The organism is Pseudomonas sp. 05N431 (assembly GCF_056397005.1).
The window spans coordinates 1-57,671 of record NZ_JBFTMN010000022.1; the positions used below are offsets into that span (position 1 = coordinate 1).

General features: G+C 59.3%; 45 protein-coding genes and 1 pseudogene (1 of these 46 running past the window's edge). 23 read left to right on the forward strand and 23 right to left on the reverse strand.

Going from position 1 to position 57,671, the window contains the following annotated elements:
- The 3 genes from AC1DIG_RS26040 to AC1DIG_RS26050 form a co-directional block, all read right to left on the reverse strand.
- Nucleotides 1-2,501: two-partner secretion domain-containing protein (locus tag AC1DIG_RS26040; RefSeq protein WP_477769608.1), on the reverse strand; the 2,501-nt coding region annotated here is incomplete at its 3' end.
- A gap of 25 nt (nt 2,502-2,526) precedes the next feature.
- Nucleotides 2,527-4,245, reverse strand: coding sequence for a ShlB/FhaC/HecB family hemolysin secretion/activation protein (locus AC1DIG_RS26045; RefSeq protein ID WP_477769609.1), 1,719 nt, complete (start codon nt 4,243-4,245; stop codon nt 2,527-2,529).
- A gap of 271 nt (nt 4,246-4,516) precedes the next feature.
- Nucleotides 4,517-5,863, reverse strand: coding sequence for a DEAD/DEAH box helicase (locus AC1DIG_RS26050; protein WP_477769610.1), 1,347 nt, complete (start codon nt 5,861-5,863; stop codon nt 4,517-4,519).
- 193 nt (nt 5,864-6,056) lie between these two features.
- On the opposite strand from AC1DIG_RS26050, the gene AC1DIG_RS26055 reads away from it, so the two are divergent.
- The gene (locus AC1DIG_RS26055; protein WP_477769611.1) at nt 6,057-7,355 is read left to right on the forward strand and encodes a mechanosensitive ion channel family protein; all 1,299 of its coding nucleotides are present in this window, start codon (nt 6,057-6,059) and stop codon (nt 7,353-7,355) included.
- 110 nt (nt 7,356-7,465) lie between these two features.
- Here AC1DIG_RS26055 and AC1DIG_RS26060 read toward each other — a convergent pair whose 3' ends face one another.
- From AC1DIG_RS26060 to AC1DIG_RS26070, 3 genes are all read right to left on the reverse strand, one after another.
- Nucleotides 7,466-8,332, reverse strand: a complete 867-nt coding sequence (locus tag AC1DIG_RS26060; RefSeq protein ID WP_477769612.1) for a carboxylate/amino acid/amine transporter — start codon at nt 8,330-8,332, stop codon at nt 7,466-7,468.
- Nucleotides 8,333-8,678: 346 nt separating this feature from the next.
- Nucleotides 8,679-9,278 (reverse strand): FMN-dependent NADH-azoreductase, encoded by a 600-nt coding sequence (locus AC1DIG_RS26065; protein ID WP_054596217.1) that lies wholly within the window; start codon nt 9,276-9,278, stop codon nt 8,679-8,681.
- Nucleotides 9,279-9,427: 149 nt separating this feature from the next.
- Nucleotides 9,428-9,742 carry a 3-phosphoglycerate kinase gene (locus AC1DIG_RS26070; RefSeq protein WP_477769613.1) on the reverse strand — a complete coding sequence of 105 codons (315 nt, stop codon included), beginning with the start codon at nt 9,740-9,742 and terminating at the stop codon, nt 9,428-9,430.
- A 49-nt stretch (nt 9,743-9,791) separates the two neighbouring features.
- Here AC1DIG_RS26070 and AC1DIG_RS26075 point away from each other — a divergent pair, with 49 nt between their 5' ends.
- The 4 genes from AC1DIG_RS26075 (at nt 9,792) to AC1DIG_RS26090 (ending at nt 14,012) form a co-directional block, all read left to right on the forward strand.
- A complete protein-coding gene (locus AC1DIG_RS26075) occupies nt 9,792-10,715 on the forward strand; it encodes a PA3225 family LysR-type transcriptional regulator (protein WP_477769614.1) in 924 nt (307 codons plus the stop codon).
- 14 nt (nt 10,716-10,729) lie between these two features.
- Nucleotides 10,730-11,533: an alpha/beta fold hydrolase gene (locus AC1DIG_RS26080; RefSeq protein WP_477769615.1), complete on the forward strand. Its 804-nt coding sequence runs from the start codon at nt 10,730-10,732 to the stop codon at nt 11,531-11,533.
- 3 nt (nt 11,534-11,536) lie between these two features.
- Nucleotides 11,537-12,091, forward strand: a complete 555-nt coding sequence (locus AC1DIG_RS26085) for a peptidylprolyl isomerase (RefSeq protein WP_477769616.1) — start codon at nt 11,537-11,539, stop codon at nt 12,089-12,091.
- Nucleotides 12,092-12,179: 88 nt separating this feature from the next.
- On the forward strand, nt 12,180-14,012 hold the full coding sequence (locus AC1DIG_RS26090; protein ID WP_477769617.1) for an ABC transporter ATP-binding protein: 1,833 nt from the start codon (nt 12,180-12,182) through the stop codon (nt 14,010-14,012).
- A gap of 171 nt (nt 14,013-14,183) precedes the next feature.
- On the opposite strand, the gene AC1DIG_RS26095 is transcribed toward AC1DIG_RS26090, so the two are convergent.
- The 6 genes from AC1DIG_RS26095 to aceK all read right to left on the reverse strand — a co-directional run bounded on the left by AC1DIG_RS26095 (nt 14,184) and on the right by aceK (nt 23,588).
- Complete coding sequence (locus AC1DIG_RS26095; RefSeq protein ID WP_477769618.1) at nt 14,184-15,308, reverse strand: GNAT family N-acetyltransferase; 1,125 nt, start codon at nt 15,306-15,308, stop codon at nt 14,184-14,186.
- Nucleotides 15,309-15,429: 121 nt separating this feature from the next.
- Complete coding sequence (locus AC1DIG_RS26100) at nt 15,430-15,666, reverse strand: anti-sigma factor family protein (protein ID WP_477769619.1); 237 nt, start codon at nt 15,664-15,666, stop codon at nt 15,430-15,432.
- Complete coding sequence (locus tag AC1DIG_RS26105; protein WP_477769620.1) at nt 15,660-16,268, reverse strand: RNA polymerase sigma factor; 609 nt, start codon at nt 16,266-16,268, stop codon at nt 15,660-15,662. The genes AC1DIG_RS26100 and AC1DIG_RS26105 overlap by 7 nt, the downstream gene beginning before the upstream one ends.
- Nucleotides 16,269-16,322: 54 nt before the next feature.
- The gene (locus AC1DIG_RS26110) at nt 16,323-17,444 is read right to left on the reverse strand and encodes a beta-ketoacyl-ACP synthase III (RefSeq protein ID WP_477769621.1); all 1,122 of its coding nucleotides are present in this window, start codon (nt 17,442-17,444) and stop codon (nt 16,323-16,325) included.
- 325 nt (nt 17,445-17,769) lie between these two features.
- Nucleotides 17,770-21,681 (reverse strand): ATP-dependent RNA helicase HrpA, encoded by a 3,912-nt coding sequence (gene hrpA / locus AC1DIG_RS26115; RefSeq protein ID WP_477769622.1) that lies wholly within the window; start codon nt 21,679-21,681, stop codon nt 17,770-17,772.
- A gap of 185 nt (nt 21,682-21,866) precedes the next feature.
- Nucleotides 21,867-23,588: a bifunctional isocitrate dehydrogenase kinase/phosphatase gene (gene aceK, locus AC1DIG_RS26120; protein WP_477769623.1), complete on the reverse strand. Its 1,722-nt coding sequence runs from the start codon at nt 23,586-23,588 to the stop codon at nt 21,867-21,869.
- A gap of 129 nt (nt 23,589-23,717) precedes the next feature.
- Here aceK and AC1DIG_RS26125 point away from each other — a divergent pair, with 129 nt between their 5' ends.
- Nucleotides 23,718-24,626 carry a DMT family transporter gene (locus AC1DIG_RS26125; protein ID WP_477769624.1) on the forward strand — a complete coding sequence of 303 codons (909 nt, stop codon included), beginning with the start codon at nt 23,718-23,720 and terminating at the stop codon, nt 24,624-24,626.
- 59 nt (nt 24,627-24,685) lie between these two features.
- Here AC1DIG_RS26125 and AC1DIG_RS26130 read toward each other — a convergent pair whose 3' ends face one another.
- A complete protein-coding gene (locus AC1DIG_RS26130) occupies nt 24,686-25,066 on the reverse strand; it encodes a type 1 fimbrial protein (protein WP_477769625.1) in 381 nt (126 codons plus the stop codon).
- Nucleotides 25,067-25,134: 68 nt separating this feature from the next.
- On the opposite strand from AC1DIG_RS26130, the gene AC1DIG_RS26135 reads away from it, so the two are divergent.
- From AC1DIG_RS26135 to AC1DIG_RS26175, 9 genes are all read left to right on the forward strand, one after another.
- On the forward strand, nt 25,135-25,635 hold the full coding sequence (locus AC1DIG_RS26135) for a hypothetical protein (RefSeq protein ID WP_477769626.1): 501 nt from the start codon (nt 25,135-25,137) through the stop codon (nt 25,633-25,635).
- On the forward strand, nt 25,604-26,293 hold the full coding sequence (locus AC1DIG_RS26140) for a fimbrial protein (protein WP_477769627.1): 690 nt from the start codon (nt 25,604-25,606) through the stop codon (nt 26,291-26,293). Before AC1DIG_RS26135 ends, AC1DIG_RS26140 begins: the two co-directional genes overlap by 32 nt.
- A 54-nt stretch (nt 26,294-26,347) precedes the next feature.
- Nucleotides 26,348-29,167, forward strand: coding sequence for an ATP-binding protein (locus AC1DIG_RS26145; RefSeq protein ID WP_477769628.1), 2,820 nt, complete (start codon nt 26,348-26,350; stop codon nt 29,165-29,167).
- Complete coding sequence (gene pvrR / locus AC1DIG_RS26150) at nt 29,154-30,341, forward strand: response regulator cyclic di-GMP phosphodiesterase PvrR (protein WP_477769629.1); 1,188 nt, start codon at nt 29,154-29,156, stop codon at nt 30,339-30,341. Before AC1DIG_RS26145 ends, pvrR begins: the two co-directional genes overlap by 14 nt.
- An 86-nt stretch (nt 30,342-30,427) precedes the next feature.
- Nucleotides 30,428-33,646 (forward strand): hybrid sensor histidine kinase/response regulator, encoded by a 3,219-nt coding sequence (locus tag AC1DIG_RS26155; RefSeq protein ID WP_477769630.1) that lies wholly within the window; start codon nt 30,428-30,430, stop codon nt 33,644-33,646.
- Between the two features lie 39 nt (nt 33,647-33,685).
- A complete protein-coding gene (locus AC1DIG_RS26160) occupies nt 33,686-34,333 on the forward strand; it encodes a response regulator (protein ID WP_477769631.1) in 648 nt (215 codons plus the stop codon).
- 210 nt (nt 34,334-34,543) lie between these two features.
- Nucleotides 34,544-35,128: a fimbrial protein gene (locus AC1DIG_RS26165; RefSeq protein ID WP_477769632.1), complete on the forward strand. Its 585-nt coding sequence runs from the start codon at nt 34,544-34,546 to the stop codon at nt 35,126-35,128.
- A 74-nt stretch (nt 35,129-35,202) separates the two neighbouring features.
- A complete protein-coding gene (locus AC1DIG_RS26170; RefSeq protein ID WP_477769633.1) occupies nt 35,203-35,952 on the forward strand; it encodes a fimbrial biogenesis chaperone in 750 nt (249 codons plus the stop codon).
- 88 nt (nt 35,953-36,040) lie between these two features.
- Entirely contained in the window at nt 36,041-38,623 is a 2,583-nt protein-coding gene (locus AC1DIG_RS26175; protein WP_477769634.1) for a fimbria/pilus outer membrane usher protein, read from the forward strand.
- Nucleotides 38,624-38,662: 39 nt separating this feature from the next.
- On the opposite strand, the pseudogene AC1DIG_RS26180 reads toward AC1DIG_RS26175, so the two are convergent.
- A pseudogene (locus AC1DIG_RS26180) lies at nt 38,663-38,902 on the reverse strand (EamA family transporter); the annotation flags it as partial.
- Between the two features lie 126 nt (nt 38,903-39,028).
- Between AC1DIG_RS26180 and AC1DIG_RS26185 the strand changes: the two are divergent.
- Nucleotides 39,029-39,568, forward strand: a complete 540-nt coding sequence (locus AC1DIG_RS26185; RefSeq protein ID WP_477769635.1) for a hypothetical protein — start codon at nt 39,029-39,031, stop codon at nt 39,566-39,568.
- A gap of 258 nt (nt 39,569-39,826) precedes the next feature.
- On the opposite strand, the gene AC1DIG_RS26190 is transcribed toward AC1DIG_RS26185, so the two are convergent.
- Nucleotides 39,827-40,765 (reverse strand): aspartyl/asparaginyl beta-hydroxylase domain-containing protein, encoded by a 939-nt coding sequence (locus tag AC1DIG_RS26190; RefSeq protein WP_477769636.1) that lies wholly within the window; start codon nt 40,763-40,765, stop codon nt 39,827-39,829.
- 250 nt (nt 40,766-41,015) lie between these two features.
- Nucleotides 41,016-41,990: a cysteine synthase A gene (gene cysK, locus AC1DIG_RS26195; RefSeq protein WP_477769637.1), complete on the reverse strand. Its 975-nt coding sequence runs from the start codon at nt 41,988-41,990 to the stop codon at nt 41,016-41,018.
- Between the two features lie 256 nt (nt 41,991-42,246).
- Between cysK and AC1DIG_RS26200 the strand changes: the two genes are divergently transcribed.
- Both AC1DIG_RS26200 and AC1DIG_RS26205 read left to right on the forward strand, forming a co-directional pair.
- Nucleotides 42,247-43,092: an AAA family ATPase gene (locus tag AC1DIG_RS26200; protein WP_477769638.1), complete on the forward strand. Its 846-nt coding sequence runs from the start codon at nt 42,247-42,249 to the stop codon at nt 43,090-43,092.
- A gap of 31 nt (nt 43,093-43,123) precedes the next feature.
- Nucleotides 43,124-44,302 (forward strand): vWA domain-containing protein, encoded by a 1,179-nt coding sequence (locus AC1DIG_RS26205; RefSeq protein ID WP_145014963.1) that lies wholly within the window; start codon nt 43,124-43,126, stop codon nt 44,300-44,302.
- A 103-nt stretch (nt 44,303-44,405) separates the two neighbouring features.
- Here the strand turns inward: AC1DIG_RS26205 and AC1DIG_RS26210 are convergent, their stop codons facing one another.
- The 4 genes from AC1DIG_RS26210 to AC1DIG_RS26225 all read right to left on the reverse strand — a co-directional run bounded on the left by AC1DIG_RS26210 (nt 44,406) and on the right by AC1DIG_RS26225 (nt 48,138).
- Nucleotides 44,406-45,329 carry a 5-oxoprolinase subunit C family protein gene (locus AC1DIG_RS26210; protein WP_477769639.1) on the reverse strand — a complete coding sequence of 308 codons (924 nt, stop codon included), beginning with the start codon at nt 45,327-45,329 and terminating at the stop codon, nt 44,406-44,408.
- Nucleotides 45,326-46,030: a 5-oxoprolinase subunit B family protein gene (locus tag AC1DIG_RS26215; RefSeq protein ID WP_477769640.1), complete on the reverse strand. Its 705-nt coding sequence runs from the start codon at nt 46,028-46,030 to the stop codon at nt 45,326-45,328. The genes AC1DIG_RS26210 and AC1DIG_RS26215 overlap by 4 nt, the downstream gene beginning before the upstream one ends.
- On the reverse strand, nt 46,027-46,779 hold the full coding sequence (locus tag AC1DIG_RS26220; RefSeq protein ID WP_477769641.1) for a 5-oxoprolinase subunit PxpA: 753 nt from the start codon (nt 46,777-46,779) through the stop codon (nt 46,027-46,029). The genes AC1DIG_RS26215 and AC1DIG_RS26220 overlap by 4 nt, the downstream gene beginning before the upstream one ends.
- A gap of 66 nt (nt 46,780-46,845) precedes the next feature.
- Nucleotides 46,846-48,138 carry an MFS transporter gene (locus AC1DIG_RS26225; protein WP_477769642.1) on the reverse strand — a complete coding sequence of 431 codons (1,293 nt, stop codon included), beginning with the start codon at nt 48,136-48,138 and terminating at the stop codon, nt 46,846-46,848.
- A gap of 141 nt (nt 48,139-48,279) precedes the next feature.
- Between AC1DIG_RS26225 and AC1DIG_RS26230 the strand changes: the two genes are divergently transcribed.
- The 4 genes from AC1DIG_RS26230 (at nt 48,280) to AC1DIG_RS26245 (ending at nt 54,572) form a co-directional block, all read left to right on the forward strand.
- On the forward strand, nt 48,280-49,197 hold the full coding sequence (locus tag AC1DIG_RS26230; protein WP_477769643.1) for a LysR family transcriptional regulator: 918 nt from the start codon (nt 48,280-48,282) through the stop codon (nt 49,195-49,197).
- 125 nt (nt 49,198-49,322) lie between these two features.
- Nucleotides 49,323-51,245 carry an IucA/IucC family protein gene (locus AC1DIG_RS26235; RefSeq protein WP_477769644.1) on the forward strand — a complete coding sequence of 641 codons (1,923 nt, stop codon included), beginning with the start codon at nt 49,323-49,325 and terminating at the stop codon, nt 51,243-51,245.
- Nucleotides 51,235-52,446, forward strand: coding sequence for an MFS transporter (locus tag AC1DIG_RS26240; RefSeq protein WP_477769645.1), 1,212 nt, complete (start codon nt 51,235-51,237; stop codon nt 52,444-52,446). Before AC1DIG_RS26235 ends, AC1DIG_RS26240 begins: the two co-directional genes overlap by 11 nt.
- A 14-nt stretch (nt 52,447-52,460) precedes the next feature.
- Nucleotides 52,461-54,572 (forward strand): TonB-dependent receptor, encoded by a 2,112-nt coding sequence (locus AC1DIG_RS26245; protein ID WP_477769646.1) that lies wholly within the window; start codon nt 52,461-52,463, stop codon nt 54,570-54,572.
- Nucleotides 54,573-54,618: 46 nt separating this feature from the next.
- On the opposite strand, the gene AC1DIG_RS26250 is transcribed toward AC1DIG_RS26245, so the two are convergent.
- The 3 genes from AC1DIG_RS26250 to AC1DIG_RS26260 are packed head-to-tail and all read right to left on the reverse strand — an operon-like array spanning nt 54,619 to nt 56,481.
- Nucleotides 54,619-55,161 (reverse strand): DUF2937 family protein, encoded by a 543-nt coding sequence (locus AC1DIG_RS26250; RefSeq protein ID WP_054596163.1) that lies wholly within the window; start codon nt 55,159-55,161, stop codon nt 54,619-54,621.
- A gap of 13 nt (nt 55,162-55,174) precedes the next feature.
- Entirely contained in the window at nt 55,175-55,951 is a 777-nt protein-coding gene (locus tag AC1DIG_RS26255) for a class II glutamine amidotransferase (RefSeq protein WP_427540559.1), read from the reverse strand.
- Between the two features lie 32 nt (nt 55,952-55,983).
- Nucleotides 55,984-56,481, reverse strand: coding sequence for an MFS transporter (locus tag AC1DIG_RS26260; RefSeq protein WP_477769647.1), 498 nt, complete (start codon nt 56,479-56,481; stop codon nt 55,984-55,986).
- Between the two features lie 100 nt (nt 56,482-56,581).
- Here AC1DIG_RS26260 and AC1DIG_RS26265 point away from each other — a divergent pair, with 100 nt between their 5' ends.
- A protein-coding gene (locus tag AC1DIG_RS26265; RefSeq protein ID WP_477769648.1) for a S9 family peptidase crosses the window boundary here: on the forward strand, nt 56,582-57,671 show its 5' portion. Its footprint extends 965 nt past the window's final position; only the first 1,090 of its 2,055 coding nucleotides appear in the window; the start codon lies at nt 56,582-56,584; the stop codon falls past the right edge of the window.

Consider the following 57,671-nt stretch of genomic DNA (forward strand, 5'->3'; position numbering starts at 1 on the left):
AGCACGCCGTTGTTCAGGTCAAGGGAGAGGCTGGTATTGCTGCTGAGTTGGCCCCGGTCATGTTGATCGAGACCACTGACGCTGGCGGTCAGGGCCATGGCGCTGGCGATGCGACCGCCCAGACTGTTGTCCACTTGGGCGGCAGTCAGGTTGAGGGTGTTATCGCTGGATATCTGGCCGCTCTGGTTCTGCAGGGCGCCAGTACTGATCGACAGCGGACCTTTGCTATAGATATTGCCTTGCTGGCCATTGTCGAGGCTGGCGCTGGTGAGGTTCATCCCAGCCTGGCTGGACAGCACGCCCGTGGTGTTGAGCAGGCTGTTGGCGTTGATCGTCAGTCCATTACTGGCAACCTGGCCTTTGAAATTGTTCAACGTCTGGTTGATCAGCAGCGTGAGGTATTGCTCGCTGAGGACCTTGCCGCCGGCGCTGTTATCCAGGCTGGCAGCCGCCAACGTGAAGACTTGTTTGCTGGAGATTTCACCGCCCTGGTTAACCACCGCATTCAGGTTCTTCAGCAGCAGCGCGCCGGGGGTGGTGATCAGGGCATTCTGGTTGTTGAGCAGGCCGTGGTTCAGGTCTAGGGTCAGGCCCGTGGCGCCGCTCAATTGGCCCTGATTGTGCTGGTCCAGACCGCTGACACTGGCGGTCAGTGCCATGGCGCTGGCGATGCGTCCACCTTCGCTGTTGTTCACCTGGCCGGAGGTCAGGTTCAAAGCGTTGCTGCTGGTGAGCAGGCCTGCTTGATGGTTATCCAGACTGCCACTGTTGATCACCGCGCTGCCGGTGCTCTGGATCGTGCCCGCTTGATGGTTGTCCAGTGCACCGAAAGCCGTCAGGCCCAAGGTGCCTTGGCTGATGATCGAGCCTTGTTGGCTGTTATCCAGGGATGCCGCCGTAACTTGCAGGCGCTGCTGGGCAGCCAGGCGACCGTGCTGATTGTTGAAGGCACCGCTGGCGTTGATATTCAGGGTGCTGCCGGCCGACATCAGTCCGGCGACGTTATCCAGAGACGCAACATTCAAGGTAACCCCGGCAAGGCTGGAGATTTCAGCAGCGCCGTTACTCAGTGCTCCCACATTGGCGACCAGTTCGCCGTTGCTGGTCACCAGTCCGCCCTGGGCATTGAGCAACTGATTGGCGTTGAGGTTCAGGCTACCGGTGCTCAGCACCCGCCCCTTGTTCTGGTTATCCAGCGTCCCGGCGTTGATGCTCGCGCCTTGTTTCGCACTTAAAGTGCCGCCCTGGTTGGTCAGGGTTTGCGCGGTGTTGACCGTCAGGTTGCGGCTGGCGACGACGCTTTTGCCGCTGTTGTTGAAGTTCTGTGCACTGATGTTCACGTCACCGCTGGCATTGCGGCTGGTGTCGGCGTTGACCCCGGCTTCGATGATGCCGTTGTTGGTCAACTGGCCGCCGGCACTCAGGTTGATGCTGTCGCGAGCGGCGAGGGTTTGCTGGTTGCTCAGGTCGCCCTGGGTTTGCACGGTGAGGGAGCTGCCGGCGTAAATCGGTCCTTGGGCATTGAGGCTGGCGGCTTTGATATTTACTGCGCCATTGGCCGCCGAGGTGTCGGCCAGGCTCAACTGGCCGTTGGCATCGAGCTGGATATCGCCGCCGCTGGCGATCAGTTTGCCGTCGAGCTTCACCCCGACGCCGGCTTCGGTGCCGACCAGTTTGATCGCGCCGGCGTACATGCCGCCGAGGGCCGAGGAGTCGATCGCCAGCTCCGGCTTGGCGCTGCCGTCATTGGCCCGCGCCGTGGCGTTGAGAGTGTCGGCGTTGACGTCGTTGCGACCGGCAACGATGGTCAGGTTATTCGCCTGGATCTGCGCGTTGATCTTGGCGCTGCGGGTGATGATTTCGAAACGGTCGACGTTGGTGGCATTGATCCCGGCGCCGTCGATGGAGACGCTGCCCTGATCGACCTGGAAATGATCCAGTCGACCGTTGTCGAGCACCGGTTTGCCGGTGGTCAAGGTCACTCGCGGGGTGTTGATAAATCCGCAGCCGTTGCAGCTGATGCCATAGGGGTTGGCGACGATCACCCGTGCCGACTGCCCTGCCACTTCGGTGTAACCGTTCAACTGGCTGGGACTGCCGCCGTTGACTTCGTTGAGGATGGTTTGTGCCGAGCCGCTGTTCTTCAGGTTCGGGTTGCCGACGATGTACCCACCCAGTTGGGTAGCCGAAGTCTGGGTTGAACCGTTGTTGAGGATCAAGCCTTGCAAGGTGACGTTGTAGTCGTGGAACTGGTTGTGCGAGAGACCCGTCGCGTTGGGTGTGGCGATGTTGACGATCGGCACGCCATTGCCGGCGCGATCCAGGCTGGTTCCCGGCGCGCTGACCACGATGCCGTCTGCCTGCGCCCACATCGGTTGCCAGAACATGACGTTGGCCAGCAGGAACGCCAGACCGCGTTTCGGCATGCCCATGAAACGTTCACGGGGAATCACGGCAGCAGAAGGCTGGCCGGCCAGAAAGGCCAGTTGGCGAACGTCCATATTCAGGTCTCGACTAAACGGAAAGTTAGAGGGAGAAATCCACGCGGAAATAGATCGGTGCTTCGCGCTCGGTCAGGGCGTCCGGGCGTTCCAGGGAATGAGCGAAGGTCACGCTGGCGGACACGTGCTGGCCTTTGGCGAAGATCTCGATCGAGTCACTCGACATCCGCCCATGTTGCTCGCCGTTGTAGCGGCCATGACTGATCACGCCCTGGTCGTACCCCAGGCTGGTGCCGTATTCAGCGAACACCGGACGCAGCCACTCCCAGTTCACCGGACGACTCCAGCGCAGGTCGTTGCGCCAGTAACCACCGCTGTCACCGGACAACGACTGGTCCTTGTAACCACGGATCGACGACAGCCCGCCCAGGCTGGTGCGCTGCGGGCTGAACAGCACGTCCTCGCTGCGCTGGCCGGTCATCAAACTGCTGAAGCTCAGCGACTCGCCCCAGAGTTTGAACGGCTGCAGGTAGCTCAGGGTGCCGGTGTATTTGCGGTACCGCGCATCCGCGTCCCCAGGGCCAGGGTGACCGTTGCTCTGGGCATCGAAGGCGCCGATGCCTTTCTGCATGCCCAGGTCGAGGTTGACGAAGGCCGAGCCGATACGCCGCCCGTGGTTGATCCCGAACTGCGCTTCGCTCAGGTGGTTGCTGCTCAGGGCCAGCTTGCTGCCTTCGATGAAATTGTTGCTGCGCAAGTGGGACACGCCGGCGCTCAAGGACGTCTTGCTCACGGCATCGCGATAGATCACACGCTCGGCCTTGAACTGGTGAGTCTTGCTGTCGCCGGTCTGTCTGAAGTTGTAGCCATTGGCGGCAATCTGCGAGCGGTAATCGCTCTGGCTGTAGCTGTAGTCGAAATTCCACCAGCCCCAAGGCAAGCTGTAATCGAGCATGACGTTTTTCGAGGTGCGCTGGGGATCGCGGTCCACATCGTGGCCGCCACGCAATGACAGCTGATCGGCCACGCCCAGCGGGTTGTCCCAGTCAAAGGTCGTGCCCCACTGCTGCTCGCCGGTGCTGCGCTGGCCTTCGTTACTGCGCGACAAACCGGCGCGCCAGGGCTTTTGCGGGGTGTTCTTGACCAGCACTTCGCTGCCGCCCACGGCTTTACCGGGTGCCAACTCCATCTGTGCCTGATTCGACGGCAAACGGTTCAACTGATCGACCAGTTGCTCGATCTCGCGCAGGTTGACCAGCTCACCGGTCTTGCCTGGGAAAGCCATGGACAATTCACGGTCCGACAGCTTGCTGCCCTCCGCGGCTTTGATCCCTTCGAGCTGGCCCTCGACCACCAGCACCTTCAAATGACCGGCAGACAAATCCTGCTGCGGCAAGTAGGCACGACTGGTCACCAGACCTTTCTCGAGGTAGTGATCGGTAATGACTTTCAGCAGCTCGTTGAGCTGGGTGACGCCCAGGCACTGGCCGATGTAAGGCTTGAGCAAACGCTCGCGCTCACGGGCCGAAAGGCTGTCGGCGCCTTTGAGGTCGATGTCTTTGATCGGGAAGCAGCGGGTATCGGCTGGGGCTGTAGGGGCCGTCGGTTTGGCCGCTTTGCCGGGCAGTTCCTTAAGCTCTTCGAGACGTCGGCGCTGTTCTTCGAGCAGACGATCCTGACGTTCGCGGATCAGGTCGGTTTCACCGGGGGTGGGTGCGGCGTGGGCAAGGTTTACGCTGGTGAAACACAGCAATAGACACGGCAAAGCCGCACACAACCTCTTCCCGAGGGTGTGCAGGTACATGTTCGATCCCTCGAGACGACAAGTGATATCAATATGATGGCGCAATGTTAAGTTGCCATCATTCTGACGTCAATAAGTCGGGCACCAATTTGTTGCGAAATATGTCTTTATTGACACATACCTTCACCGCTCGAAATTTATGGCCTCAAAAACCTGTGGAGCTTCTGGCTGCGTGAGTACGAGGAGCGAGGCTCGATCTCAAGATCGCCATAGGCCAAAAATGAAAAAACCCGGACACTGTCCGGGTTTTTTATGAGATCGCCAAGGCGCGTTATTCAGCGGCCGGTGCTTGCGGCTTGCGGCGCTTGAGCGGCGCCATGCCGTCCTTGCTGACCAGCGACAGGGCGTCGGTCTTCGGGCGGTTGGCGATCTTGCGTTTGGTCGGTGCCTTGGCTCCGGTCTTTTTCTTGTCGCCTTTGGCGTCGACCTTTTTCTTCTTCACCCCAACGGCTTTGCCCGAGGCCTTGACCTTTTTCGGTCCGCCGTAGGTGCCTTTGACTTCCTTGATGGTACGGCGCTCGAAGCTCTGCTTGAGGTAGCGCTCGATGCTCGACATCAGGTTCCAGTCGCCGTGGCAGATCAGCGAGATGGCCAGGCCATCGTTGCCGGCACGACCGGTACGACCGATACGGTGAACGTATTCGTCGCCGCTGCGCGGCATGTCGAAGTTGATCACCAGGTCCAGGCCTTCCACGTCCAGGCCGCGAGCGGCAACGTCGGTGGCGACGAGAATCTTGACCCCGCCCTGCTTCAGGCGATCGATCGCCAGTTTGCGATCCTTCTGGTCTTTCTCACCGTGCAAGACGAACGCTTTGTACTCCTGCGCCACCAAGCGGCCGTAGATACGGTCGGCCATGGCCCGGGTGTTGGTGAAGACGATGGCCTTCTGGTAGGTCTCGTTGGCCAGCAACCAGTTAACGATCTGTTCTTTGTGCTGGTTGTGGTCTGCGGTGATGATTTGCTGACGGGTGGTGTCGTTCAACTGGCTGACGGCATTGAGCTGCAAGTGCTCAGGGTTGTTCAGGACCTTGGCGATCATCTCGCGCAAGCCCGAACCACCAGTCGTCGCGGAGAACAGCATGGTCTGCTGACGGTTGGTGCATTCGTCGACCAGACGCTGTACGTCTTCGGCAAAGCCCATGTCGAGCATGCGGTCGGCTTCGTCGAGCACCAGCACTTCAACTTCTTTCAAGTCGAGGTTGCCGGCGTTCAGTTGCTCGATCATCCGGCCCGGAGTGCCGATCAGGATGTCCGGCACCTTGCGCAGCATGGCTGCCTGGACCTTGAAGTCTTCACCGCCGGTGATCAGGCCGGACTTGATGAAGGTGAACTGCGCGAAGCGTTCCACTTCCTTGATGGTCTGCTGGGCCAGCTCGCGGGTCGGCAGCAGGATCAGGGTCTTGATGCTGACACGGATTTTGGCCGGTCCGATCAAACGGTTGAGGATCGGCAATACGAATGCAGCGGTTTTGCCGCTACCGGTTTGCGCAGTCACCCGCAGGTCACGCCCTTGGAGCGCGAGCGGGATGGCCGCTGCTTGCACTGGCGTTGGCTCGACAAATTTAAGCTCGGCCACGGCTTTGAGCAGGCGTTCGTGCAGGGCGAATTGGGAAAACACGGGTGCTACCTCGAAGAAATACAAAAAATCAGCTGCATAGGGTAACGGTTTCGAGCGCGAAGGCCGAGTTTCTTTATGCAAACGGACGCAAACAATGGCGATTTTGTTAGCGGATTTGTCCCTGAACGTAACTCGATGCGTCTTAAATGCTCTAATCGCCCCCTCTCGTCCCACAGAAGAATCGTTTTAACCCATGGATCTCAAACAGCTCTGGCTCAATACCCAAGACCTCTGGGGCGCTCTCGACCAGCACCCGCTTCTGCATTCCAGCCTGGCGCTGATGGTGTTGTTGGTGATCGCCTTGCTGCTCGGACGAGTGGCGCGCTATGTGGTGCTGCACGCCGTCAAATTGCTTGGCCGGCAACCGGCGATGCAGTGGTTCAACGATTTGTTCCAGAACAAGGTGTTCCATCGCCTGGCGCAAATGACCCCGTCGCTGGTGATCCAGTTCGGTTTGAACCTGGTGCCGGAACTGAGCAAAACCATTCAGAATTTTCTCGGCAACGTCGCCCTGTCCTTCACCATCCTGTTTTTGGTGCTGGCAATGAGCGCCCTGCTCAACGCCTTGCTGGACATCTACGCACGCACCGAACATGCCCGCACACGCTCGATCAAAGGTTACGTGCAACTGGCGAAAATGGTGCTGTTCGTGTTCGGCGCGATCATCATCGTCGCAACCCTGATCGACCGTTCGCCGCTGTTGCTGCTCTCGGGTCTGGGCGCGATGTCGGCGGTGATTCTGTTGGTCTACAAGGACACCCTGCTGTCGTTCGTCGCCAGTGTGCAGCTGACCAGCAACGACATGCTGCGGGTTGGCGACTGGATCGAAATGCCGCAAGTGGGCGCCGACGGTGATGTGGTGGATATCACCCTGCACACGGTCAAGGTGCAGAATTTCGACAAGACCATCGTCTCGATCCCGACCTGGCGCTTGATGTCCGAATCGTTCAAGAACTGGCGCGGCATGCAGCAGTCAGGCGGCCGAAGGATCAAGCGCAGCCTGTTCATCGACGCCAGTGGCGTGCGCTTCATCCATGACGATGAAGAACAGAAGTTGACCCAGGTGCGCTTGCTCACCGATTACATCAACCGCAAACAGGCCGAGCTCAAGAGCTGGAACGAGGCCCAGGGCAACGTCGCGGCGATGTCGGCCAACCGCCGGCGGATGACCAACATTGGAACCTTTCGCGCTTATGCGTTGGCGTATTTGAAGAGCCATCCGGAAATTCAACCGAACATGACCTGCATGGTCCGCCAGATGCAAACCACGGCCCAGGGCATTCCGCTGGAAATCTACTGCTTCACTCGCACCACGGCGTGGGCTGATTACGAGCGGATTCAGGGTGATATTTTTGATTATCTGTTGGCGGTGTTGCCGGAGTTTGGCTTGAGCCTGTATCAGCAACCGAGCGGCGGGGATCTCAGGGCCGGATTACTCCCGGCAGTACTCGGCGCGAGCCACATCCCCGAGCCTGAAAAATACTCGATGTAGCTGCACATATCCCTTGTGGGAGCGAGCTTGCTCGCGATGTCTGAGTGTCAGTCGACATGAGTGTTGGCTGTCACACCGCTATCGCGAGCAAGCTCGCTCCCACAGGGGGTTTAGTGTGTAGCCAACTGCTTCTGTACACCCAACCGGCTAATCCACACTGCTGCCAGAATCACCGAACCGCCCAGCAACAACCGCCCCAGCTCTTCATGCTGATTCCAGATCAGCAAGTTGATCAGCAGCCCCACCGGCACGTGCAGGTTGTTCATCACCGCCAGTGTCCCGCCGTTGACCAGACAAGCGCCCTTGTTCCACCAGTACAACCCCAACGCGGTGGACACCAGTCCGAGGAACACCAGCACGCCCCACTGCAAGGGTGCTTCTGGCAGGAAGTTCTGTTTACCGAACAGCAGAAACGCCGGCAGGGCCACGGCCAACGCGCCGAGGTAGAAGTAACCGAAGCGCCGATAATGCGGCAGGTCGCTCGGATGGCGCGCCACCAGATGTTTGTACAGCACCTGGCCTGCGGCGTAGGTGAAGTTGGCCAGTTGCAGCAGCAAAAACCCCATGAAGAAGTCCGGATTGATCCGGTCAAAACGGATCACCGCCGCGCCGAGCACCGCGACCAATGCCGCCACCAGCGCCCAGGGATTGAAGCGGCGGTTCAGCGCATCCTCGATCAAGGTCACGTGCAATGGCGTGAGAATGGTGAACAGCAAGACTTCCGGCACGGTCAGTACGCGGAAACTCAGGTACAGGCAGACGTAGGTCACGCCGAATTGCAACGCGCCGATCAACAGCATCCCGCGCATGAATGCCGGCTCCACCTGACGCCAGCGCGTCAACGGAATGAACACCAGCCCCGCCAGCAACACCCGCACCAGTACCGCGAAATAGCTGTCGACATGACCGGCCAGGTATTCACCGATCAAACTGAAGGAAAACGCCTGAATCAGCGTGACAAAAAGTAGATAGCCCATGCTCGCCTCGTTTCGAATGGCGGCGACGATAACGGGTTTTGCCCGTTATCGCGAACACTCCGCCACTACACAAAAACCTGTGGGAGCGAGCTTGCTCGCGATAGCGGTGTGTTATTCAACAACGATGTCGACTGGCACTCCGTCTTCGCGAGCAAGCTCGCTCCCACATTAGTTTTTTGCCCGGCCACAAAATCGCAGGCAAAAAAAAGCCCGATCTCGCTAAAGCGTTCAATCGGGCTAGAGCACTCAGGAGCAACAAGTGCAAAGGGAGGTTCGATGCGCGAACCGGTTTGAAGGAGGTACGGGAGCTACTTAACCATCAGGTGATTATCTGGCGATTAACGGCTCAAGCGACCTGGGCAAGCTTGGCGTTGGCCTGGTTCAGGCCCTTTTCATGGAAGTCACCGCCCAGATTCATGCCTTCGGCGTGAATGAAGGTGACGTCGTGGATGCCGATGAATGCCATGACCTGACGCAGGTACGGTTCCTGGTGATCGGAGGTGCTACCGGCGTAGATGCCACCGCGAGCAGTCAACACATAAGCACGCTTGCCGCTGAGCAGACCTTGCGGGCCGGTTTCGGTGTACTTGAAGGTCACACCGGCGCGCAGCACGTGGTCGAGCCAGGCTTTCAATGTGCTTGGGATCGCGAAGTTGTACATCGGTGCGGCCATGACCAGGACGTCGGCGGCCAGCAATTCGTCGGTCAACTGGTTGGAGCGCTCCAGCGACGACTGTTCGGTTTCGTTGCGCTGCTCGGCAGGCTTCATCCAGCCGCCCAGCAAGTTGGCATCCAGGTGTGGAACCGGATGGGTCGCCAGGTCACGAACGGTGATCTGGTCGGCCGGGTGTGCGGCTTTCCATTGGCTGATGAAGGTTTGGGTCAGCTGACGCGATACCGAGTCTTGCTGGCGGGCACTGCTTTCGATGATCAGAACGCGGGACATGGGATGTAGCCTCCATCGGTGAATGCTGTAAGTCGATGGAGTGGAGATTAAACAGTGTTGTATCGATGAAAAAGCACAAATAACTGCTATAAACCATCAATAAATTCGTTTATAAGCGGAGCGTATCTGCCCCGCCTGTGCAACAGCCCTTATTTGGGTTTGCAGGTCAGGGTGATGTACAGCTTGATGATTTCACGGTTGAACCTGGCCGAGAGGTCGGCGCTTTTGCCTGCCTCCAGGCTCACGCGGCGAGTACGCGGTAATTCCGGGCCATTGCGGAATGCCACTGTGCATTCGGCAGCTTTACCGCTGGAGTTGTTCAGCGTAATGGCGCCCATGTCGCGTGCGGTGTCATGGGTGGTGTAGTCGATTTTCAGGCCGTTGAGTTCTTTTTGTACATCGATGGGGTAGGCAAACGCGGTCAGCGGCAACATCGCCAGCACCACACAACAGATTTTTTTCATTCGGCAGCCTCCAATGGAAGCTGCCAGCTTAGGACAAGAGGAGCTCCTCATGAAAGCGCCCCGCGTGACCCTTGATCAATGGCGAACACTTCAGGCCGTGGTCGACCACGGTGGTTTCGCCCAGGCCGCCGAAGTGCTGCACCGTTCGCAGTCCTCCGTCAGCTATACCGTCGCGCGCATGCAGGACCAGCTCGGTGTGCCGCTGCTGCGCATCGACGGCCGTAAGGCAGTGCTGACCGAAGCCGGCGGCGTGCTGCTGCGCCGCTCCCGGCAACTGGTCAAACAGGCCAGTCAGCTTGAAGATCTGGCGCACCACATGGAGCAAGGCTGGGAGGCGGAAGTGCGGCTGGTGGTCGACGCCGCTTATCCGAGCGCCCGCCTCGTCCGCGCCTTGACCGCGTTCATGCCGCAAAGCCGCGGCTGCCGGGTGCGTCTGCGCGAAGAAGTATTGTCCGGGGTCGAGGAAGTCTTGCTCGAAGGCGTAGCCGACCTGGCCATCACCGGCTTCAGCATTCCCGGTTACCTTGGTGCGGAGTTGAGCGACGTAGAATTTGTGGCCGTGGCCCACCCCGAACACCCGCTGCATCGTCTCAACCGCGAGCTGAATTTCCAGGATCTGGAAACCCAGATGCAAGTGGTGATTCGCGACTCCGGTCGGCAGCAGCCACGGGACGTCGGCTGGCTCGGCGCTGAACAGCGCTGGACCGTCGGCAGCCTCGCCACCGCCGCGACTTTTGTCAGCAGCGGCCTGGGCTTCGCCTGGTTGCCCCGGCACATGATTGAGCGGGAGCTGAAGGAAGGTACGCTCAAGCTGCTACCGTTGGATCAGGGCGGCAGTCGAAACCCGAGCTTCTATCTGTATTCGAACAAGGACAAACCCTTGGGCCCGGCGACGCAGATTCTCATCGAGTTGCTGCGTACCTTCGACACCGCACCGCTGGATGCGCCGTTCGCGGCCCCGGAACAAGCCTGACAAGGAGTTGCGCGATGGCCTACTTCGAACATGAAGGTTGCACCTTGCACTACGAGGAATATGGCCACGGCACGCCGCTGTTGCTGGTTCACGGGCTGGGCTCGAGCACGCTGGACTGGGAAAAACAGATCCCGGAGCTCTCGACCCGTTACCGGGTGATCGTCCCGGATGTTCGCGGCCATGGCCGCTCCGACAAACCCCGCGAGCGCTACAGCATTGCCGGTTTCAGCGCTGATCTGATCGCACTGATCGAGTACCTGAACCTCGGCCCGGCGCATCTGGTCGGGTTGTCCATGGGCGGGATGATCGGTTTTCAGCTGGCGGTGGACCAACCCTCGCTGCTTAAAAGCCTGTGCATCGTCAACAGTGCCCCCGAGGTCAAAGTCCGCACGGCGGATGATTACTGGCAGTGGTTCAAGCGCTGGAGCCTGATCCGTCTGCTCAGTCTGCGCACCATCGGCACGGCCCTGGGCGGCAAGCTGTTCCCCAAGCCTGAACAGGCCGAGCTGCGGCAAAAAATGGCCGAGCGCTGGGCAAAAAACGACAAACGTGCTTATCTCGCCAGCTTCAATGCCATTGTCGGTTGGGGGGTTCAGGAACGACTGGCGAAAGTCACCTGTCCAACCCTGATTGTCAGCGCCGACCGCGACTACACGCCGGTAGCGCTGAAAGAGGCCTATGTAAAACTGCTGCCCGATGCGCGGTTGGTGGTGATCGAAGATTCACGCCACGCAACGCCATTGGACCAGCCACACCGTTTCAACCAAACCCTGCTTGAATTTCTAACCGCAGTCGACACCACTACCCAGGATCACTGACCCATGCTGAAAAAAATCGCCCTCGTCGCAGGCTCCGTACTGTTCGCCGCCAACCTGATGGCCGCCCCGGCGCCGCACGTGCTGCTGGAAACGACCAACGGCCAGATCGAAATCGAACTGGACCCGGTCAAGGCGCCGATCAGTACCAAGAACTTTCTCGCTTACGTCGACAAAGGTTTCTACAACAACACCATTTTCCACCGTGTGATTCCGGGCTTCATGGCTCAGGGCGGCGGTTTCACGACGTCGATGCAACAGAAGCCTACCGATGCACCGATCAAGAACGAAGCCAGCAACGGCCTGCATAACGTGCGTGGCACCTTGTCGATGGCGCGCACTTCCGATCCGGATTCGGCCACCAGCCAGTTCTTCATCAACGTCAAGGACAACGACTTCCTCGACCCGGGCCGCGATGCCGGTTACGCGGTATTCGCCAAAGTCGTGAAAGGCATGGATGTCGTCGACATCATCGTCAACTCGCCAACCACCACCAAACAAGGCATGCAGAATGTGCCCATCGACCCGGTGCTGATCAAGTCGGCCAAGCGCATCGACTAAACTGCATTAGGCGTCCCGAGCGGCAGCGGTGTGTTCACCGAGCCGCTCGCATCGAAAAAAGGAGAGCCCGTACGCGGGCGTTTATCTGATGCTCTATCGTCGTTTCGAAAAACTGATCGATATTTTCCGTGACGCTCCAACGGCGGCACCGCCGAGCCGGGTTCTCCCCTTCTATACCTATTATTTACGTCAGGTCTGGCCGAGCTTTGCCGCGCTGTTGGTTGTCGGTTTGATCGGCGCGCTGATCGAAGTGGCGTTGTTCAGTTACCTGAGTCGAATCATCGATCTGGCCCAAGGCACGCCAAATACGGACTTCTTCAAAATCCACGGCGTCGAGTTGGCCTGGATGGCGGTGGTCGCACTTTTTCTGCGGCCGATATTCGTCGGCCTGCATGACCTGCTGGTGCATCAAACCCTGAGCCCCGGCATGACCAGCATGATTCGCTGGCAAAACCACAGTTACGTGCTCAAACAGAGCCTGAATTTTTTCCAGAACGATTTCGCCGGGCGCATCGCCCAACGGATCATGCAGACCGGCAACTCCTTGCGCGACTCGGCGGTGCAAGCTGTCGACGCGTTATGGCATGTGCTGATCTACGCGATCAGCTCGCTGGTGCTGTTCGCCGAAGCCGACTGGCGCCTGATGATCCCGCTGCTGACGTGGATCGCCTGCTACATCGGCGCACTGTGCTACTTCGTGCCTCGGGTCAAGGAGCGTTCGGTGGTGTCCTCCGATGCGCGCTCCAAGCTCATGGGCCGGATCGTCGACGGCTACACCAACATCACCACGCTGAAGCTCTTCGCCCACACCAACTTCGAACAGCAATACGCCCGCGAAGCCATCGCCGAGCAGACCGAAAAATCCCAACTGGCCGGCCGCGTCGTCACCAGCATGGACGTGGTCATCACCAGCATGAACGGCCTGCTGATCGTCGGCACCACGAGCCTAGCGCTGTGGCTGTGGACCCAGTCGCTGATCTCGGTCGGTGCCATTGCCCTGGCCACCGGCCTGGTGATCCGCATCGTCAACATGTCGGGCTGGATCATGTGGGTGGTCAACGGCATCTTCGAAAACATCGGGATGGTCCAGGACGGCCTGCAAACCATCGCCCAACCGATCAGCGTCACCGACCGCGAACCGGCGCCGCGCCTGGAAGTGGGCCGTGGCGAAGTGCGTTTCGAACACGTGACGTTTCACTATGGCAAGAAAAGCGGAATCATCGACGACCTCAACCTGAGCATCAAACCCGGTGAAAAAATCGGTTTGATCGGTCCTTCAGGCGCCGGCAAATCGACACTGGTCAATCTGCTGCTGCGCCTCTACGACCTGCAGAGCGGGCAGATCCTGGTCGATGGGCAGAACATCGCCAGCGTGGCTCAGGAAAGCCTGCGCGAGCGGATCGGCATGATCACTCAGGACACCTCGCTGCTGCACCGTTCGATCCGTGAGAATCTGCTTTACGGCAAACCCGACGCCACCGACGAAGAGCTCTGGGAGGCAGTCCGCAAGGCCCGCGCCGACGAGTTCATCCCGTTGCTGTCGGACGCTGAAGGGCGCACCGGCTTCGATGCTCATGTCGGTGAACGCGGGGTGAAACTCTCCGGCGGCCAGCGCCAACGGATCGCCATCGCCCGGGTGCTGCTCAAGGATGCGCCGATCCTGATCATGGACGAAGCCACTTCGGCGCTGGACTCGGAAGTCGAAGCGGCGATTCAGGAAAGCCTGGAAACCCTGATGCAGGGCAAGACCGTGATCGCCATCGCTCACCGGCTGTCGACCATTGCGCGGATGGATCGCCTGGTGGTGCTGGAAAAAGGCCGGATCGCCGAAACCGGCAGCCACGCCGAATTGCTGGCCCATGGCGGGTTGTATGCGCGGCTGTGGCAGCACCAGACCGGTGGGTTTGTCGGCATCGATTGAGTGTCGAGATCGACGCTAATCCTGTGGGAGCGAGCTTGCTCGCGAAGAACGATGACGCGGCGTATCTGATTTACCGCAGCGCCTGCATCGCGAGCAAGCTCGCTCCCACATAAGACCTGCGATTCTGAAGGACAATGTTCAACATCAAAAAAGCACCGGAGTCCTCTGAAATCAGCCCTGTCGATAGGGCAAGGCGCTCTTCGCCTCTTCTGCATAGCCCATGACACCCAAACGTTCGCGCTCAAGAAAATCCTTCACCGCCGACTTCAATCCCGGGTGACGCAAGTAGTGCCAGGAATGGGTGATCACCGGTTCAAAACCACGAATCAATTTGTGCTCGCCTTGGGCACCGGCATCGAAACGCTGAAAACCGTTGGCGATGGCGTAGTCCATGCCTTGATAGAAACAGGTCTCGAAGTGCAGGCGATCGAACTCCGCCAGGCAACCCCAGTACCGTCCATAAAAACTATCGCCACCGACCAGGCTGAAGGCCATGGCCACCGGCCGTGATCCTTGTTTGGCCAGCACCACCCGAATGGCTTCGGGCATGCGTTCAGCCAATAGGCTGAAAAACTCCCGCGTCAGGTACGGCGACTGCCGACGCACCGCATAGGTGTTGGCGTAGCAGGCGTAGACGAAATCCCACTGTGCCTGGTCGAGTTGATGCCCCTCAAGCCATTCAAATTCGATGCCCTGCCCCGCCACTTGCTCACGCTCCTTGCGCATCTGCTTGCGCTTGCGTGAACTGAGCGCGTCGAGGAAGTCCTGAAAGTCCCGATAGCCGCGATTCTGCCAGTGGTACTGGCAACCGATACGTTGCAACCAGCCCGGTTGCTCGGCCAATGCCGCGTCGGTGAAGGCGTCGGTAAAGTTGATATGGGCGCTGGAGAGCCCTTCAATTTCCAGATAGCCCGGGACGCTGTTCAGCAGTTCGAAACCATCCTGCACATTCGCCGCCAACAACCGTGGCCCGCTGACCGGGCTGAACGGCACAGCCGTCAACAATTTGGGGTAGTAATCGATCCCGGCGCGTTCGCAAGCATCGGCCCAGGCATGATCGAACACGTATTCGCCGTAGGAATGCCATTTGCGGTAACTCGGCAATGCCGCGAGCAGATGACCGTCTTCGATGTGCAGCAGATGCTCCGGCTGCCAGCCGGACTGCGGCCCCAGGCTGCCACTGTCTTCCAGCGCCCCGAGAAAAGCGTGACGCAGAAACGGTTGAGTCTCGGGCACCAGCGCGTCCCACTCTTGAGGCGCGATGGCGGAAAGACTGTCCAAAACGTGTAACGGCATCCTGTTCCCCAGCGGTTGTTGCCTACAGACCCGCCGAGTATCGCCCATCCCCGCCCTTGCCGAAATAAAAACCCCGCCGAAGCGGGGTCAAAACGAAGTCTGAGGGAGGTGTGACCTGAAATTACTGCTTACCCTTTTGACGTTCGGCGGCCAGGCGCGCGGCGAGCTCGTCGACACCGGGAACCGGTTTTTCGGGCATGACGCGCAAGGTCGCCTGCATCAGGCGCATCTGTCGGATGAACCGTCGGCAATTGGGGCAAAACATCAAATGATGGCGCACCATCAGCCGCTCACGAAAGCTCAACTGGCCATCGAGATAATCGCTGGACCGCGCTACTTGTTCCTTACAGGTCAACATTCGCCTGTCTCCTCAAAATGCTCCACGGTTGCAAACACCTTCAACCGTGCGCGGTGCAGTAGCACACGAACATTGGAGAGCGAGATCTCCAGAAGATTACAAATCTCCTCCAGCTCCAGGCCCTGGCGCTCACGCAACAGCAACACACTGCTTTGCAGTTCCGACAGGCTGAGCAAGGTGTGCTCCAGGCATTCACGCAGTTCGTTTTCGGTGAGCAGCGCTTCCGGGGTGTCCTGATGCCAGCTGAACGGCGCCACCAGCCAGTGGCCATCAGCGGCGGAGAAACGATCATCATCGATGGTGCCGTGGGGCGACGGCAGGTCATCGAGCAGCACTTCCCGGCGGTTTTGTTTGTATCGCCCTTTTGCTGCGTTAGCGGTGATGGTCAACAGCCAGGTCTTGAGGCTGGAACGCCCCTCGAACCCGTTCAGGTTGCGCACCACCGACAGCCAGGCATCCTGCACCACTTCGTCGGCATGCCGGTTACCGACGATGGCATAAGCCACCGCCCGCATGGCGCTCTGGTAGGTGCTGACCAACTCCTTGAAAGCCTGCTGCTCGCCCGCCAGCAGGCGTCCGAGCAGTTGCGTGTCGTCAGTCATCAATACTGATTTCCTGTGGGTGCATGACTCAGGCTTGTCACTGCCCTTCGCAACTCAGCGCTTGCGCAGAATCACGCTGCCAATCGAATAACCGGCACCAAACGAGCTGAGTACCGCCAGCGAACCGGCTGGTAAATCGTCCTGGTTCTTGTGAAAAGCAATCACTGAACCTGCAGAGCTGGTGTTGGCATACGTGTCGAGAATCACGGGGGCTTCTTCTTCGGTGGCTTCGCGGCCCAGCAGCTTCTTGACGATCAGGTGGTTCATGCTGAGGTTGGCCTGGTGCAGCCAGAAACGCTTCACGTCGCTGATGTTCAGCTTGTTCTCGTCCAGGTGGGTGGCGATCAGCTCCGCGACCATCGGGCAGACATCGCGGAACACCTTGCGACCTTCCTGGACGAAGAGTTTGTCACGGGCACCGATGCCCTCTTCCGCCGCGCGGTTGAGGAAGCCGAAGTTGTTGCGAATATTGTTGGAGAACTTGGTCAGCAACTTGGTGCTGACAACGTCGAACTGGTACTTGGACGTGGCCAGGTCGGCACGTTCAATGATTACCGCAGTGGCGGCGTCGCCGAAGATGAAGTGGCTGTCGCGGTCGCGGAAGTTCAGGTGACCGGTGCAGACTTCCGGGTTGACCATCAGGATCGCCCGGGCCTGGCCCAGCTGTACGCTGTTGGCGGCAGCCTGAATGCCGAAGGTCGCCGAGGAACAGGCCACGTTCATGTCAAAACCGAAACCTTCGATACCCAGTGCTTCCTGGACTTCGATGGCAATGGCCGGATAGGCGCGTTGCAGGTTGGAGCAGGCAACGATCACCCCGTCGATGTCCGCCGCCGTCTTGCCGGCGCGTTGCAGGGCTTGCTCGGCAGCGCCAATGGCCATCTGGCAAAGCACCGACCATTCGTCATTGGAACGCTCGGGCAAACGAGGTGCCATGCGCTTTGGATCGAGAATGCCGTCCTTGTCCATGACAAAGCGGCTTTTGATCCCCGAGGCTTTTTCGATAAAGGCGGCGCTGGATTCGGTCAACGCTTGCACTTCACCGCGCTCGATGGCGTCAGCGTTGTCAGCATTGAACTGAGTGACGTAAGCATTGAAAGACTGCACCAGCTCTTCGTTGGAGATGCTGTTGGCCGGGGTGTACAGGCCGGTGCCGCTGATGACGACATTATGCATGGTCGTTTCTCTAATCCGTTCAGGCAGAAAGTGTTGGCACCGACGTACCAACACATAAAGGGTCTATACCGTCAAAGGGCATCAACCTGGCATCGCGTTATACCGATCCGCCCGGGTTGCGAGGCTCAAATATGCGGGGCCGGTGTTTATAACAGCGAAGTTTGCCATAAACATCGGCGTTTGGCCCCTTTTGCAAGAGTAACGGAGTGCCTAATGTGGGAGCGAGCTTGCTCGCGATGGCGGCCTAAGATTCAACCAGGTGTTGAAGGTGATGGCCTCATCGCGAGCAAGCTCGCTCCCACAGGGTATTGTGCAAGCCTCGGTTCTAGGGTTCGACCTGGGTCCACTGTTTGCTCAATCGTTTGTCGGAGATCGGCACTTTGGTCCCCAATTGCTGGGCGAACAGCGAAACCCGGTATTCCTCCAGCCACCAGCGATAGAGTTCAAGCTGCGGATCGCGTTTGCCTTCCTGCGCATGCTTGTTGGCGCGGGTCTGGTATTGGGTCCAGAGACCGGACAACTCACCGCTCCAGACCCGGTCCTTCTGCACCTGAGCGCCGAGTTTCTCGAAGCGCTGCTCGACAGCCTTGAGATAACGCGGCAACTCCTTGAGCCACTGCATCGGGGTTTCACGGACAAACCCCGGATACACCAGATGACTGAGCTGCTGCTTGATGTCGTTCAGCGCCACCGCTTGCGCCAGGTCGATCTTGCCTTTGAAGCGTTTCTGCAAAGCGTGCCAGAGCTTGAGCGTTTCCAGCGTCAGTTTCGCCAGACGCTCGGCATGCTCGGTCCACGCACCACGCTTGCGCTCGGCCAGCGAGGCCAAACCGGCGCCGTCACGCGGCAAGCTTGCTTCGCCGTCGAGAATGCAGCTGTCGAGGCTCGCCAGCAGGATGTCTTCCACCAGACTGTCGATACGCCCCAGCTCGCGGTACATCAAGCCCAGTTCGGTGAGCCCCGGCAGCTTGCCGCGCAAGAACTTCGCCGGTTCGGCCAGTTGCTGCATGAGCAACCGCTGCAACGCCCGACGATGCTGGAACTCGGCCTCGGCCGGAGTCGAAAAACGCCCCTCCTTAACGGTGCCCGCCTCCTCCACCAGCGCCGGGTAGACCGTCATCGACAGCCCGGCGATCTTCTGCTGGGTTTTCTCGGCCACCGCGGCGAAGACCTTGGCCTCCACCGGCTGTTGGCTTTTCGCCGTCTGTGGTACCGCCAAAGCAGCCTGACTGGCCTCGGCGAAACGTGCGGTCAGCTCGGCCAGATCACGGCCTTCGCCGAGGAACTTGCCCTGGCCATCGACGATTTCCAGGTTCATCCGCAGATGACTTTCAACCTGCTGCGACGCTTCCACCCAGGCCTCGTCACTGACCCGCGCACCGGTCATGCGCAACAGTTCGCGACCCAATGCCTGCGGCAGGGAACCATCGGCGAAAGTGACTCGCTGCAACGCCGCTTTGACGAAGTCCGGCACCGGCACAAAGTTCTTGCGCAAGGCCTTGGGCAGGTTACGCACCAGCGCGATGCACTTGGCTTCGATCACCCCCGGCACCAGCCATTCCAGGCGTTCCGGCGGCAGCATCGGCAACAGCGGTGCCGGTACGCGCAAGGTCACGCCATCGCGGGGATGGTTAGGCTCGAAGTGATAGCTCAACGGCAAGGTCAGATCGCCCAGACGCAGGGTGTCCGGGTAATGCGCGGCGGTGACTTCGCTGGCTTCGCGGGCCAGCACGTCTTCTTCACGCATGATCAGCAATTGCGGGTCTTTCTGGCTGTTGATCCGATACCAGCTGTCGAAAGTCGCGGTCTGATGGATTTCTGCCGGCAAGCGCGCGTCGTAGAAGGCAAACAGGGTTTCCTCGTCCGCCAGAATGTCACGACGACGGGCCTTGGCCTCCAGTTCATCGAGCTGTTCCAACAATTGCTCATTGGCAGACAGACACTTGGCTTTCGACTGAATCTCGCCCCGCACCAGCGCTTCGCGGATAAACAGTTCACGCGAGGTGACAGGATCGATCGGCCCGTAATGCACGGGCCGGCGACCGACCACGATCAACCCGAACAGGGTGATTTGCTCGTAGGCCACGACCTGTCCACGCTTCTTCTCCCAATGCGGTTCGAAGTGGTTCTTCTTGATCAGGTGCCCGGCCAGCGGCTCGATCCAGTCCGGCTCGATCTTCGCCACCATGCGCGCATAGAGCTTGGTGGTTTCCACCAGTTCAGCGGTCATCAGCCATTGCGGACGCTTCTTGCCCAGGCCCGATGACGGGTGAATCCAGAAGCGCCGCTGACGCGCGCCCAGGTAATCGCCGTCTTCGGTTTTCTGGCCGATCTGGCTGAGCAACCCGGACAACACCGCTTTGTGCAGCTTCGGGTAGTCCGCTGGCTCTTTGTTCAGGCTCAGCTGCATGTCGCGGCAGATCAGGCTCAACTGGCGATGAGAATCACGCCACTCGCGCAGGCGCAGGTAATTCAGGAAATTCTTGCGGCACCAATTGCGCAGCGGACTGGCGGTCAGGGCCTGGCGTTGCTCTTCAAAGCCACGCCACAGATTGACCAGCCCGGCGAAATCCGAGTCCACGTCTTTCCATTGTGCGTGGGCCTGATCGGCGGCCTGCTGGCGCTCCGGTGGACGCTCGCGCGGGTCCTGGATCGACATCGCACTGGCGACGATCAGCACTTCCTGCAAGCTGCCGAGTTTCGCCGCTTCGAGCAACATCCGACCCATGCGCGGGTCCACCGGCAACCGCGCCAGTTGCCGGCCGAGCGGCGTCAGTTGGCTGTTGCGATCGACTGCCGAGAGCTCTTGCAGCAGGTTGAAACCGTCGCTGATGGCCTTGCCATCCGGCGGCTCGATAAACGGGAAATCGGTGATTTCCCCGAGGCGCAGATGGAGCATCTGCAAAATCACCGCCGCCAGGTTGGTACGGAGGATTTCCGGGTCGGTAAATTCCGGCCGACCGATGAAATCTTCTTCGCTGTACAGACGGATGCAAATGCCCGGCTCGACCCGTCCGCAACGGCCTTTACGCTGGTTGGCGCTGGCCTGGGAAATCGCCTCGATCGGCAGGCGCTGGACCTTGGCCCGGTAGCTGTAGCGGCTGATGCGCGCCGTACCGCTGTCGATCACGTAACGAATGCCCGGCACGGTCAGCGAGGTTTCCGCGACGTTGGTCGCCAGCACCACGCGACGGCCCGGATGGGACTGGAAAATCCGCTGCTGCTCGGCCGGTGACAGCCGTGCATACAACGGCAGAATTTCGGTGTGCTTGAGCTGGGCCTTGCGCAGCATGTCCGCCGCATCACGAATCTCGCGCTCGCCGGGCAGGAACACCAGCACGTCGCCGGGACTGCGGCGTTCGCTGCGCTCGTATGCGGCAATTTCGTCGAGGGTGGCGAGGATCGCCTGATCCACGGTCAGGTCGTCTTCGACCCGGTTGCCCTCTTCGTCCTGCTCCAGCGTCAACGGCCGATACCAGGTGTCCACCGGGAACGTACGGCCCGAGACCTCGACAATCGGCGCATCATCGAAATGCTTGGAGAAGCGCTCAAGATCGATGGTCGCCGAAGTGATGATGACTTTGAGGTCCGGGCGACGCGGCAGCAGGGTTTTCAGGTAACCGAGCAGGAAGTCGATGTTCAGGCTGCGTTCGTGGGCTTCGTCGACGATGATCGTGTCGTAGCGTTCGAGGTAGCGGTCGTTCTGGGTTTCCGCCAACAGGATGCCGTCGGTCATCAGTTTGATCAGGGTGTTGGCATCGCTCTGATCCTCGAACCGCACCTGATAGCCGACCAAGGCCCCGAGCGGCGTCGCCAGCTCTTCGGCCACCCGGCTCGCGACGCTGCGCGCAGCAATTCGACGCGGCTGGGTGTGGCCGATGAGACCGTGCTGGCCGCGACCGATTTCCAGGCAGATCTTCGGCAGTTGGGTGGTTTTACCCGAGCCGGTTTCGCCAGCAATGATCAGCACCTGATGCTTGAGCAGCGCTTCCTTGATTTCGTCGCGCTTGGCGGCGATCGGCAGGCTGTCGTCGTAACGAATCAGCGGCAGGCTGGCACGCCGCGCCAGCACCTGGTCGCAGGACGCTTGCATGCGCGTCACCCACAGGGCCAGCTTGGCCTCGTCGGGTTTCTTGCGCAGCTCGAGCAACTGCCGCCGCAGCCGGTGGCGGTCGGCAAGCATGGCGTGGTCGAGGTTTTTCAGCAGTTTGTCGATTGAAGGCGATTCGTCAGTCATCAGGTACGCAAAGGTCGTCTAGTGGCGCAGGGGGGCGATTGTCGCAGATTTTACGACCGCTGCGCGGCCGATCGCGAGCAAGCTCGCTCCCACATTTGATCGTGGTGCCCCCGATTTTGTGGTCGCTATAGATCCAGTGTGGGAGCGAGCTTGCTCGCGATCGGCCGCGCAGCGGTCGCAGAGAACTACTCGTTATCCAGCCCTTTGCGCCGATACGGAAACACATCGATCACCTTGCCAGCGCGAATCGCCGCTTGCAGGCCTTTCCAGTAATCGGCGTTGTACAGCTCGCCATGCAGTTGATCGAACAGCCGTCGCTGCGCGGAGTCGGCGAACAGGAACGGTGGGAACTCCTCGGGGAACACGTCCAGCGGCCCGATCGAATACCACGGCTCGGAAGCCATTTCGTCTTCCGGTGTGCGCGGTTGCGGGATGTGGCGGAAGTTGGCTTCGGTGAGAAAACAGATCTCGTCGTAGTCATAAAACACCACGCGCCCGTGTCGGGTGACGCCAAAGTTTTTCAGCAGCATGTCACCGGGGAAAATGTTCGCTGCCGCCAGTTGCTTGATCGCCAGACCATAATCTTCCAGCGCTTCGCGCACCTGCGCGTCGTTGGCGTTTTCCAGGTAGAGGTTCAGCGGGGTCATGCGTCGCTCGGTCCAGCAGTGGCGGATCAACACGGTGTCGCCTTCCACCTGAACCGTCGATGCGGCGACTTCCAGCAGCTCGGCCAGGCACGCCGGATCAAATTTGCTCAACGGAAAACGGAAGTCGGCGAACTCCTGGGTATCGGCCATGCGCCCGACCCGGTCGACGCTTTTCACCAAACGGTATTTCTCGATCACCGTCGCGCGGTCGACGTTTTTCGACGGTGAGAAACGGTCCTTGATGATTTTGAACACCGTGTTGAACCCCGGCAGGGTAAACACGCTCATGACCATGCCGCGCACGCCCGGGGCCATGATGAACTGGTCATCGGTGTTGGCCAGGTGGTTGATCAACGCCCGGTAGAACTCCGACTTACCGTGTTTGTAGAAACCGATCGAGGTGTACAGCTCGGCGATGTGCTTGCCCGGCAGGATGCGTTTGAGAAAACCGATGAACTCCGCCGGCACCGGCACATCGACCATGAAGTACGAGCGAGTGAATGAAAAGATGATCGACACCTCGGCTTCATCGGTGATCAACGCATCGATCTGAATCCCCCGGCCTTCGCGGTGCAGAAACGGAATCACCAGCGGCCATTGCTCGTCCGCGGTGTAGATGCGCCCTACCAGGTAGGCGCCCTTGTTGCGGTAGAGCACCGAGGAAAACAGCTCGACGCTCAGTTCCGGGTCCTTGCAGACCCAATCGGGCAAACTCTCGCGCAGTTGCGCTTCGAGTCGGCGCAGGTCGCGGTCGAGGTCTGCGTAGTCTTCGCTGAAGCGGTAATCGGCAAAAATGCTCGCCAGCATGCCGGACAACTGCCCATGCGGCTTATAGGTCCGGGTCTGCGCGGCCCGGGCCCGATGCAAGCTGGGCCGGGTGGTATGGATGAACATGCAGCCATCGCTGATCAGATCATGGCTGAACAGCCCGCAGAAAATCGAGTTGTACCAGGTCTCGGACAATTCATCGTCGAAACGCAGGTCGATCAGGTTGATGTAGGCGCTTTTGACCAGCGGCCAGCAGCCGACATCCATCAGCACATCCGCCTCGAAGGCAGCATGCAGGCGCCCCACCACTTCGCTGACCTTGGCTTCGTAGAGGTTGATCCGCGCCGCCGACGCGATCTGCGTTTCCTGCCACTGCGCCTGTTCAAAGCGCGCCCGGGCGCCGTCAGTGATCTGGCGGAAATGCTCGCGGTAATCGTCAAAGCCGTCGAGGATCATCTGGGCGATATCGGCGGCGGGCCATGGCTGCGGCATGTGAGGACCTCTGCGGGATGGTTCTTGTCGTTGGGGCTGAGCTTAGAGGTCAATTGTTACGCAAAGCAACCATTGCCTTGGCTCCGGGAGACAGCGACACTTGCGCCCTGATAAAGGAAGGAACGAGCTGTGAACCCCGTCGATATTCTGCGTATGTTGTCACTTGCTGCCATTTGGGGAGCGAGCTTTCTGTTCATGCGCATCATCGCCCCAGTGATTGGCACAATCCCCACTGCTTTTTTCCGCGTATCGATCGCCGCCACCGGGTTGCTGGTGATTCTGGCGCTGATGCGGATCAATTGGGATTTCCGTGGCAAGTTCAAAACCGTGCTGCTGCTCGGGATGATCAACTCCGGTCTTCCAGCGACCCTGTACTCGGTGGCCGCTCAAGTGCTGCCGGCAGGCTACTCGGCGATTTTCAACGCCACCACCCCGCTGATGGGCGTGCTGATCGGCGGCCTGTTCTTCAGCGAAAGACTCACCCTCTCGAAGATTGCCGGGGTGGCCCTCGGGTTGTTTGGCGTCGCCATCCTGACCCGCGCAGGTCCGGTGGCCTTCGACATGGAATTGCTGATGGGCGCACTCGCCTGCCTGCTGGCAACCACCTGCTACGGTTTCGCCGGGTTCCTGGCGCGACGCTGGCTCGACCATCAAGGCGGCCTCGACAGCCGTCTCGCGGCACTGGGCAGCATGCTCGGGGCAACGCTGTTTGTGTTGCCGTTGTTCGGCTACAGCGTCATCAGTCAACCGCCCGTTAGCTGGGGAGGCTGGAGCGTCTGGTTGTCGCTGCTGGGCTTGGGTCTGGGCTGCACGGCATTTGCCTACATCCTGTATTTCCGCTTGCTCAGTTCGATCGGCCCGGTCAAATCGATGACCGTGACCTTCATGATCCCGCCGTTCGGCGTGTTGTGGGGCGCGTTGTTTCTCGATGAACCGCTGTCGATGGCGCATCTGTATGGCGGGTTGTTGATTGCCGGGGCGTTGTGGCTGGTGTTGAAGCCTGCAGCGGTGAAGGTGCCTGAACTGGTGGAGCAATAATCAGTAGGCAGCGGCGCATCGACACACAATGCGCCGCTTGGGATTGCTTGCAGTTCACCTCAAGGCGACGTCAGCGTAATCAGGTAAGCGCCTGAGTTCACCGGTTTTCCGGCCGCGTCGACCAGGGCGTATTGCTGATCGTAGTAACGGCCATCCTTGCTCCCGTCCGCGACCAGCTTCACGCTCACGCGGGAATGATCGAGCGCACTGACCGAGCGAACCGGCTCGACGCTGCGCACACTGACCGAGTCGCCGCTTACCCTGGTCGGACAACCGTTGAACTCAAACGTCGAACTCGCCCCCACGCGGGAGCTACAACCTGACTCGACAATACTGCCGTGGAACTGGATGACACCCTGAGCCACCGGGGTGGCCGCCAGGCAGGCACCGCTCAGCGCGAAGAACAGGCTGATACCGACCGACAAACGCTTACCGTTCATGTTGATGCTCCTTAGGGTTGTAAGGACTGCATCGACAAGTCTGGCTGGGATCTTGAGGTTTTTAGGGAATGTCTGATGTTTATTTAGTGAAATTTCCTACGACGTCTCAAACCGCACTTATTGATCAAAGAACAGCGACGCAGATCGGCAGACAAGGGGGCACCGACGTTTTAAGAAGTGCCTTATGTGCATGGCCTTTAGCGATCCCTAAGGTGATCGCCCCTCCGCGATCCTGTATCGACATCAATATGAAACTTTCAAGAAAGCAGCGCCGACTGCGCCCACTGCTGAGCATTACTGCCGTAGTGGCATTTGTGTTTTCGTCGGAAGCAACTGCTGCGAACTGCATCTTCAACGCCACTTCCCAGACCATTACCATGAACTACGGGAGCAAACTGACGGAAGGCCTGTCAGTCCCTCCGGATGCATCCATCGGCACTGTTATTTACCAGGAGGTTATTAGCACGCCGGTTCAGGGGTTCTATTGTTACGGGCCGACACTCTGGGGCTTTGTCCTGAACCCGGCACTGGGTAAGCGTGACCACCGGCACTACCTTTCCTTTGGGTAAAACTGGGCTCTCATTCCGAATATTCACCGAAAAAACCGCACTGTACCTGCCTGTGGCGCGTGGGGCCGGGGCTACCTTGGGTTGGGCGAGTCTGGCCGCCGATAACTACCGACTTGAAATCATCAAGTCGGGTGAATTGGCATCGGAAAACAGTGTTCCCGCTGGCTATCTGGGCCAATACCAAGCCAGTGAAGTAGTTTTTAACAAATTTTATTTGATCAACCCCATTACCCTGAATACCCCCTCCTGCCAGACCCCGGCAGTGTCGGTTCAAATGGGCGACGACTACCGCCTGAAGGAGTTCAGCAAAAGCGGCGATACCCCTCGGACGATCAAATTCAACCTCGCCTTGAACCAATGCCAGCGCGGCATCCAGAAGGTGACCTATTCACTTAAGGCCACCACCCAGGTCATCGACGCGCAAAAGGGCATCGTCGCACTGAACGCCGGCTCGACGGCCAAAGGCATCGGTCTAAAGCTAATGAACGAGGCAGGACAACCTATCGCGCTGGACACTACCTACCCGTTCGACGGGTTCAACACCACAGGCACAAATTTCAACATCCCGCTGTCCGCCGCTTACTACCGCCTGGCCGAGAGCAAACTGGAAGCCGGCACTGCGAACACCGAAGTAACGTTCATCGTGAATTACCTGTAGCCAATTAAGGATCGTCTTATATCTGTCCCCCCCATGCCTGCCTAAAGTGCCCGCATGAGATTGAAGACCTACCTGCATCAGATCAACCCGATCCTTTCCACTCCCAACGCAGCACGACGCTTACTGCGCATTTTTGCCCTGGTGTTGCTGATCGGCATCCTGGGTGGCGTCTATAACTTCCTGTTGTTCACCTTCAACAATGAAATCTCCCAACGCCGCGGCTACATGAGCAGTGCGATTGCCGAAGCCCATACCTTTTTCACTACTCGCGAAGCCCTGCTGGAAAGCCTTAGCCTGTCAGCCACGCGTAAACCCGAGGTCGAGCCGCTGGTATCCGCGGAAGAAATCTACCTGCTGCTGGGCAATGTTCCCGGCAAGCAGTGGAGCATCTGGCTAACGGAGCGCATGCGCGATTACCTGAAAGCCAAACAGGTCAATTTGATCTACGTCAGCAGCGGCGCCAATGCTCAGGTGGCGCGCCTGTACACCACAACGCCGGTGGCGAACGCGTTTCCCAAAGCCATGCTTGACCAGTTGGAAACCCTTAAACGCGACAACGCGCCAGCGCTTGAGGAACTGTGGCTGACCCATCAATCGGCCAGCCATTCGCAGCTCTACATTTTCGTTCGCCTGGATGAGCGCGACGTAAGCTCCGGCTGGCTGGGTCTGGAAATGGATGGCCAGGAAGTCTCCAGCGCGTTGAACGACCAGAGCGCGGGCGAGTTCATGATGTTCAACTCCCAGGGCATGCTGTTGTTCACCAACAGCCACACGGCGCAGCTGAGTCAAAACCTGTTGCAGCTGCAGCGTCAGGACTTCTTCGGGTTTGTCGGCCCGGGCTGGCTGCCCGACCACTTGGTGATCCGCAAGCAATTGAAATCTTCGGATTGGCAACTGGTGTATTCCATCAATTTGCGCGCGGTGATGTCAGCGTTGTGGCCACAACTGTGCGGCGCGCTGCTGTTCTGCCTGCTCAGCATCAGCCTGGTGTGGCTGTTGATCCGCCGCATGGAGCACCGTTTCATCACCCCGGCGATCCACCGTATTCAGGCGTTGGTCGAAAGCGAACTGTTCAGTCGCGATGTGATCCAGACCGCCCCCGTGGCCCTGTGCGTATTAAGCCGCACCGACGGCCTGGTGGTGCTGGAAAACACGCTGTCCCAGCAGTGGCTGGGCCAGGGCAGTGAACGGGAACAGTTGTGCCCTGACTGGATCCGCCGCGCCTTCGATACGGCCGAGCCGACCCTCACCGATTACTTTGAAACCGCCGATGGCCGACACCTTTACCTGAGCTGCGCACCTACGCGTTATAGGGGCGAAGACGTCTTGCTCTGTGCTTTCAGCGACATCAGCGCGCGCACCCAGATCGAAGAGGCGCTGGAACAGGCGCGGCAGATGGCCGACACCGCCAATGAAGCCAAGACCTTGTTTCTGGCCACCATGAGCCATGAAATTCGCACGCCGCTGTATGGCGTGCTGGGCACCCTCGAATTGCTGGGACGCACCCGCCTGGACGTCCAGCAAAAGGATTATCTGCGCGCGATCGAAAGTTCCTCGGCGACTTTGCTGCAACTGATTTGCGATGTGCTGGACGTGTCGAAGATCGAAGCCGGACAACTGGCCCTTGAGTTGAGCGAGTTTTCAGCGCTGGAGCTGGTGCAGGAGGTGATCCAGGGGTATGCCGCTGCGGCCCGGAACAAGGAGTTGCAACTCTACGCCTGCCTGGATCCTCAAGTGCCGGATCGACTGATCGGTGACGTCAGCCGAATCCGCCAGATTCTCAATAACCTGTTGAACAACGCCGTCAAGTTCACCGACTCAGGGCGGATTGTGCTGCGACTCAGGCTACTGAGCCGCGAAGGCGAGCGCGTCAGCCTGCAATGGCAAGTCTCGGACACGGGCAAAGGCATCGCCCAGGTCGATCAACCGTTCATTTTCGAACCTTTCTATCAAACCGAAGGCAACACCAACGTGGTGGCCGGCACCGGTCTCGGCCTGCCGATCTGCCAGCGCCTGACTCACTTGATGAACGGCAGTATCCGCATGGTCAGCGAACTCGGGCTGGGTAGCAGTTTTTCCCTGACCCTGCCGCTTGAAGAGCCTTCAGCCGCCTCAGTGCCGATTGCCATGACGGGGCTGTTGCCGGAAGTCGTCTACGTGGTCTCGCCGATACGCGAACTGGCCGAAGTCATCAGCGGCTGGTTGCGTCGCTGGGGAGCCCGTCCGCACATCGGCCATCCATCACATCTGGACCTCACCTCGCAAAACGTGTTGATCGAGCTGCACCCAGGCATTCTCGAACAGCGTCTGGTACCCGAGTGGACCGGCCCGCTGGTGCTGGCCACCGGCGATGGCTGCAACGAGCCGCAGATCATGTCCGGCGGCTGGAAGGTCAATCTCAATTACCTGCAAGCCATTCATCAAGCGGTCAGCCAGGCTCAAGGCTTGTGGGTGGTCAAGCCTCTGGAGCGCGGCGAACAACGAGAGATGGAAAAGCTCCACCTGCATATCCTGGTCGCCGAAGACAACGTCATCAATCAGTTGATCCTGTGCGATCAACTGGAAGAACTCGGCTGCACCGTGCGGCTGGCGTCGAACGGCGAAGAAGCGCTGGCGATCTGGCGCAGCGAGCAGTTCGACATTGTCCTGAGCGACGTGAACATGCCCAGGCTCAATGGCTACGAACTGGCTCGGGAACTGCGCCGACAAGGTTGTACAACACCGATCATCGGGGCTACCGCCAACGCCATGCGCGGTGAAGAAGCGTCGTGCCTTGCGGCAGGAATGAATCACTGCCTGGTCAAGCCTTTTACGTTGCGGGCCTTGTTCAATTACCTGGCGCCTTATGAAAGAACAGCCCATGAAGCCGTGTAGCATTTTGATTGTCGAAGACCATCCCTTCCAGCACCTGTACTTGCAGCATTTGTTCAGCGAACTGGGAGATTTTCATCTGGAGTCCGCGCGAGACGGCGAGGAAGCCCTCGCCCGCTTGAAAAAACGCGAATTCGACCTGGTACTCACCGATCTGCTGATGCCCGGCATGGATGGCGTGCAGTTCATCCAGGGGCTGGCTGGCTTACATTCCCGGCCCGCACTGGCGATCATGAGCGCCACCTCGCGGCGCATGTTGATGGGGGCAAGTCTGGTCGCCAGCAATCTGGGGGTGAAGGTCATCGGACTGATTTCAAAACCCGTGAGGGCTACCGCCCTGCGCAGCCTGACCGATCAGCTCATGGGGCTGCGGCATGCCGCCCTGCCCTCGCCAACGCCGGGCATTGACCGTCAGGCGATCCTTGAAGCTCTGGACAACGGTGAACTGCAGGCCTGGTTTCAACCCAAGAAAGCCTTGGCCAATGGTCGCATTGTTGCTGCCGAAGCCCTGGTGCGATGGATGCACCCCGAGCACGGAATGCTGCTCCCAGGGATGTTTCTGCCGGCGCTCAAGGCGTTCGATCTGGAAGAACGCCTGTTGTGGCGAGTACTGGAGCATGCCATCAACGCCCAGGAGCAATGGCGCCAGCAGGGTTATGACATTCCGGTGTCGATCAACCTGCCGACTCATTTGCTCAACAGCCATGACCTGGCCGACCGCATTCTTGAATTCGTCCTCCAGCATCAGGGTGTCCCGGGGAAGATTTGCTTCGAGCTGATGGAATGCTCGGTGCCGCAGGACATCAGCAACTTCTACGCCGGCGCCTGCCGTTTGCGGATCATGGGCTTCGGCCTGTCGCAGGATGATTTCGGCAAGGGCTACAGCTCTTATATGAACCTGGTATCGACTCCGTTTACGGAACTTAAGATTGACCGGGCGCTGGTCCAGGGTTGCAACGATAACGAAGAACTGGCCCAAGCCCTGACCAGCATTGTTGCCCTCGGGCGGCAATTGGGTTTGACGGTGGTGGCCGAAGGTGTGGAAACCGCGCAAGAACTTGCTCTGTTGCGTAAGATCGACTGCACTCAGGTCCAGGGCTTCCTGATTTCCCACGCCGTCTCTTCGGATCAGTTCCAGCAGTTGCTGACCCATGACGGTCCGGCAAGCGCGTATTGACCCGCAGAAACGTGCGCTTGAACGTCTCTTGCTTCAGAGGTCATTGTGCACAACCGCTTTCGGCTCACCTCCTGCGTGGCTGCGCAATGAATCATCCCAACGCCTTTTTTGAAAAGTTGGCCAGCAGTTCCCTGCGCCTGAACAAAGGCCTGACAGTGCTCTGCGCAACGGTGCTGCTGTTGATCGGTATCAGCGCTTGGGGTGTGCAGCGAATGCTCGAAGAACAGCACAACACTGTGAGATTTCACTTTGCCCGGCTACTGGAGAATCTGCGCGAACAGGAAGCCTTCCTCAATGAAGTCTCGCAGCGGAGTGCCAAGGGCGAACTGCTGGCCTCACAGCCCTCACCGATGGCGTTGCAAAAATTACTGCTCGATGAAGGACCTGATGTTTATGAAGGGCGGCAGTTCTCGTTCTCCCTGCCATTCAGCGTGAAGGTCAATCCTGAGAAAGTCGCACTCAGCCAACACCCCAAAGTCTTTACATTAGCCGCGCACCTGGCCGATGACTACAGCGCCTTCTGGTCCGCCTCACACTACCAGTCACCGCAGGTTTTCCTGTTCAACGTCCCGGATAACTTCGACATCGCAGTGCCTGCTGTCGGACGACTGCGCGGCGCAGGTCAGATTCAGGGCGGTGAATTCGTCGAGGTGATGAAGCACGTTCTGCAGCGACTGCACGACAAGAATCCAAAGCCGCTGGACAGCAGGATTCACTGGGTGCAATACACCACGGCATCCGAGAACGTTACCTCCCCGTCCATCCTCGGCTACGTCAACATTGACCTGTCCTCGATCCAATTGACCATTGAGGGAGCCAGCCACTGGGCGGTTGTCGCTTCACTGTTGAACCTGTCGCAGGTCAATAACATCGAGAGAATCATGCAGTGGTCGATCTATGACCATTTCACCCTCATCGCGCCCTCGGGCGAGGCGCTGATTGGCGCGCTGAAACCTGAGTCAAGGCTCAATGAAGGACTGAACTTCAATAGTGACGGGCTGGTGTTCAAAGTATCGAGCCCCGGCGAACCTCACTGGACAGCCATCTACGTCATCAGTTTAAAGAGCTTTCTGAAATATGCCTTGTGGCCTTTGCTCAGCCTGTTGGCGTTATTGCTGGCGGGCCTGGGTTGCGGCTGGGCCTTCAATCGCTGGTACAAAAAGCGGGTCGTACTCCCCGCGCATCGGGCTCACGAAAGCATCGCCGAAAGCGAGGCCTTCAGCCGCGCCGTGATCGACACCGCACCTACCGGCCTGTGCGTGGTGCGCCGCAGCGATCGTAAAGTGTTGCTGGAAAACCAGCGCGCCCAGCAATGGCAAGACACCGCCAAACTGATTGCCGCCCTCAACCGGCAACACGGCCTCACCGAGCCAGGACAGGCTGATCTGGAGATCGACGGCCGTCACCTGCATGTCGCGTTCATTTCCACCCGCTATCAAGGTCAGGACGCCTGGCTCTGCGCCTTTCATGACGTCACCCGCCATATCGAGGACGCAGCAGCGCTGGAAGAAGCACGCCGGGCGGCCGACTCGGCGAACGAGGCCAAGACCCGCTTTCTGGCCACCATGAGCCATGAAATACGCACACCGTTGTACGGCGTACTCGGCACCCTGGAGTTGCTGGGACTGACCTCGCTCGAGCCGCGTCAGCAGGCCTACCTGCAGACCATCCAGCGCTCCTCCGCCACCTTGTTTCAGTTGATCAGCGATGTGCTGGATGTGTCGAAGATCGAATCCGGACAAATGACCATCGAGGCCCAGGACTTTTGCCCCTTGGAACTAACCGAAGACACCCTGCGCACCTACAGCGCCTTCGCCCAGGCCAAGGGGTTGCAACTCTATGCCTGTATTGATGCGGCGCTGCCTGATCGGGTACGCGGTGATCCGCTGCGCATCCGGCAAATCCTCAACAATCTGCTGAGCAACGCCATCAAGTTCACCGACAACGGACGGGTCGTACTGCGGGTTCGGGTACTGGAAACAGTCGGCGAAACAACCCATCTGGAATGGCAGGTCAGCGACTCGGGCATCGGCATTTCCCAGGCCCAGCAGACGCAATTGTTCCACCCGTTTTATCAGGTCCGCGATGCCTCCAGCGAAGCCGGTGCGGGGTTGGGTCTGGCGATTTGTCGGTGGCTGTGTGAGCTGATGGCTGGTCAGTTGAAAGTGGTCAGCGAACCGGGCCTGGGCAGCAGCTTTTCTCTTCAACTGGCGCTTGAACACTTGCCGGGAGAACTGCCCGACTGCCCTGAATTCGAGCCAGGAGCGCCGGCTGTTTATGTCCGGGCACCCGCTCAGGAATTGGCACAACATATCTGCGCCTGGCTCAACCGCCTCGGTGTGGAGACCAGGCTGGTGAACGGCGAAACGAAACAAACGCAGCCCTCGGCGCTGCTGGTGGACATGTTGCCGTCTGGCAACGATGTACCTTGGCCCGGTCCACGGATTATCGCCACGGCAGGAGGCCGCAACCCGTCCGAGTGCTCGGTCAATGGCTGGGAAGTCGACGCTCATGATATTCGTGCAATCGCTTGGGCCGTCAGTTTCGCGCAGCAAGGCGCCAGCGCTCAAAACCACCTGCCCTTGCCCGAGAAAACCCGCCACCTTGATCTGCATATCCTGGTCGCCGAAGACAACCCCATCAATCAGGCGATCATCAAGGAACAACTGGAAGCGCTGGGCTGCTCGGTCATGGTCGCGGCCAATGGTGAACAGGCCCTTGCGCAGTGGCTGCCCGGACTGTTCGATCTGGTGCTGACCGATGTAAACATGCCGATCATCAATGGCTATGAATTGGCCAGGGAGCTGCGTCAACGTGATCCGGACTTGCCCATTATCGGGGTGACCGCCAATGCCCTGCGCGAGGAAGGTGAACGCTGCGCCGCCGTGGGCATGAACGCCTGGATGGTCAAGCCGCTGAACCTGCATACCTTGCGCACGCAATTGTTGAAACACTGCAAGATCGCCGTGCCTGCGCCAGCCATCGTCGCCAATGACAGCCTTGCAACTGACAGCGCCGCTGACCAGATTCAGTTATCACCTAAAATGCGTGAGCTGTTTATCAGCACCATGCAACAAGATCACCAAACCACGCTTGCAGCGCTGGACAGTGGCGATGCCAGTGCGGTTGCACGACAACTGCACAGCATGGCCGGTGCATTGGGTGCTGTGCAGGCCGGTGCCATGGCAATTGCCTTCGCCGAACTGGAGTGCCGGCTGATGGGGTTGACGGTCACGCCAGCCCTGGCGCTGGAGGTCAGGCAAAAACTCGAACAGCTGACGGCTTTACTGAATACCCTTGAGTAACCTCAATTTCCTCCCAACACACGCTATGGATAACCGCTCATGGAAAAACTAAACGTTGTCATCGCTGACGATCACCCCATCGTGCTGCTTGGGGTACGTGAGCTGATAGAACGTGATGAAGGCTTTCGTGTAGTGGGGGAAGCGGTCTGCTCCAACGAGCTGATCAACCTGCTTGAGCGACAGCCTGTCGACCTGGTCATCACCGATTTCAACATGCCCGCAGATTCTCCCTACGGCGATGGCCTCAAGCTGGTGGAGTACCTGAAACGGCACTTCCCGACGGTACAAATCCTGGTGCTGACCATGATCTCCAATCCGTTGATCCTGACCCGGCTGCATGAACTGGGCGTGGTCGGGGTCATTCAGAAAAGCCAACTGCACAACGAAATCCAGGTTGCGCTCAAGGCTGTCGCCAGAGGTAATCCGTTCCAAAGTGCCAAGCCGGAACCCACCTCGGTGATGGAATCTACCAGCGCTCTGGATGAACGTTTCGCCAGATTGTCGCCCAAAGAGCACGAAATACTGCGTTTGTTTGTTTCCGGGCAAAGTGTCAGTGATATCGCGCGCGGCCAGAATAGAAGTGCCAAAACCATCAGCGCGCAAAAAGTATCGGCGATGCGCAAGCTGGAAGTTAACAGCGACCAAGACTTACTGGCTTATTGCATTGAGCGCAAACTTTTCAACTAACCAGACTCACATTAAAAACCTTAATCAAACGTGGCTAATTTCAGGTAATACCACGCTTACCTTCAGAACCCATACTGCCTGAAACTTTCCACTTCATCTCGCGCCACAGAGCACTTCTAAGAATCGTCTGATTCTTTTACCTGAGCGGCTTCTCTATCGTGTAACTGCACCTTGATGCAGCACTTTTAAAACACACGTATGGAAATCAGAATGAAAAAGCTTTCCCTGGCACTTATGACACTGTCCATGTTGGCAGCCACTGGCAACGCTTTCGCAGCAGACCCGGTAGTCACCAAAGCCGGCAGCGGCACCATCAACTTCTCCGGCATCATTAACAACGATGCATGCTCCGTTGAAGGCTCCGACCTCAAGAAGACTATTTCCGTGCCGATGGGTGAAGTGTCGATCAAAGACATGGGCACCGCCGCAGCGCCAATTGGCAGCGGCAAATTGAGCGCCGAAAACTTTGACATGAAGATCAGCTGCAACGCCGGCACCAAAGTGTCGATGATCTTTGAACCCAATAAAAATAACGGTTCGGGCGTCGATAGCACTGGGGTACTGAAGCTGATCGAAGGCCTGGGGGCTGCGAAAAACATCGGTATTGCCCTGCTCGATGCTAATGGCGCACTGATCAACCTGAGTTCACCTGCCACGGCAAAGATCGAAAACACCCTGCAAGATGGCAGCACCTCGCTGAAGTTCTCCGCCGCTTACGTCACGACTGGCGCAGCGGGCACCGCCGTTGCCGGTCGCGGTGACGCCACCCTGCCGTTCACCCTGCAATACGAATAACCGCAGGACCGGATCTGACTGTGTGCGGGGCCTGCAGGCCTCGCCATCTCTTTTGAAATCAAGCGGTAATCATCATGTTACGTCGTCACTCCCTTTCCTTTTGCCTGGGTATCCTCGGCGTGCTCATGGCCACCCAGGCCGACGCCGGCATTTCCTTGAGCGCTACCCGTCTGGTCTTTGACGGTAAGCACAAGGAAGCCGGCATCACCGTGCGCAACAGCGGTGAAGACGTGTTGATCCAGTCATGGGTCGACAGCGACACCCCCGGCGCAACCTCGGCGCCTTTCGCCGTGACCCCGCCACTGGCGCGGGTTGTAGGCAAAGAGCAGCAATTGTTACGGGTAATTTATGAGGGCACCGGCATGCCTGACGATAAGGAGTCGGTGGTCTGGCTCAATGTCCAGGAAATCCCTCAAGCAGCCAAAACACAAAACACCCTGCAGCTCGCGGTTCGCCAGCGTATCAAGGTGTTCTTTCGCCCTTCAGGGTTGAACGCAAACGCTTATCTGGCGCCAACAGAACTGTTATGGCAATTGGTTGATCGAGCCGGCAAAACTGTCTTGACGATTAACAATCCGGGTCTGTTCCACGTCTCCATGGCGGACCTAAAACTTCAATCAGGACAATCAGTGGAACAACCCATTGATTCAATGATGATCGCCCCCGGCGAACAAAAAGAGTTCGCGATCAAACAGTTCAACAGCTCCAGCACCCCGACCGTGTCATTCATGAATATCAATGACTACGGCGCGCAGGACCGTTACACCGCTCAACTTTCCAACTCCAATCCGGTCAAGGCCAGCCTGACAAAAAATTCACCTTAATACGTTTGATTAAACATCAATCGTCTATTCCCGTATTTTTCTTCGCTCCGTTTAGTCGTTCGCGTCGGGGGTGATATAGGTTCTTTGCATGACTTTACTCACGAGCAGCAGATCCGACCATGGCGTAAATCACTGCGCGCGACTATCCAATACTTCCACACGGTTGAGCCCGTCAAAACTTAACGCGCTGTCGATAGCGATAGTCTTCGGTCTTCCGTCTTTGGCCGGAGCGACTGAAACGACGCCAGCCGCACTCGAACAGGAACAACTCGAACAGTTCAACACCTCGTTTCTGCAAGGCGCCCAATCGTCGGTGGACCTGCAGTCGCTGTTGTCCGCCAACAGCGTGTTGCCAGGTAACTACCGGGTCGACCTCTACAGCAACGAAGTGTTGGTGGGCCGCCGTGATATCGACTTCCAACGCAACCCGAAAAACGCCAAGGTCGAGGCCTGCCTGACCCTGGACATGTTGCAGCAACTGGGCATCGACATGAACAAGCTGGAAGCGGCCGGCACACTCAACCCAAATGAGCCGCAAGCCTGCTATGACTTGCCGTCGCTGATCGACAAGGCCACTTTGCGCTATGACGTCAGCCGTCTTCGGCTGTTGGCCAGCGTGCCGCAAATCGCCATGCAGCGGGGCATGCGCGGTTATGTCGACCCGGCCTTATGGGATGGCGGCGTCTCGGCGGCCTTTATCAACTACCAGTTGAGCAGCAACCGCAACAGCACGGACTACGCCACCACGTTCTCCAACAACCTGGGTCTGCGTAACGGCCTCAATCTGGGCGCCTGGCGCCTGCGTAATGAGTCGAACTTCAGTAGCAGCACCGGTCAGCCCAACACGTTCAAGAGCAACCGCAGCTACTTGCAACATGACGTGACCGCGTTGAAGGGCCAGTTCAGTGCCGGCGATATATTCTCCGACACCGACCTGTTCGACAGCGTGCGTTATCGCGGCCTGAAACTGGCCTCCGACGAAGGTATGCGCGCCGACAGCGAGCGCGGCTATGCGCCGATCATTCGCGGCGTGGCGCAAACCAGCGCCACGGTGGAGATCCGCCAGAACAATTACGTCCTCTACACCGCCAACGTGCCACCGGGCCCGTTTGAAATCAGCGATATCTATCCCAGCGGCTCGAACGGCGACCTGCAAGTGACCATCATCGAAGCCGATGGCCGTCGACGGGTATCGATGCAAGCGTTTTCCAGCCTGCCGATCATGGTCCGCGAAGGCCAGGTGAAGTACAGCGTCTCGGCGGGCAAGTACAACAGCAACAGCGATGGCCTGGCGTCACCGCAGTTTGTCAGCAGCACCCTGGCCTACGGCATCAACAGCAACCTCACCGGGATCATCGGTGTCCAGGCCTCGGAGAACTTCAAGGCGCTGTCAGTCGGTGCGGGTCGCAATACCCCGATCGGCGCCGTCTCTGTTGACCTGACCCGCTCCTCCAGCCTTACCGCGGGCCAGACCGTCCAGGGTAATAGCCTGCGGGCGCTGTATGCCAAGACGTTCACCGGCACCGACACCAACTTCACCCTGGCGGCCTATCGCTATTCGACCGAGGGCTACCGGACCCTGACCAACCACGTCGAGGAACTCAACGCCGACGGCCGTAAACCCACCGGCAACTCGAAAACCCGTACCGACCTGACCATCAACCAGAGCCTGGGCCGCAACCAGCAATATGGCAGCGTTTACCTGAACGCCAGCGACCAGCGCTATTGGGGACGCGGCGGTTCCCAGAGTCTGTCTACCGGCTACAGCAACTACTGGGGTGAGGTCAGCTACAACCTCGGCGCGACCTATACCAAGGATGTCGGGGATTTCGGATCGTCAAACAATGACACGTTGATCAACCTGTCCCTGTCGTTCCCCCTGGGTTCCAAACCTCGAGCGCCACGGGCCTTTGTTTCGGCCAACACGCAGAAGAACAGCGACAGTACTCAAGTCGGTATCAACGGCTACCTGTCGGAAACCAGCGACACCTATTACTCACTGCAAGGCGGTAACAGCAGCACCGGTGGCAGCTCGGCCTCGGCCAACATCAGCACCCGCACCTCGATGGCGGATGTCAGCGCCGGCTACAGTCAGGGACGCGGCTACGCCTCGCAAAACCTTAACCTGGCCGGTTCCGTGGTCGCCCACGCGGGTGGAATCAATCTGGGACAGACCGTGGGCGAAACCTTTGCCCTGGCCGAAGTACCGGGTGTCTCCGGGGCCAAAATCGGCAGCTACAGCGGCGCTGAAACCGGCGCCAACGGCTTTGCCGTGGTCCCCAACACCCAGCCTTATCGGGTGAACTGGATCAGCCTGGATACCCGGGATCTGGGTGCAGACATCGAGATCGATAATGCCACCCAGCAAGTCGTACCAAGACGCGGCGCCGTGGTGTTGGCGCGATATATCGGCAAGACAGGTCGACGGGTGCAGTTCGAGCTGTTTGATGCGCAGAACAAGGCCATTCCATTTGGTGCCGCTCTGGAAGATGCCGCCGGTAAACAACTGGCCATTTCCGACCCGAGCGGTAAAGCCCTGGCGCTGGTGGAAGAGGATTCAGCCACCCTCACCATCAAATGGGATGGCAAACACTGCCTGGCGCCCTATGCATTGCCCGAGCGCAACAAAGCCCTGAACTATGAGCGCGTGCGTCTGCAATGCCAGCCCTAAAAAACGCGGCCTTCGTCAATCACCAAGGCCGCGTCAGGGTCAGCGGCTTTTACGGAACACAAACACCAAGCCGACGATGATCAACAGCATGCCGAGCATGCTCAACATCGCCAGTCTGTTGCCGAAAATCAGGTAGTCCATCACCGCCGTCACCGCCGGCACCAGGTAGAACAAACTGGTGACATTCACCAGATTGCCTCAGGCGATCAGGCGATACAGCAGCAAGGTCGCCAGCAGCGATACCACCAGGCCCATCCACAACACGGGCACGATGAAACCCGTGCGCTCGACACAGATTGCAACGACTTGGTCAAAGGGCCAGTAAAGACAGGCAATACGGCTCTGCCTACTCTTGAGATCAATAGAAACGCCCAATATCGGGGGACATGGAACTCAAGAAATCACATGCCAAGAGAACGGACTCATCTTCGGTATCAACTGTACAGATCAAAAGCCAGAAAGCTCGCTAACACCATCACCACTCAATTACACGCTCAGGGGCTGATTGACGGCACAGAAACTGATTTGTCCCGTATACGTTTCGAAGCAATTGATGTTAAAGCACTGACGGCGTACAGCTTTTGGGGGGAGGATTCACACTTTTCATGGGACGAGGTCGTCAATTGGAAAACCAAGGAACCCATGTCTTTCGACCTTTCCATCTGGTCGGACCTTGAGTTGTGCGGGCTTTGCTTCGCCAATCCAAACCAGAGCCGGCTTCGAGTCAAAATTGTTCGGCTGGAGGGGAAACCTGGCAAAACCCATCCTTTGAAAAACCGTATTGCCCCGCTGGCCTTGATTGCTATTGAGCATTACGCCCGGATCATTGGCAGTAGATTTATCGAAATTCAGGAACCCACCCGGGGAGCGGTTCCCATCTATAAACAGCTCGGTTTCGAATTCGACGCTAAAGGCCGGCTTGTGATGGCCGTAGAGAGAGACTAGCATCGTGAAATCTGTTCAATTACTGATCAGCACAGGAGGTTCCATGAGAGCTCTCGTTGAAAAGAGAACCGCCGGGCACGGATCGTCCAAGGCAAAAAAAAAGCGCTCTACTGAACTTTCTGCCAATCAGTTGCGCTTTATCAAAGCAGCCTTGGCCGGAACCCAGACAGAAGAACCAAGCCTCCTCGCTGGGCGCCCATAACATTCGCCGGATCAAAAAAAACCGCTCACAAGGAGCGGTTTTTTATTGAAGAAACTTCAGCCAAACAACCAGTAGCCCAGCGCCGTCAGCACCACAATCGCCAATACTGGCCGCAGGACGCGGTACAGCTTCGGATTACGGCGCTTCCACTTTTTGACCACGCCGCTGAATTTGTCGCTCGAGTTCTTGCTCCAGGCGTAGACCTTGTTGATCCCGCCGACGCGCTCGTCATCAAGGTTTTGCGGCGCCGTGGCACGGCCCAGCAGACCACTGACGAAACGGTTGATACGGGTCATCACGCGATTGCTCAGCGGTCGCTCGATGTCACAGAACAGAATCACCCGGGTCGTTTCGGTTTCGTTCTTGACCCAGTGCACGTAGGTTTCATCGAACATCACGTCTTCACCGTCGCGCCAGGCGTAGACCTGACCGTCGACAAAAATGCGGCAGTCGTCGGAGTTCGGTGTCGACAAGCCCAAGTGATAACGCAGGGAACCGGCAAACGGATCGCGGTGCGGGTTGAGGTGGCTACCGCCCGGCAACAGGGCAAACATCGCGCCTTTCACGTTGGGGATGCGGCTGACCAGCTCGACGGTTTTCGGGCAGAGCAATTCGGCCGACGGCAGCGGTTTGTCGTACCACTTGAGGTAGAAACGCTTCCAGCCCTTCTTGAAGAACGAACCGAAACCGGCGTCGTTGTTCTTCTCGGCGGCGCGAATGTAGCCTTCGTCGAACAGGTGCATGGCCTCGTCACGAATGACTTCCCAGTTTTCCTTGAGCACATCCAGTTCCGGGAACTTGCTGCGGTCCAGGTACGGTTTGGACGGCACTCCCGAGAACAGGTACATCAAGGCGTTATAAGGAGCGAACAGCGCCGAGTGGTTGACGAACTGACGCAAGACCGGCAAACGCGCCTTGCCGCGCAAATGCACGTAGAGCGTGCTGCCGATGAACAGCAGCAACAGCGACGCCTTTGCGGCAAAGGAAAAGGTCATGGGGCAACTCCTTGGAAAAAGGTCTCTCTGCGCATCGTCATTTACCCGACATGGCAGCCGGCCATGATAAACACTACCGGCCTTGGGAAAAACCCACATAACTGAACAATCAGTGTTAAAGGTTGCGCAATAAAGCACTTATTAACATAAGGAACCTGAACCTTGACTGATCAGGATCAAAGGATCGCAGGCTCCGCCAGCTCCTACGTGAGCACGTCACCCGGCGTAGGAGCTTGCGATCTTTTGAGCGTTACTGCTGCAACTCCTGTTCGGTAAACAAATCGCTGAACAGCATGCTCGACAGGTAACGCTCACCGGAGTCCGGCAGGATTACCACGATAGTCTTGCCCTGCATTTCCGGGGTTTCGGCCAGACGCACGGCAACCGCCATGGCCGCACCGCAGGAAATCCCGGAGAGAATCCCCTCCTCCTGCATCAGACGCAGGGCCATGGCCTTGGATTCTTCATCACTGACCAGCTCGACCCGGTCAACCATCGACAGATCGAGGTTTTTCGGTACAAAACCCGCGCCGATGCCCTGGATCTTGTGCGGGCTTGGCTTGATTTCCTCACCGGCCATGGCTTGGGTAATCACCGGCGAGACCAGCGGTTCGACCGCCACCGAGAGAATCGGCTTGCCCTTGGTGTTCTTGATATAGCGCGAAACACCGGTGATGGTCCCGCCGGTGCCGACACCCGCGACCAGCACGTCGATCGCGCCGTCGGTGTCGTTCCAGATTTCCGGACCGGTGGTTTTTTCGTGGATCGCCGGGTTGGCCGGGTTCTCGAATTGCTGCGGCATGAAGTAGCGGGCCGGATCACTGGCGAGAATCTCGGCAGCCTTTTCGATGGCCCCCTTCATGCCTTTGGCAGGCTCGGTCAGTACCAGTTCGGCGCCAAGGGCCTTGAGCACCTTGCGTCGCTCGATGCTCATCGACGACGGCATGGTCAGCACCAGCTTGTAGCCGCGAGCAGCCGCGACGAACGCCAGGCCGATGCCGGTGTTGCCGGAGGTGGGTTCGATAATGGTCATGCCTGGCTTGAGCTTGCCGCTGCTTTCAGCATCCCAGATCATGTTCGCGCCGATCCGGCATTTGACTGAATAGCCCGGATTGCGCCCTTCAATCTTCGCCAGAATGGTCACGCCGCGAGGCGCAATACGGTTGATCTGAACCAATGGCGTATTGCCGATGGAATGCGCGTTATCAGCAAAAATGCGGCTCATGGCTGGGTCCTTATGCAGCGTTGGAGAAGCCTTCAAGGGTATGCTTCGCACCCCTCGTGCGTCCAGTCGCGACGCATGGATGGTATGCATGTTCAGTCAATCGTTATGCTGACCGGGTCACCATGTGACGCCCCATTCAGAGACTGAATACGCCGTCTGCGTTCACAGTCGACCGGGCGCCGCGTTATAGTCGGGCATACTTTATTTCGCCCGCCCTGCCCGGCGCAGATCGGCGTTACCGTTCGAGGAATTACCGATGAAGTTCGAAGGCACCAGCGCATACGTCGCCACCGATGACCTGAAGCTGGCGGTCAACGCCGCCATCACCCTGGAGCGGCCCTTGCTGGTCAAGGGCGAACCCGGCACCGGCAAGACCATGCTCGCCGAGCAACTGGCCGAGTCCTTCGGTGCCAAGCTGATCACCTGGCACATCAAGTCCACCACCAAGGCTCACCAGGGCCTGTACGAGTACGACGCGGTCAGCCGCCTGCGTGACTCGCAGTTGGGTGTGGACAAGGTCCATGACATCCGCAACTACCTGAAAAAGGGCAAGCTGTGGGAGGCCTTCGAGTCCGAAGAGCGGGTGATTCTGCTGATCGACGAAATCGACAAGGCCGACATCGAGTTCCCGAACGACCTGCTGCAAGAACTCGACAAGATGGAGTTCTACGTTTACGAGATCGACGAGACCATCAAGGCCAAGCAGCGTCCGATCATCATCATTACCTCCAACAACGAGAAAGAGCTGCCGGACGCCTTCCTGCGCCGTTGCTTCTTCCACTACATCGCCTTCCCGGATCGCGTCACCCTGCAAAAAATCGTCGACGTGCATTACCCGGACATCAAAAAAGACCTGGTCAGCGAAGCGCTGGACGTGTTCTTCGATGTGCGCAAGGTCCCGGGCCTGAAGAAGAAACCATCGACATCCGAACTGGTCGACTGGCTCAAATTGCTGATGGCCGACAACATCGGCGAAGCGGTACTGCGCGAACGCGATCCGACCAAGGCCATTCCGCCGCTGGCCGGCGCCCTGGTGAAAAACGAACAGGACGTGCAGTTGCTTGAGCGTCTGGCCTTTATGAGCCGTCGCGGCACCCGCTGATACTCTTCTTACAAGATCAAGGGCGAAAGCCATGCTGCTCAACCTGTTCAATGAAATGCGTGCAGCCAAGGTGCCGGTCTCGGTGCGTGAGCTGCTGGACCTGATCAACGCGCTGAAACAGCGCGTGACCTTCGCCGACATGGACGAGTTTTATTACTTGTCGCGGGCGATTCTGGTGAAGGACGAACGGCATTTCGACAAGTTCGATCGGGCGTTCGGGGCCTACTTCAATGGTCTGGAAAAACTCGACGATCACCTTCAGGCGCTGATTCCCGAAGACTGGTTGCGCAAGGAATTCGAACGCTCGCTGACCGATGAAGAACGAGCGCAGATCCAGTCCCTCGGCGGCCTCGACAAGCTGATCGAAGAATTCAAGAAGCGTCTCGAAGAACAGAAAGAGCGCCATGCCGGCGGCAACAAGTGGATCGGTACCGGTGGCACCAGCCCGTTCGGCTCCGGCGGTTTCAACCCGGAAGGCATCCGGGTCGGCGATGCCGGTAAACGCCAGGGCAAAGCGGTCAAGGTCTGGGACCAGCGCGAATACAAGAACCTCGACGATCAGGTCGAGCTGGGCACGCGCAACATCAAGGTGGCCCTGCGGCGGCTGCGTAAATTCGCCCGCCAAGGTGCGGCGGATGAGCTGGACATCGACGGCACCATCGACCACACCGCCCGTGACGCAGGGCTGCTGAATATTCAGATGCGCCCGGAACGCCGCAACAACATCAAGCTGTTGCTGCTGTTCGACATCGGCGGCTCGATGGACGCCCATGTGAAGATCTGCGAAGAGCTGTTCTCGGCCTGCAAGACCGAGTTCAAGCACCTGGAGTACTTCTACTTCCACAACTTCATTTATGAATCGGTGTGGAAGAACAACATGCGCCGTGGCTCGGAACGCACGGCGACCATGGACCTGCTGCACAAGTACGGCGCCGACTACAAAGTGATCTTCGTCGGCGACGCCGCCATGGCACCTTATGAAATCACCCAGGCCGGCGGCAGCGTCGAACACTGGAACGAAGAAGCCGGTTACGTGTGGATGCAGCGCTTCATGGAGAAGTACAAGAAGCTCATCTGGATCAATCCGTACCCGAAAGACACCTGGGGCTACACCTCCTCGACCAAGATCGTGCGCGATCTGATCGAAGACCAGATGTTCCCGCTGACCTTGCGCGGGCTGGAAGAAGGGATGCGGTTTCTTTCCAAATAATCTTCGCTGCCTGTCAGGGCCCTATCGCGAGCAAGCTCGCTCCCACATTTGATTTTGTGTGCAACAGAAATCCAGTGTGGGAGCGAGCTTGCTCGCGATGCTTTTAGCGGCTCACAAACCTGCGCAAATACTCGACCTGCTGCCGATGCGCGGTTTCCTGCACCACCGGTGCCAACCGGACCTGCTGCCCTGGCAAACATTGCGCCAGCCGCGCCAACGCCAACGGCGTCAACGCGCCTAACCGTGGATAACCGCCAATGGTCTGCCGATCATTGAGCAGCACGATCGGCTGCCCGTCCGGTGGTACCTGAACTGCGCCCAACGGAATACCTTCGGAGATCATCGGCTTGCCTTGATACTGCAACGCCGTCCCCAGCAAGCGAATGCCCATGCGATCAGCACGACTGTCGAGCGTCCAGACACGGTTGAAGGCGTCAAACAGGCTTTGTCCGCTGAACTCGCCATGCTGTGCTCCGAGCACCAGATCCAACGGCTGACTTTGCGTGAAGTCCGGTCGCCGCTCGCGCGGAACTTCCTGCAGAGCCTGCGCCGGCCCGGAATAAATCAACTCGGCACCGCGTGCCAAAGGCCGGCCAAAACCATCGAGACCACCGAGCTCTTCGCGCACCACCGTCGCACAACTGCCCAACACCTTGGGCGCGTTGAAACCGCCAGGCGCCGCCAGATAGGCGCGGGCACCGTGCACCGGTTGGGTAAATTGCAAACGCTGGCCTTTATTCAGCTGAAAACTGCGCCACGGCGCCAGCGGCTGACCGTCGAGCAGCGCACCGAGGTCCGCCCCTGCCAGCGCCAGACAGCAATCGTCTCGCGCCTCCAGGGTCAAACCGCCGAGGGTGACTTCAATCACCGCAGCCTCCAGCGAATTGCCCAGCAGCCAGTTGGCCCAGGACATCGACAGCCAATCCGCCGCACCGCCCTGGGTCACGCCCAGATGCCGCACACCGAACCGGCCGGCATCCTGCAGCAAGCACAGCGGCGTGCTGGCTTCGATCGTCAGACGGCTCATGCCAGCACCTCCAACGGCGTATCGTCGCCGCCCAGATTGACGAACTCGGCATGACTGACCGCTGCAAAACGTACCGTATCGCCCGGTTGCATCAGGCTGTAGCCCTCACGCTCGCGGTCAAACAGTTTGGCCGGGGTGCGACCGATCAGGTTCCAGCCGCCCGGTGATACCACCGGATACGCCGCGGTCTGCCGCTCGGCAATTCCCACGCTACCGGCCGCCACGCGCTTGCGCGGGGTATTCAAACGAGGCGCGGCCAGCACTTCTTCAACCAGTCCCATAAAAGCAAACCCCGGCGCAAAACCCAGCGCGAACACTTGATACTCACGCTCGCTGTGGCGACGAATCACCTCCTCCACCGCCAACCCGCTGCGCTGCGAAAGCAGGCTCAGCTCAGGTCCGACACTGAGGTCATACCAGACCGGCAACACATGGCATTGACCACTGGCCCGGGCGTTGGGGGTCAGATCGGTCAAGGCTTCAGCGATCAGCTCCCGCGCCTGAACCGGGCTCAAGGCGAGCAGGTCGTAATGCACCATCAGGGTCGTATAAGACGGCACCAGATCGATCAAATGCCCGGCGAACCCTGCACGCAATCGCTCGCTGGCGGCGAGCATCCACGGCATGTTGGCTTCGGCGATTTCATCGAACAACCGCACCATCAGGCAATCAATGGCCACCACTTCAACCCGTGGCTTCATGACGCGCTCTGCTGATTCAACGCTTCACGGATCCGCTGCACAGCCGCCACCGAGCTGGCGTTGTCGCCGTGTACGCACAGGGTGTTGGCCTGCAAATGCAAGGCGCTGCCGTCGCTGGCGACAAGGTTGTCACCGCGAGCGATGGTCAGCGCCTGTTGAATGATTGTCTCGGGGTCGTGATGCACCGCACCCGGCAACTGCCGCGAAACCAGATGCCCGGCGCTGTCATAGGCACGGTCGGCGAACGCTTCGAACCACAGCGTCACACCGTACTCGTCGCCCATCAGTTGGGCCGCGTGGTTGTCACGGGTCGCCATCAGCATCAACGGCAATTGGGAGTCATACGCCGCGACAGCCTGAATCACCGCCCGCAGTTGCGCCGGGTTGGCCATCATGTCGTTGTACATCGCACCGTGGGGTTTGACGTAACTCACGCGAGTTCCCTGCGCCCGGCAAATGCCGTCCAGCGCGCCGATCTGGTAGTGCAGCAGATCCTGAAGCTCCTGCGCGGTGTAGGCCATGGAACGGCGGCCAAACCCCACCAGATCCTGATAGGCCGGATGCGCGCCGATCTGCACGCCATGGCTCAGCGCCAGGCTGACGGTCTTGCGCATGATGCTCGGGTCACCGGCATGGAACCCGCAGGCAATGTTGGCGCAATCGATGTACGGCATCACTTCGGCATCCAGCCCCATGGTCCAGTGACCAAAGCTTTCGCCGATATCGCAGTTCAATAGCAGGCGGCTCACGGTGAGTACTCCTGAGGTTTTTATCGTTTTAACCGGGGACTTTCGAGCTGTCCCTCAGATTATCAGTTACTGCGCTTCGAGTTGCTTGCCACGGGTTTCCGGCAGGCTCAACGCCGCCAGGATCACTACACCGTAAGACACCGCCGCAAACGCACCGATCCCGACGCTCAGCGGTACTTTCTGGCTGAGCAAACCGATCAGCAGCGGAAACAGTGCCGCCAGTGCCCGGCCAACGTTGTAGCAAAAGCCCTGGCCCGAACCGCGAATCCGCGTTGGAAACAGCTCGGTGAGAAACGCGCCCATGCCACTGAAAATCCCCGAGGCGAAGAACCCCAGCGGGAAGCCCAGCCAGAGCATCACGCCATTGCTGACTGGCAGTTGGGTGTAGAGCAGCACAATGGTGAACGAACCGACCGCGAACAGAATGAAGTTCTTCTTGCGACCCAGGATGTCGGTCAGATAGGCGCTGATCACATAGCCGGCGTAAGACCCGAGTATCACCATCGCCAGATATCCGCCGGTGCCGAGCACGCTCAGTCCGCGCTCGTTTTTCAGGAAGGTCGGCAGCCAGGAAGTGATTGCGTAGTAACCGCCCAGGGCACCGGTGGTCAGCAGAGATGCGCGAAACGTGGTGCTGAGCATGCCGGGGGCGAAGATCTCGTAGAACTTCGACGGGTTGCTCGGTTCCTGCCGGGCCTTGGCCTGGCGGTAGATTTCCGGGTCCTTGACCAGTCGGCGGACGAAGATCACGAAAATTGCCGGCACGATGCCGAGGATGAACAGTGCACGCCAGGCATCCTCCGGCGGCAGAACCGAGAACAGCAGCGCATAGAGAATCGCCGTCAGGCCCCAGCCCAGAGCCCAGCCGGATTGCACCATGCCCACCGCCTTGCCGCGGTCCTTGGCGCGGATGACCTCGCCCATCAGTACTGCGCCGGCAGTCCATTCACCACCGAAACCGAAGCCCATCAAGGTTCTGGCGATCAACAGTTGTTCGTAGTTTTGCGCGAACCCGCAGAGGAAGGTGAAGAAGGCAAACCACAGCACTGTCAGTTGCAAGGTGCGCACGCGACCGATGCGGTCAGAGAGAATCCCGGCGACCCAACCGCCAATCGCCGAAGCGATCAGCGTGCTGGTGTGAATCAGCCCGGCCTGGCCGGTGGTGATGCCCCACATGGCGATCAGTGTCGGCACCACAAAGCTCAGCATTTGGGTGTCCATGCCGTCCAGGCCATAGCCGATCTTGCAGCTCCAGAAGGTTCGGCGTTCCTGCTGATTGATGTTGCGATACCAGTCGAAGGGGCCGGGGCGGCTCTCGTTCTTGGGTTTGGCGACATCGAGCGTGTCGGGCGCACTCATGGCAAATCTCCAGCTAAATTTTATTGGTATTGTTCTGAACACCGACGACGCCTATCGTGGGTTTGGCGCATTTTTCGACGACCGTGCCCTGCCCGTCCAACTAATAAAAACCCTGCCAAGGCATAAGAAAAAGTTGATCGCATGAACCTCAAATTTCTCGAGACCTTCGTTTGGGTCGCCCGGCTGAAAAGTTTTCGCCTGACCGCCGACAAGCTCTTCACCACCCAGGCATCGATTTCCAGCCGCATCGCGGTGCTTGAAAGCGAGCTTGGGGTGAAGCTGTTCTTGCGTGATTCACGCGGCGTGAAGCTGACGCCCGAAGGCGTGAAGGTGCTCGATTACGCCGAGCACATGATCGACACCATGCAAGCGCTGAAGCAGTCGCTGGAAACCCGCTCAAGCAAGGTCGGACGGGTTCGCATCGGCGTGATGGACACGGTCATTCACACTTGGCTCAGCCCGTTGGTGGCGCAGATGACCGATCACTATCCGCTGGTAGAAATCGAGTTGGTCGCCGATACCTCGCTGAATCTCTGCGATCAGCTGCAAAAAGGCTTTCTCGACCTGATTCTGCAAACCGACCTGCTGCGCCAGGAAAGCGTGCGCAGCCTGGAACTGGCCAGCCACCCGATGGGCTGGATCGTCGCCAGTAACTCGATCTACAACCGCGACTATGCGAGCGTCGCCGATCTGGCCCGTGAACGGATCATCACCTACTCGAAAAACTCCCACCCGCATCAGGACGTGCTCTGCCTGATGCAGGCCAATGGCGTACTCGCGCCAAAGCTCAATTGCGTGAACTCGGTGTCGGCGATTACCCGTTTGCTGCGTGACGGTTTCGGCATTGGTGCCTTGCCGCCAGTGCTGGTCAGTGAAGAACTGGCCCGGGGCGAATTGACCTTGCTGGCCATCGACCAACGCCCGCCCAACCTGCAAGTGGTGGTGTCATGGCGGGTCGGCGCGGAATGGGTCGAGGAGATCGTGGCGTTGTGTCAGCACGTGGTGGAGAGCTATGCGCAGAAGGTCGGCGAGCACTACATCGTCTTGAGCAAAGACTAGAACGACCTCTGAATAGGAGCTTTCCCACACCACAAGTAGGAATTACTATCATTTGCATTATTATTTTTAGACGGTATTCTCAGCGCGCATTCAGCTAAACAACTGTCCAGAAGGAGTCGGACCTGATGCGCGCCTACACGCAACAACAGCAGCAACTGCTCGCACACTGGAGCGAAGCCCTCGGCACCCAGGCTTTCCAGTCCCACCGCATCACCCTCGATCATTTGAGCAATGCGCTGGAGCCCGCCGCCCAGCGCTGCTTCCAACGCCTGATCCAGGCGCTGTTTCGTGAAGGTCTGATCACCCCTGACACTTGCGAATACGACGACAACAGCCGCTGCTGGCTGCCGCTTGGCGACGGTGCACACCTGTGCTTCGACCACCTGTCCGGCGGCAGGATGAACAGTTGGGACGTGCGCGGCAGCATCGTCCTGCACACCCCCGATGCACTGCCTCACAAAATCCAGTTGCCCAGCGAACTGCTCGCCCATCTCGGCACTCTGCTCAACCCGCCTGCCGCCCCGCAGGTCCTGGAACGTCTGGCCCGCGAGCTGGATGACAGCTACAGCAACGACACCCTGTGCCTGGCGTTCCACCATGGATGGACCGAACGCCTGAGAGAACAGATCGGCACCGAACACGACGACAACCTGCTCGCCTGGCTCAAAGCCAGCCCCGGCCACCAGAACCCGACATCGCTACTCGAACAGTGGGGCACGCTCGGCCATCCGTGGCACCCCAACTACAAGACCAAACTGGGGTTGAGCGCCACTCAGGTCATCGCTTTCTCGCCGGAGTTCGAAGCGAGTTTCCCGATCGTGTTGTGCGCCCTGCACCGCCAGTACGCCCACGTCGAAACGCTGGCCGGCAGCGCCGATTACTGGGCGTGGTGGCAGGGTCACTTCCCACAGGCCGCCGAACAGTTGCAGCGCCATTTGCAGCAACTGGGCCTGGAAGTAACGGACTACCTCCCGCTCCCGTCGCACCCCTGGCAAGCCGAAGAAGAGCTGCCAAAATCGTTCGCCAACGAAATCGCCGACAACCTGCTGATCGTCACCGACATCGTGGCCTTCACTGGCCATCCGACCATGTCGTTCCGCACGGTCGTACCGGAGGCCAGTCGCGTTGCGCCGATGGTCAAATTGCCGGTGGCCTTACGGCTGACCAGCGTGCAGCGCACCGTGTCGCCGCGCTCGGCCCGAATGGGGCCGCGCATCAGTCAGCTGTTGCTGGATATTCTCGATCATGAGCCGCAGATTCAGCGTCTGCTGAACATCGTGCCGGAGCGCATCGGCGTGCATTACGCGCCACAACCGGCCAATGACGAACTGTCCCGGCATGCCGCCGTGCTCTACCGCGACAACCCGCTGACCCTGTTGCAAGAAGGCGAGTTGGCAATACCGGTCGGTAGCCTGTTCGCCGTCAATGAATTCGAGCAGCCGTTGCTGCGCGATTGGGTACGCCTGGCCCAGGGCCGTGACGACAGCGAGGCCATGCTGGCGTTCTTCGAGGACTACCTGTCGATTGCCATACCGGGCCTGCTGGGCATTTACCTGATGTATGGCGTGGCGTTCGAAGCGCACCAGCAAAACAGCTTCATGGTGATGGGCGCTGACGGGCAGTTGAATCGACTGTTACTGCGTGACTTCGGCGACATCCGCATCGATCGCAAGACCCTGCATGCCAAGGGTCTGGATATCCAGTTGCACGATCCGAAAATGACCCTGTACGACGAGCCCGGTTTTGTCCGCGACAAACTCCTGCACACCACGTTCATGTGCCACCTTGGCGAGCTGACGTTGCTCTGTGCCCGTCACTGGAACGTATCGGAAAACCTCCTGTGGGAGCGATTGGCAGCGCACGTTGCACAGTGCTTCGACGCCTTGCGCGAACGTGTCGAACCGGCACGCTGGGACAGCGAGCGCGCGGCCTTGCTGGAACAGGACTGGCCGGCCAAATCGTTCATGCGCATGCGCTTGCACGACAGCCACGCCGACATCGTCGGACGCCTGAGCAACCCACTGCGATCCAGCGCCCATGCTCGCTGACAGTCGCGCATTGCGACTGCTGATCGTCATCCAGTTTGTCTCCATGGGTGCCATGGAAATGAGCGGCCCGTTCTGGCCCTTGCAGATCCGCCATCTGCTCGGGCCAGAGGGCGCCGGCTACACCGCGCTGTTATCGGCGCTGGTCTATGCAGGTCCCATGCTCGCCGCCATGCTGCTGACTCCCGTGTGGGGTCGGTTGGGTGATCGCACCGGACACAAGCCGATGATCGTTCGGGCGTTGCTGGCATTGGCGTTGTGCCAAGGGTTGGCGGCCATCACCGTCGACCCGTGGCTGCTGGTGGGCATTCGCGTAATGCAAGGCGCATTGGCCGGGTTTCTCGCCGCCGCGCAAGCCTATGCCCTGGCCTGCTGCGACAGTTCCCGGCGCGGTCACACCCTGGCCCGCCTGCAATCGGCGACCGCGGTCGGCTCGCTGATCGGCCCGGTGCTGGGCGGCTGGTTGATGGACATCTCGGGATTCGCCCTGCTCTGTTATGGCGCGACGGCGATTTGCCTGCTGTGTGCATTGGGGAGTTTTTTCCTGCCGGCCGACAAGGCCCGGGCCTCAACGAAAAAACCGCTTGCGCCGGTGGCCCTGCCCAAAGGCTGGCTCGGTGGAATCCTGCTGGTGATCGTGTTGATTCAGGCCGCGAAGATGATGCCGCAGCCGTTCTACGCGCTGTACGTCGCCGAGATTCTGCACGCACCGAGCTGGCTGATCGGCGCCACTTATGCGGCGAGCGCCGCGACCCTGGCCATTTCCGCCCCGCTGTGGGGACGCCTGTTCGACCGCTGGCAACCGGCCTACACCTTGCGCGTCATCGAAGGCGTCGCCTGGCTGTGCGCCCTGACGCTGGCGGCCACGGCAATGGCCAACGAATGGCTGGGGTTTCTCGTCAGTCGGCTGGTCTGGGGTGTCTGGCAAGGCGCCCTGCTTCCGGTCGCCTATGCACTGATCGCCAACACCGTTGCTTCAAGCCAACAGGGTTTTGCCCTCGGCCTCGGCAACAGCGCGGCCAAGGCTGGCGCCTTGCTCGGTGCCGTGCTCGGCGGGATCGGCATGGGGCTGGTCGGGCTCACGCACAGCTTCTGGCTGGTGGCGCTGACTTACGCGCTGGCCGCCATCGGGATTCGCTGGGTGCGGTCATTCACCTCCACACCCGGCCCAACACCTTTATCTACCCACACTTATCAAAACTAAAAAAAGACCACGTCATGACCCGAACCAAACTTTCTCTGTTGATTCCGCTGCTCGGCTCCTTCAGCGCCCAAACCTGGGCCGAGGAGACCGAGCAGCAACCCGGCACCCTGAACATGCAAGCCACCGTCGTCTCGGCGACTCGCAGCGAAGCAAGCATCGCCTCGATTCCAGGCTCGGTCCAGGTCATCGACGAACAGCAAGTCCGCGAGCAAAGCGGCGCGGGTCGCCGGGTCTCCGACATTCTTGGACAATTGGTGCCCGGCCTTGCGCCGTCCAGCGGCGGGATGAGCAACTTCGGCCAGACCCTGCGCGGGCGCAACATGCTGGTGTTGATCGACGGCGTATCGCAGAACGCAACACGCGACAACTTTCGCCAGCTCAACAGCATCGCGCCGGCCAGCATCGAGCGCATCGAAGTGATTTCCGGCGCCAGCAGCATCTACGGTGCCGGCGCTTCGGGCGGCATCATCAACATCATCACCAAGCGCAACCAGGGCCAGGACATTGCCTACAGCAGCAAACTGGGCCTGACCAGCGGCAACAACCTCAACAGCAAAGGCTTCGCCTACGAAGCTTTCCAGAGTGCGACCGGGCGCAAGGACGCGCTGGACTGGTACGTGTCCGCCGACCTGACCCAGCGCAACGATCAGTTCGATGGCAACGGCAAGCGCATCCCTCAGGACACCTCTCAGGGCAGCAACATGGACACCGAAACCTATGACCTGCAAGGTCGTTTCGGTTACGAACTGGATGCCGACAAAAAACTCAGCCTGTCGCTGCAGGACTACAAGGACCAGCAGGACACTGACTTCACCAAAGACCCGAAAAACCTGCAGCAAGCCGTAGCGGTCAAAGGGCTGAAACTCGACGACCAGCCCTACACCCATAACCAGGCGGTCAACCTCAACTACACCGACAAGGACTTCTACGGTCAGGGCCTGCAGCTGGAAAGCTACTGGCGCCGGGCCGACGCGCTGTTCTTCCCGGACCTGTCGCGGGGCAAGGCCGGGATCGCCGACAACAACAGCGTGCAGGATGTCTACGGCTTGCGCGCGGCCATCGACACGCCATTGCCGGCCATCGGCAGCGCTACGGGCAATCTGGTCTGGGGCGCCGACTACGATCACGAGCGCTCGCGCCAGCGTGGCGACCAGTACACCCTCAAAGGGCTGACCTACACCAAGACCGGCACCACCTTCGAGATGGGGCCGGATCTCGAAACCACCACCAAGGCGCTGTTCGGGCAAATGTCCTGGGACGTTGGCGACTGGACCTTGCGTGGCGGGGTGCGCCGCGAGTGGATCGAAAGTGAAGTCGCCGACAGCATCGCCTACGGTCAGATCGTCCAGACCGGCGTCCGCGCCACCCTGCCCGGCGATACCCTCAAATATGACGCCACGCTCTATAACCTGGGCGCGGTCTATCACCTGAGTGAAAATCAGGACATCTTCGCCAATTACAGCCAGGGTTTTTCGCTGCCGGATATCCAGCGCTTCTTGCGTGACGTGAACAGTACCTTCGACATCCAGAGCCTCAACGCTCAGGCCATCAAGGTCGACAGCTACGAGTTGGGTTGGCGCGGCAACTGGGACCAGTGGCAGGCCGATGTCACCGTGTATGAAAACACCTCGGACGTGACCCAGTTCTACGATGCCAATGATCGCGTCCTGCGCCTGATCAACCAGAAGGAACGGGTACGCGGCATCGAAAACAGCCTGACCTACCGCGCGACCGATCACTGGTCGGTGGGGGGCACTTATGCGTGGGCCAAGGGCGAGACCGAGCAGAACGGCAAATGGATCGACCTGCCGGCGACCCGCATCTCACCGGCCAAGACCACGCTGTTCGTCGGCTACACCGAAGATGACTACACCCTGCGCTTGCAAGGCATGCGCCTGGCCAGTTACGACGCCGCCGCCAAGGACAACAACGGGCGCGACATCAAGGGCTATACGCTGGTGGACTTGCTCGGTTCCGTGCAATTGCCGGTCGGGCGTCTTGAAGGCGGGGTGTACAACCTGACCGACCGTACGTACGTCAACCTGTTCGCCCAGGCCAACGCCAAAGCGCCGTACGCCAACGCCGAAGGCCGTACGTTGAGCATGAGCTACTCGATCGATTGGTAAATAAAACAGGAGCCGGCGTGCCGGCTCCTGCACTTTTTCGATGGCGTTACAAACCGCGCAAATCGCGCTCTTCGATCGGCCGGCTCTGGCGCAGGCGCTTGCCGCCCAACACCACCCAGTCGATCAGGCGGAACAGGCATTCCAGACCGAACGACAGCAACATCGCCCCGCTCAGCCCCCAGCCCATGGCTTCAGGCGTCAGCAACAGCTGGTAGCTGTAGCCATTCCAGGTTTCCTTGCGAATATCCGGGTCGGCCGCCAACACCACCTGCAAGAAGCGGATGTACCACGGGCCTTGCATGGCCTGGAATTGCTTGTCCAGCGCCAACTGGCGAGTGAGCAAGGTGCTCAGGCTGTCAGCATCGCTGCGAAACACCGGGTCGTCACTGGCACGGTAATGAGCGACCAGGGCTTGCAGATCGCCCTTGAAGAACTGCTCGGCAGTGCCTTGAAACCCTCGCAAGCCGGTCTGCGCTTCAATCAGGTGCGCCTCGACCCGCTTGGCGTAATCGTTGATGAAACCTGGCACCTGCACACCCACCAACAGGCCGATCGCAAACAACACCAGCCGCAAATAACTGAGCAACATAGAAAGGTGTTCCTTATTCGGTCTTGCCCTGGCTGACGCATTCACCGCGTCGCCACAGGCTCCATTGGCCCGGTTCGTAACGGGTCCAGGTTTCGTTTTCGGTCAGGGGTTCGGTGGCAATGACCGTCACCACATCGTTGGGTGTGGTTTCGGCCTGGAAGTCGACAATGACGTCCGCATCCTTCAAGCGTGCCGGACCAAACGGTGCGCGTCGGGTGATGTGCGCCAATTTGCTCGAGCAATAACAGAACAGCCAGTCGCCGTCGCTCAGCAGGCAGTTGAACACACCTTTGCTGCGGTATTCGGCGCACGCCGCCACCAGGCTCGGTAGCAACTGTTCAACTTCAACCGGTTCCGGGAAGGCTTCACGCACGCGGTTGAGCACATCGCAGAACGCCGCTTCGCTGTCGGTGTCGCCAATCGGCCGGTAAAAACTGGCGGTTGGCTGGAAGTCGGCGAGTTGGCCGTTATGCGCGAAACACCAGTTGCGGCCCCACAACTCACGCACGAACGGGTGAGTGTTGGACAGGCAGACCTTGCCGACGTTGGCCTGGCGGATATGCCCGATCACCACTTCGCTTTTGATCGGATAGCGCTGTACCAACTGCGCGACTTCGGACTCACAACTCGCCGCCGGGTCCTGAAACAAACGCAGGCCACGGCCCTCATAAAACCCGATGCCCCAACCGTCCCGATGCGGGCCGGTTCGACCGCCACGCTGCATCAGCCCGGTGAAACTGAACACGATATCGGTCGGTACATTGGCGCTCATGCCCAATAATTCACACATGCCTGGACTCTCGCTTCAATGCCGGGGCAACGTCAAAGACGGGGTTCAACTCGCGAACGCTGGGGGTTGCTCGGAACCGGCGGGCGACCATAACGATCATCGCCAGCACCGCCGAAGGGCTGGTCATCATCCGGATCGGCAGCCTTGGCAGCGGCTTTCGCGGCGGCTTCCCGCTCCTTGCGAGCATTGGAGGCGCGCTCGATGGGAAAGCGGATCAACGCGAAGATCAGGTAAATGCCGAAGGCGATCATGCTGTACATGACCAGGTCGGAGATCGCGCGCCAGATGTTGTTACCGACCTTGAACAGCAGGTCCAGGGCAGTAATGGCGATGGCCGGGGCGAACTTTTCCTTCACCGGGTCGATAATGGTCGGGCTGAACAACAGCACAACCACCAGCAGACGCAGTGGCTCGCGCAACCAGCGCCACATCCAGCGGGTCAGCCGCATCCACACCAAAAGGCAGCCCAAGGCGGCAAAGGCGTAAAGGCCCCAAGCGATCAGATAGTCGTTCTCGGTCATGGTGTCCATGGCAAGGCAGGCAAAGAGGCGCTTATGATAACGGCTTTTCACCGATCAGGCTGCCCCGCTGTCCGTGAAGCCATTTTTACATTACGCCCGAGAGTCCTTCATGCCCCTTTCCGCCCACGTTTGCAGCGCCCCGATTGCCCACAAGGCCGACGGCGATGACCCGTACGCCTGGCTGCAGGAGCGCGACAGCGCACAGGTGCTCGACTACCTCAAGGCTGAAAACAGCTATCAGGAAGCACAACTGGCCGACCAGGCCGAGCTGCGAGAAACCCTGTTCAACGAAATAAAAAGCCGGATTCTCGAAACCGACCTGTCGCTGCCCTCCCCATGGGGGCCCTACCTGTATTACACCCGCACCGTCGCCGGTGACGAATATGCCCGGCATTACCGCTGCCCGCGCCCGGCCGACGACAGCCTGCTGGTCGACGAAAGCCAGGAACAGCTGCTGCTCGACCCCAATGAGCTGGCCAATGGCGGTTTTTTCTCGCTGGGCGCCTTCAGCATCAGCCCGGACCACCAGCGCCTGGCCTACAGCCTCGATACCAGCGGTGAAGAGATTTACACGCTGTTCGTCAAGGAACTGTCCAACGGCAAGGTCAGTGAACTGGCGTTCGAGAATTGCGACGGCAGCATGACCTGGGCCAACGACAGCCTGACGCTGTTTTTCGGCGAGCTGGATGACACCCATCGCCCGCACAAGCTGTTTCGTTATCGTCTCGACGGTACCGCCGCCGAAGAAGTCTTCCATGAAGCGGACGGGCGGTTTTTCCTGCACTGCTACCGTTCAAGCTCCGAACGCCAGTTGCTGCTGTCGCTGGGCAGCAAAACCACCAGCGAAGTCTGGGTACTCGATGCTTCGCAGCCACAACAGGCCTTCACCTGCCTGGCGCCACGGGTTGAAGATCACGAGTACGACGTCGACCACGGCAAGCTCGACGACCAATGGACCTGGCTGATTCGCAGCAACCGCGACGGCATCAACTTTGCGCTGTATCAGGCTGCCGATACCGGGGTTGCGCCAACCGAAAGCGACTGGCAGAACCTGATCCCTCACAGCGACACGGTGATGCTTGACGGCATGAGCCTGAATGCTTCGGCCATGACCCTGAGCCTGCGCGAAGGCGGTTTGCCGATCATCGAAGTTCACCCGCAAGGCCTGCCCGCTTACCGCGTGCAACTGCCGGACGCAG

What these genes read in the sequence shown, in the direction of transcription:
- AC1DIG_RS26045 (WP_477769609.1), bottom strand. Translation starts at nt 4,245, where the DNA reads ATGTACCTGCACACCCTCGGGAAGAGGTTGTGTGCGGCTTTGCCGTGT.
- AC1DIG_RS26055 (WP_477769611.1), top strand. Translation starts at nt 6,057, where the DNA reads ATGGATCTCAAACAGCTCTGGCTCAATACCCAAGACCTCTGGGGCGCT.
- AC1DIG_RS26060 (WP_477769612.1), bottom strand. Translation starts at nt 8,332, where the DNA reads ATGGGCTATCTACTTTTTGTCACGCTGATTCAGGCGTTTTCCTTCAGT.
- AC1DIG_RS26065 (WP_054596217.1), bottom strand. Translation starts at nt 9,278, where the DNA reads ATGTCCCGCGTTCTGATCATCGAAAGCAGTGCCCGCCAGCAAGACTCG.
- AC1DIG_RS26070 (WP_477769613.1), bottom strand. Translation starts at nt 9,742, where the DNA reads ATGAAAAAAATCTGTTGTGTGGTGCTGGCGATGTTGCCGCTGACCGCG.
- AC1DIG_RS26075 (WP_477769614.1), top strand. Translation starts at nt 9,792, where the DNA reads ATGAAAGCGCCCCGCGTGACCCTTGATCAATGGCGAACACTTCAGGCC.
- AC1DIG_RS26080 (WP_477769615.1), top strand. Translation starts at nt 10,730, where the DNA reads ATGGCCTACTTCGAACATGAAGGTTGCACCTTGCACTACGAGGAATAT.
- AC1DIG_RS26085 (WP_477769616.1), top strand. Translation starts at nt 11,537, where the DNA reads ATGCTGAAAAAAATCGCCCTCGTCGCAGGCTCCGTACTGTTCGCCGCC.
- AC1DIG_RS26090 (WP_477769617.1), top strand. Translation starts at nt 12,180, where the DNA reads ATGCTCTATCGTCGTTTCGAAAAACTGATCGATATTTTCCGTGACGCT.
- AC1DIG_RS26095 (WP_477769618.1), bottom strand. Translation starts at nt 15,308, where the DNA reads ATGCCGTTACACGTTTTGGACAGTCTTTCCGCCATCGCGCCTCAAGAG.
- AC1DIG_RS26100 (WP_477769619.1), bottom strand. Translation starts at nt 15,666, where the DNA reads ATGTTGACCTGTAAGGAACAAGTAGCGCGGTCCAGCGATTATCTCGAT.
- AC1DIG_RS26105 (WP_477769620.1), bottom strand. Translation starts at nt 16,268, where the DNA reads ATGACTGACGACACGCAACTGCTCGGACGCCTGCTGGCGGGCGAGCAG.
- AC1DIG_RS26110 (WP_477769621.1), bottom strand. Translation starts at nt 17,444, where the DNA reads ATGCATAATGTCGTCATCAGCGGCACCGGCCTGTACACCCCGGCCAAC.
- hrpA (WP_477769622.1), bottom strand. Translation starts at nt 21,681, where the DNA reads ATGACTGACGAATCGCCTTCAATCGACAAACTGCTGAAAAACCTCGAC.
- aceK (WP_477769623.1), bottom strand. Translation starts at nt 23,588, where the DNA reads ATGCCGCAGCCATGGCCCGCCGCCGATATCGCCCAGATGATCCTCGAC.
- AC1DIG_RS26130 (WP_477769625.1), bottom strand. Translation starts at nt 25,066, where the DNA reads ATGAACGGTAAGCGTTTGTCGGTCGGTATCAGCCTGTTCTTCGCGCTG.
- AC1DIG_RS26135 (WP_477769626.1), top strand. Translation starts at nt 25,135, where the DNA reads ATGTCTGATGTTTATTTAGTGAAATTTCCTACGACGTCTCAAACCGCA.
- AC1DIG_RS26145 (WP_477769628.1), top strand. Translation starts at nt 26,348, where the DNA reads ATGAGATTGAAGACCTACCTGCATCAGATCAACCCGATCCTTTCCACT.
- pvrR (WP_477769629.1), top strand. Translation starts at nt 29,154, where the DNA reads ATGAAGCCGTGTAGCATTTTGATTGTCGAAGACCATCCCTTCCAGCAC.
- AC1DIG_RS26155 (WP_477769630.1), top strand. Translation starts at nt 30,428, where the DNA reads ATGAATCATCCCAACGCCTTTTTTGAAAAGTTGGCCAGCAGTTCCCTG.
- AC1DIG_RS26160 (WP_477769631.1), top strand. Translation starts at nt 33,686, where the DNA reads ATGGAAAAACTAAACGTTGTCATCGCTGACGATCACCCCATCGTGCTG.
- AC1DIG_RS26165 (WP_477769632.1), top strand. Translation starts at nt 34,544, where the DNA reads ATGAAAAAGCTTTCCCTGGCACTTATGACACTGTCCATGTTGGCAGCC.
- AC1DIG_RS26170 (WP_477769633.1), top strand. Translation starts at nt 35,203, where the DNA reads ATGTTACGTCGTCACTCCCTTTCCTTTTGCCTGGGTATCCTCGGCGTG.
- AC1DIG_RS26175 (WP_477769634.1), top strand. Translation starts at nt 36,041, where the DNA reads ATGACTTTACTCACGAGCAGCAGATCCGACCATGGCGTAAATCACTGC.
- AC1DIG_RS26185 (WP_477769635.1), top strand. Translation starts at nt 39,029, where the DNA reads ATGCCAAGAGAACGGACTCATCTTCGGTATCAACTGTACAGATCAAAA.
- AC1DIG_RS26190 (WP_477769636.1), bottom strand. Translation starts at nt 40,765, where the DNA reads ATGACCTTTTCCTTTGCCGCAAAGGCGTCGCTGTTGCTGCTGTTCATC.
- cysK (WP_477769637.1), bottom strand. Translation starts at nt 41,990, where the DNA reads ATGAGCCGCATTTTTGCTGATAACGCGCATTCCATCGGCAATACGCCA.
- AC1DIG_RS26200 (WP_477769638.1), top strand. Translation starts at nt 42,247, where the DNA reads ATGAAGTTCGAAGGCACCAGCGCATACGTCGCCACCGATGACCTGAAG.
- AC1DIG_RS26205 (WP_145014963.1), top strand. Translation starts at nt 43,124, where the DNA reads ATGCTGCTCAACCTGTTCAATGAAATGCGTGCAGCCAAGGTGCCGGTC.
- AC1DIG_RS26210 (WP_477769639.1), bottom strand. Translation starts at nt 45,329, where the DNA reads ATGAGCCGTCTGACGATCGAAGCCAGCACGCCGCTGTGCTTGCTGCAG.
- AC1DIG_RS26215 (WP_477769640.1), bottom strand. Translation starts at nt 46,030, where the DNA reads ATGAAGCCACGGGTTGAAGTGGTGGCCATTGATTGCCTGATGGTGCGG.
- AC1DIG_RS26225 (WP_477769642.1), bottom strand. Translation starts at nt 48,138, where the DNA reads ATGAGTGCGCCCGACACGCTCGATGTCGCCAAACCCAAGAACGAGAGC.
- AC1DIG_RS26230 (WP_477769643.1), top strand. Translation starts at nt 48,280, where the DNA reads ATGAACCTCAAATTTCTCGAGACCTTCGTTTGGGTCGCCCGGCTGAAA.
- AC1DIG_RS26235 (WP_477769644.1), top strand. Translation starts at nt 49,323, where the DNA reads ATGCGCGCCTACACGCAACAACAGCAGCAACTGCTCGCACACTGGAGC.
- AC1DIG_RS26240 (WP_477769645.1), top strand. Translation starts at nt 51,235, where the DNA reads ATGCTCGCTGACAGTCGCGCATTGCGACTGCTGATCGTCATCCAGTTT.
- AC1DIG_RS26245 (WP_477769646.1), top strand. Translation starts at nt 52,461, where the DNA reads ATGACCCGAACCAAACTTTCTCTGTTGATTCCGCTGCTCGGCTCCTTC.
- AC1DIG_RS26250 (WP_054596163.1), bottom strand. Translation starts at nt 55,161, where the DNA reads ATGTTGCTCAGTTATTTGCGGCTGGTGTTGTTTGCGATCGGCCTGTTG.
- AC1DIG_RS26255 (WP_427540559.1), bottom strand. Translation starts at nt 55,951, where the DNA reads ATGTGTGAATTATTGGGCATGAGCGCCAATGTACCGACCGATATCGTG.
- AC1DIG_RS26260 (WP_477769647.1), bottom strand. Translation starts at nt 56,481, where the DNA reads ATGGACACCATGACCGAGAACGACTATCTGATCGCTTGGGGCCTTTAC.